The sequence below is a fragment of the Streptomyces sp. PA03-1a genome, from assembly GCF_033792805.1.
Taxonomy (GTDB): domain Bacteria; phylum Actinomycetota; class Actinomycetes; order Streptomycetales; family Streptomycetaceae; genus Actinacidiphila.
In genome coordinates, this window is sequence record NZ_JARAVO010000023.1 from 1 (window position 1) to 55,235 (window position 55,235).

Here is a 55,235-nt window from a genome sequence, read left to right on the forward strand (position 1 = left end):
AAGGCTCGTTCGTGGGGGCAGATTGCCGCGACGGCGGAACGCGCCGGGGCCGTGGGGCCCCACCGCCCCGGCGCGTGCCGTCGTCGCGGCAAGCGGCCCGCAGGAGGATCCCGCCGGGGCGGTCCACCCCGGCGGAATCCCGTGCGCCGGCCAGGTCATGCGCTGCGTCCGCTCCTCATGTCAGGTCCGCCGCGGCGAGGACGGCCCTGCGGGTCAGCACCCTCACCAGGTGCTCCCGGTAGTCCGCGGACGCCGACAGGTCGGACGCCGGACGGGTGCCCTCCGCCGCGCTGTCGGCGGCCGAGGCCACCGCCTCCGGTACGGCGTCGGCACCGGCGAGGGCCGCCTCGCAGGCGGTGGCGCGCACCGGGGTGGGCCCCATGTTCGACAGCCCGACACGGGACTCGACGATGCGGCCGTCGTCCCTCCGCACCAGCGCGGCCACCCCCACCACCGCCCAGGCCTGGGCGCTGAGCTGGAACTTCTCGTAGTGGAAGCCCCAGGCGTCCGTCTTGGGCACCCGTACCTCCACCAGCAGTTCGTCGGGCCGCAGCACCGTCTGCAGGTAGTCGGTGAAGAACTCCCGCGCCGGGACGGTCCGCCGCCCGTCCGGCCCCTGGACGACCAGCTCGGCGTCCAGGGCGAGGACGGCCGCGGGCACGTCCCCCGCGGGGTCGGCATGGGCGAGGGCGCCGCCGATCGTGCCGCGGTGACGCACGGCCGGATCGGCCACCGTGGCCGTGGCGGCGGCCAGCAGCCCGGCGTGCCGCCGCACCAGCGGGTCGTGCACGACGTCGTGGTGCGAGGTCAGGGCGCCGATGACGAGGGTGTCCCCGTCGGCCCGCACCCCGCGCAGGCCGGGGATCCGGCCGACGTCCACGAGGAGTTCGGGGAAGGCGAGCCGCATCCGCAGGATCGGCAGCAGGCTCTGACCGCCCGCCAGCACCTTCGCCTCCTCCCCGGCGAGCGCGAGCTGCCCCACCGCCTCCTCCACGGAGCGGGGCCTGGCATAGTCGAACGACGCGGGAATCATGAGCCGTCCTCCTCCGGCCGGGCGGACCGCGCGTCCCGCAGGGCCCGCCAGACCCGTTCCGGTGTGCACGGCATCGGCACGTCCATGACGCCCAGCGGCCGCAGGGCGTCGACCACGGCGTTGACCACCGCGGGGGTCGAGGCGATCGTCCCGGCCTCGCCGACGCCCTTGACGCCCAGCGGGTTGGTGGTCGCCGGCGTCTCGGTGCGGTCGGTGAGGAAGTCGGGCAGGTCGGCCGCGCAGGGCACCAGGTAGTCGGCCATGGTGCCCGAGACCAGGTTGCCCTCCGCGTCGTACACGGCCTCTTCGAACAGGGCCTGGGCGATGCCCTGGGCGAGACCGCCGTGCACCTGGCCCTCCACGATCATCGGGTTGACGACCTTTCCGACGTCGTCCACGCACACGTAACTGCGGATCCGGACCCGGCCGGTCTCGGTGTCGACCTCCACCGCGCACAGGTGCGTGCCGTGCGGGTAGGAGAAGGCCTCCGGGTCCTCCACGTGCTCGGCGTTGATCGTCGGTTCCAGCCCGTCGGGCAGGTCGTGCGAGGTGAACGTCGCGAACGCCACCTCCTGGATGGTCCTGCGCGCCTCCGGCGAGCCCTTCACCGAGAAGACGCCGTTCGTGAAGTCCAGGTCGTCCTCGCTCGCCTCCAGCAGGTGCGCGGCGACCTTGCGGGCCTTGTCCACCACCTTCCGCGCGGCGCGGTGCACGGCCACGCCGCCGACGACCAGCGAGCGCGAGCCGTAGGTGTCCATGCCCTGCGGCACCGTGCGCGTGTCGCCGTGCAGCACCTCGACGTCCTCGAAGGGCACGCCCAGCACGTCCGCCGCGATCTGGCTCCAGCTCGTCACATGGCCCTGCCCGTGCGGGCTGGTGCCGGTCAGCACCTCCACCTTGCCGGTGGGCAGCATGCGGATCGACGCCGCCTCCCAGCCGCCCGCGCCGTAGCGCAGGTCGCGCAGGATCCGGCTGGGCGCGAGCCCGCACATCTCCGTGTACGTCGACACCCCGATGCCGAGCCGCGTCCGGTCGCCGCGCTCCTCCCGCTTGCGCTGCTCGGAACGCAGGTCGTCGTAGCCGAAGAGGGCGAGCGCCTTGTCCGTCGCCGACTCGTAGTTGCCGCTGTCGTAGGTCAGTCCGCCGATGGTGGTGTACGGGAACTCGTCGTGACCGATCCAGTTGCGGCGGCGCACCTCGACCGGGTCCATGCCGAGTTCGGCGGCGAGCTCGTCCATCATGCGCTCGATGGCGAAGGTGGCCTCGGGGCGGCCCGCGCCGCGGTACGCGTCGGTGGGGGTCTTGGTGGTGAAGACGCCCGTGCAGGTGAAGTCGTAGGCGTCCATCTTGTAGATGCCGGGGAACATGAACGCCCCGAGCAGCGGGACGCCCGGCGTCACGATCATCAGGTACGCGCCCATGTCGGCGAGCAGGTCGACCTTCAGGCCGAGCAGCTTCCCCTCGCGCGTCGCGGCGAGTTCGAGGTCCTGGATCTGGTCGCGGCCGTGGTGGGTGGCCAGGTAGCCCTCCGAGCGGGACTCCGTCCACTTCACGGGGCGGCCCAGCTTGCGGGCGACGGCCAGGCCGAGCGCCTCCTCGCCGTACACCTGGAGCTTGGAGCCGAAGCCGCCGCCGACGTCCGGCGCGACCACCCGGAGCCGGTGCTCGGGGATGCCGGTGACGACGGCCATCATCACGCGCACGATGTGCGGGATCTGCGTCGCGGAGTACAGGGTGTACTGGTCCGAGGTGTCCGGCGGCACCGCCACGACGGCCCGCGGTTCCATGGCGTTGGGGATGAGCCGCTGCTGGACGAAGCGCCGGCGCAGCACGACGTCGGCCCGCTCGCGCACGGTCGCGTAGTCCTCGCCGGTGGCCAGCGGCCAGGTGTAGCAGCGGTTGGTGCCCTTGTCGGCGTGGACCAGCGGGGAGCCCTCGGCGAGCGCCGCCTCCATGTCCAGGACCGGAGGCAGCGGCTCGTAGTCGACGTCGATCGCCTCCAGCGCGTCGGCGGCCGCGTAGCGGTCCCGGGCGACGACGACGGCGACCGGGTCGCCGGTGTGGCGGACCTCGTCGACGGCGACGGGCGGGTGCTCGGGCAGCACGATGTCCTCGGTGACGGGCCAGGCGCACGGCAGCGACCCGAGCCCCTCGGCCAGGTCGCGGCCGCTGTACGCGGCGACGACCCCCGGCCGCTCCAGGGCGGGTGTGACGTCGATCCGCTCGATGCGGGCGTGCGCCATGGGGCTGCGCAGGATCGCCATGTGCAGCAGGCCCGGGACGGTGATGTTGTCGGTCCAGTTGGTCCGGCCGGTCACCAGCCGGGCGTCCTCCTTGCGGACCCGGGCGCGGCCGACCTCGGGCTCGCGTCCGGTGAGCTGGTCGGTCATACCGGTGCCCCGCTTCCCGCCGTGCTGGGCTGGGCGTGCTCGGCCACGGCGCCGGGCTCGGGCGCCTGGTGCCGGCGTTCCTCTGCGGCGGCGGCCAGCACGGCGCGCACGATGTTCATGTAGCCCGTGCACCGGCAGAGGTTGCCCTCCAGGCCCTCGCGGACCTCCTCGGGCGTGGGGTCGGGGTTCTCCCGCAGCAGGTCGCGGGCGGCCATGATCATGCCCGGCGTGCAGAACCCGCACTGCAGGGCGTGCTGCTCGTGGAACGCCCTCTGCAGCGGGTGCCACTCGCCGTCGGCGGAGGCCAGCCCCTGGATCGTCGTCACCTCGCCGCCGTCGGCCTGGACGGCGAGCACCGAGCAGCTCTTCACGCTCTTCCCGTCGAGGTCCACCGTGCAGGCACCGCAGTTCGTGGTGTCGCACCCGACGGGGGTACCGGTCAGACCGAGCCGGTCCCGCAGGTAATGGACGAGCAGGAGGCGGGGCTCCACCTCGTCCTCGTAGGCCGTGCCGTCCACCTTCACCGAGATGCGGGTCATATGCCCTCCCAGAGGCGCCGCGTGGCGAATCCCCCGTTCTGCTCCGATACGCGCAACTGTAAGTCGCGCCCGGGGACAACGCGACGCCTCGGACGCGAGTTTCAGGGGGCTCTTGCGCTCGGAAATCCGAGGCGTAATGTTGATTACATGATTACCAGCGAACAGAAGGAAGCGCTGCGCGGCTGGCTCGCCGGGCGGCTCCCCGACGGACTGTTCGAGGCGCTCGTGGACGTGGCCGTCGACCGCGAGGAGATCACCGTCGTCGGCCGCATCCCCGAACCCGCGGTCGGCGCCGGCGCGTCACCGGTGGAACGCGAGGCCGCGCTCGACGGACGGATCGCCGAGTTCCGGGAACGCACCCGCGAGGACCGCGTCGCCGTCGCCCGCGAGGCGGAGCACCGCTTCGGCCGCAAGGTCTCCTGGGGCGTGGAGTGCGGCGGGCGCCGGGCCATGTACACCACCGTCTCCGTGCCCGTCATGACCCGGCTCCGCCAGCCCGAGCGCCAGGTCCTCGACACCCTCGTCGCGGGCGGCGTCGCCCGCAGCCGCAGCGAGGCCCTCGCCTGGTGCGTCCGCCTCGTCCGCGGCAACACCGACACTTGGCTCGGCGACCTGCGCGCATCCCTGGAACACGTCCAGCGCGTCCGCGCGCAGGGACCCGACCGCGACACCCCGGCGTCCGCCGAGGACGACTGACGGTCCCCGCTCGCCCGGCCCGGGTGCCCCGGCGCTCAGGCCCAGCCGCGGCGGGCGGCGTGCCAGCCGAGCTGGATGCGGCTGTCGACGCCGGCCTTGGTCATGAGTTCGGCGATGCGGCGCTGGACGGTGCGCCGGGAGACCCCGAGGCGGCTCGCGGCCGCCTCGTCGGTGAGCCCGGCGAGCACCAGCGCGAGCAGGCGGGCGTCGAACTCCTCGATGCCGTCCGGGCGCTCCTCGGCGACGCCGTCCCCCGCCGCCCGCGGCGACAGCGGATAGGCCTGTTCCCAGGCCAGTTCGAAGTATGCGACCAGTGCGTCGAGCAGCCCGCCCGCGTGCACCAGCACCGACGCCGCGGCGGTGTTCCGGCCGCTGAGCAGCGGCAGCATCGCCAGGTCCCGGTCGGCGATCATGAATTTCACCGGGACGACGTCGGTGACGCCGATCCGCTGGCCCGCCGCGAGGTCCGCGAGCGCCCGCGTGACCATGCCCGGCTCGTTGAGGGCGTCACGTTGCACGATCGTGCGGTAGAGGACCCCGCGGCGGACCCCGGCGCTCTCGGCCGCGTTGTCGTCCGGCCGCACCACGGCGAGCTCGGGCACCATCATCGACCGCACCTCGTGCCGGGCGGACTCCTGGAGCTGCCGGAACCGGTGCCGTACGGCGCCGACCTCGCTGATCACCTCGACGACGCCGCTCCCGGCGGAGGTCCGGTGCTGCTCGGCCAGTGCCAGCACCGCGTGCTCCGCCGCGCCGAGCTCGTCGCGTCGTCGCCGCAGTTCGCCGCCGAGGGCGACCGTGGGGGGTGCCGCCGTGAACCTGGCCGCCGTGCCCGTCACGGCCTCGTGCACGGCGAGGCCGCGCCCGGTCAGGGCCGTCAGCAGTTCCCGTACCTCCCCGGTGGCCCGGCCGCTTTCGGCCGCGAGTTCGTGGACGGCGGCACGGCCGCGCGCCACCAGGAGACGGTAGATCTCCTCTTCGGCCGGGCTGAGACCGAGCGCGGCGAGCATGGGACTCCTCGGAGCGGTGGGGGCACCGGGCGGGCCCCGGCCTGTGGATGCCCGGGGCCCGCCGTTGACGCGGATGCGGAAAGTTACTTCAGTCCGTAGGCCCGCGTCACCTCCTGCGTGAGGCTGTTGCCCGCGTCGTCCCAGGTCCGGGCCTTCAGCGACACGAACCCGCGGTGCGGGGCGTCGAAACGGGCCGTCCAGTGGCCCGTCGCCGTACGGTCCAGGCGGACCGGACGCCAGTGGCGCCCGTCGTCGTAACTGACGGCCAGCGTCGCGCCCGTGACCCGGCCCGCCCCCGCCGCGTGCGGCAGGTGGCTGCCGGTCAGGCGCAGGGTCTGCCGGCCGCCGCGCGCGTTCCCCGAGAGGTCGGTGGCGATCCCGTAGTCCAGTTGCATGAGCGCCATCCGGTCGATCCCCAGTGGGTCGGTGACCGGCTCGGACCTGACCCGCCACACGCTGTGCGTCCGGGGGGAGAGGCGGTAGGCGGCCGCGTCGCGCTCCGCGCGCAGGTCCAGGGTGTACGTGGAGGGCACGGTCGGGATCGGCCAGAGCGTCGCCGACGCGTACGCCGAGGTCTTCACCAGCTCACCGTCCTGGTACACCTTGAGGTCCAGGCCGGCGGTGCCGTCCTGCATGGTGCCGCCATGGCCGCTCCCGCTGTCCGTCCAGGGCTGGACGTTGAAGGACAGGAAGCCCTGCTGACGCTCGGACCACCAGTAGCCGCCGCCGTTGCGCGGATGCGCGACGGGGGCGAACCAGTCGCTCGCCACCCGGGTGCCCGCCCGGTACGTGGTGAGGGCGCCGTTCGACTCGAGGGCCAGACCGGGCCCCGTGATCGCGTCCTCGGCCCACGACGTGCCGGGCTGCGCGGAGAGGTAGTCGGTCCGCGTCCCGGGCATGTCCATCCTCAGCGGGAACCCGACCGCGTAGGTGCGGTAGGGCCGGTAGTCCCAGCGGTACTCGCCACTGGGGTACCCGGTGGTGCCGTGGAAGCGCATGTCCACGACGGCCAGTTCCGAGGCGCGCGGCCGGTAGGTCAGGCCCGTCGCCGGGATCCGGCCCGGGTGCGGGTCGACCAGGTCGTAGACGTACGGCGAGTCGGGCACGCCCTCCACGTCCAGGCGCAGCGTCCCGTGCCGGGCCCGTTCGATCAGCGGCCCGCCCTCGCGGGTGGTCACCGAGGCCACCGGGACGCTGCTGTAGCCGCCCTCGTCGGTGCCGACGTACTCCAGGAGCTTGCCCGGTCCGTCGTTGACGACGATCAGCAGGGCCGCGCCGGCGTCGGCCGCCGCCTCGGCCCGCTGCGAGCCGGTGAGCGCGTCCGAGCGGTCCACCAGCACGGCCTTGCCCTTGACGCGCAGCCCGGCGTAGTCGGCGGGTGCGCCGGAACCGGCGTACACCACGCCCATGCGCTGCCGGCCCTCGTAGAAGCCGGTCCCGGCCTGGCCCAGGACGGTGACGGGCCTGCCGTCCCGGGACACGGACAGCAGCGGGTAGGCCTTGCGCCAACGGGTCTCGTACTCGAAGGCGCCGCGGGTCACCTGCCGGGTGGGCAGGACGAACATGCTGTCGTACGTCGACGGCAGGAGGTACTGCGAGTCCACGGTGCTGGTACCGCCGTCCGAGCGGTACCAGTTCATGTAGAGCATCCGGTCCTCGGTCCTGCGCGGTACCTCGGCGGTGACCTCGCGGGTGCTGCTCGCGTCCAGGACGAGCGTGCGGCCCCGGTCCATGACGAGTTCCGGGTCACCCATCAGGGCCATGCCGAGGGAGTCGGGGCCGTGGCTGCCGGCCACGGCGAGGTAGCTCAGCGCGCTGTAGGTGCCGGCCCGCAGTCGCACGGTCGCGCGGCCGGTCCCGTCCACGGGGACGATCTGCGGGTCCGCGTCGGTGCCGAAGCGCTGCAACTGGACGAAGCCCGGGGCGGGCTTGCCTGACCGGTCCTTCAGCGTGACGTCGAGGGGGTGACGCTCCTCCTCCCGGTAGAGACCGACCTGGGTGCGCGCCCGCACGGCGCCGGACGCGTCGCTCGCGGAGATCTGCCCGAGGTAGCGGCGGCCGTCGGCGCCGAGCCCCGGTCGGGCGGTGGCGGTGACGGAGGCCGTCCCGTGCGCCGGGACGGTCACCGAGTCCGCGGAGAGGGTGAACATCCCCTCGGGTGCGGGGGTCCCGGCGTCGGCGCCCGGATCGACGTCGTACGGGCCGCCGGCCACGGATGCGGTCATGCCGAGGGAGAGGGTGACGGGGGAGTCGCCCGCGTTGCGGTAGGTGACCGTGCGGCCGACCGCGGCCGGGCCGCCGTGCGGCCAGGCGTCGAAGCCGAAGTACGCCGAGCCGGTGGCGGTGACCGTGGCCGCGGTGGAGGCGGCCAGGTCGGCCCGGCCCGCCCCGACCTGATAGGCCGTCAGGTCAGGGAGCGGCTTGGCCGTGCTCATCAGTGCGTCCTTGAGCTGCGGGGCACTCCAGTCGGGGTGCTCCTGGGCCAGGATCGCCGCGGCGCCCGCGACGTGCGGCGTGGCCATCGAGGTGCCGCTCATCGTCTGGTACCAGCCGCCGTCGGCGCTGCCCCCGGCCTTCGCGGCCAGGATGTCCACGCCGGGGGCGGCGATGTCCGGCTTGAGCGCGTAGTCGCCGTACCGCGGGCCCGTGGTCGAGAAGTACGCGAGCTCGTCCTCGGAGTCCACCGCGGCCACGGTCAGCGCGGAGCCCGCGGTTCCCGGGGCGCTCATCGACGCCTCGTGGCCGGTGTTGCCGGCGGCCACGACGAACAGCGCGCCGCTGTTCTCGCTGAGCCGGTCCAGGGCCTGACTCATCGGGTCCGTGCCGTCCGTGGGCTCGGACCCGCCGAGGCTCATGCTGACCACCTTGGCGCCCTGACCGACCGCCCACTCCATGCCCGCGATGACCCAGGAGTCCTCGCCGTACCCCTCGTCGGCGAGCACCTTGCCGATCAGCAGGTCGGCGCCGGGGGCCACGCCCTTCTCGGCGCCTTCGGAAGCGGCGCCGCTGCCGCCCACGGTGGAGGCGGTGTGCGTGCCGTGCCCGTTGCCGTCCTCGGCGGACTCGCCGGGCACGAAGCTGACCGCGGCCCTCACCCGGCCCGCCAGGTCGGGGTGGTGGGTGTCGGCCCCGGTGTCCAGCACGGCGACCTTGACGCCCTTGCCGTCGAGGCCGGAGCGCCAGGCGGCGGGCGCGCCGATCTGCGTGGTGCTGTCGTGGAGCGTGGCGCGGACCCGGCCGTCCAGCCAGATCCTGGACAGGCCGCCGCGCAGGGCGGGCCGGTCGGCGGGGGCGTCCGTGGCCACCGAGGTCCACAATTTCCTGACCTGCTTCTTGGCCGCCCTGACGGAGGCCCCGTTGACGCTCCTGAGCGACCGCACCTTGGTGGTGCCTGCGGGTGCCGTGGCCGCGACCTCGCCGCGGTAGCCGAGGATCAGCGGGATGCCGGTGCTGTGCTGGTCGTCGTAGCCCTGCTCGATCAACGAGGTGACGTCGAACAGCCTCCGGTCCAGGCGGTTCGCGGCGAGGTAGGGCAGGGCCTCGTCCGGGTAGACGTACAGGTCGCCGCCGACGGTCTCGGTCCGTACGCCTCCGGTGGAGCCGTGCGGGCGCCGCACGTCGACGGACTTCTTGCCGCCTCCGACGTCCGTCACCCGGACGACATGGCCGGTGATCAGCGTGACCGTGCGGGTGGCTGCGGAGGGACGGGGCGCGGCCGGTGCCGGCGGCGTGCCGTTCGCCGCCGCGGGCCCGGCCGGGCCGGTCAGGGTCGTGAGGACGGCGACGACGCCGACGGCGGCCGCGAGGGCCCGTCCGCCTCGTGGGCGACGGGGTATGAGGGAGATCATGGCCCGGTCCTACCGGCCCCGCCCGGACCGGGGGAACGGCCGGCGACTGGCGTCAAAGCGCCACGTCTCACATGTGCCAGCGGGCCGGCCCCGCACCGGCGACACCGTCCGGGCCCGCCCGGCGGACGGCACGCCGCCGTCGCACCGGGGCGCACCGCGCCGGGCGGCCGGAGTCCTCCGGCCCGCGCGGCACTTCGCGTACGTCCGCGTGCCGGCGGTCCGGCCGGGCCCGCCGGGCGGCGCGTCGTCCCCCTTGCGCCCGAGCGCCCTGCGAGACCCCGTCACCCGGTGCGGGCACCTGCGCCGGTGAGCCGTACGGGTTAGATTCGGAGGCGTGTTGCGCATCGTGGACGGCAGGAGCGGCGAGTTTGTGGAACTGGACCCGGGGCGGCGCTTTCCGCTGCGGGTGCTGGCCCACACAGGTGCCGTGGGCGGGACGACCGCGCTGCGGGTGCTGCTGCTGGCGGACGTCCTGGCGCGTACGGCGGAGACCCACGGCGGGCAGGTGCTGGTGGCCTCGGTGGGCCCGGCCGACCCCGCCCTGGACGCGGCCGCGGCGGCACTGGGCATCAAGCCCGGCGCGGCACGCGGCGACGACGTGCGCGAGGCCGAGGAGGCGCTCGCCGGACCCGCCCGGGTGCACGTCGCACCGGCGGGCACCGAGACCGGCGGCCCCCGCCTGGACGTCGGACCGGTTCACCCGGACGAGGTAACCGCGGGGCCCGGCGTACGGCTGGCGCTGCTCCGCCTGGACCGCCGGGCCCCGGCGCAACTGACCCCGCGGACCCTTGAGGCGGCGGACGCGGGGCTCCGGCACTGGCGCGGTGCCGTGGCCCGCTGGGCCGAATCGCCGTCCAGACCGATGTGCGCCGCGTACGTGGAGCGCCTCCAGGCGGCCCTGAGCGCGGACCTCGACACCGCCGCCTACCTGGCCGCCCTCGACCGGCTGGAGACGGAGACCGCCCTGCCGGACGGCTCCCGCTTCGAGACCTTCGCCCAGGCGGACCGCGTGCTCGCCCTCGAACTGACCGGCGAGGTCGGCGGGGTGAGGTCGTGAGGCGCCGCACGGAAGGACCGCGTCGGCTCGTCGTGCTGCGGCACGCCAAGTCCGCCTGGCCGCCGGACGTCCCCGACCACGACCGGCCGCTCGGCCCCCGCGGCCGGCGTGACGCCCCGGCCGTCGGCCGCTGGCTGCGCGAGGGCAAGCACACCCCCGACCTGGTGATCTGCTCGACCTCCCGGCGTACCCGGGAGACCTGGGAACTCGCCGCCGAGGCCCTGGGCGCCACGCCGCCCCCGCCGGTGCGCCTCGACGAGCGGGTCTACGCGGCCACCGCCCGCGCCCTCCTCGACGTCCTGCGCGAGGCCCCCGACGACGCCGCGTCGCTCCTGCTGGTCGGCCACAACCCGGGGGTCCAGGACCTCGTCCTGCGCCTGACGGGCGAGGCCCGCGCCGACGCCCTGCTCCGCGCCGCCGACAAGTTCCCGACCTCCGCCCTAGCCGTCCTCACCTGGCCCGGCCCCTGGTCCGCCCTCACCCCGGAACGCGCCCGCCTCGACGACTTCGCCGTGCCCCGGGGCTGAAGCGCGGCACCGGCACCGGCACCGGCGCCGCCCGCGTCAGGCCGAACGCCGGTCGAACCCCGGGGTGTTGTCGGCGCGCGCGGGAGCGCCACCGCGGCCGCCGGCGTCCCGCCGTGCCGCCGGTTCCCGGGCGCTCCAGCTGGCGAGGAGCTTCCAGGCGTCCTGCGAGGCCTGTTCCTGCGCCGGCAGGTACATGAACAGGGTCTGGTCGGGCTCGCCCGGCATCGTGAACGCCTGGTAGTCGACGGTCAGATCGCCGATGACGGGGTGGTGGTGACGCTTGGTCCCGTGGGTGCGGTCGTAGACCTTGTGGTCGGCCCACCAGCGGCGGAAGTGCTCGCTCTTCATGGCCAGTTCGCCCACCAGCTCGGCGGTGCGGGTGTCCTCGGGGTGACGGCCGGCGTCGAGGCGCAAGGTGGCGGTCATCTCGGCGGCGACCTGCTCCCAGTCCGGGTACAGGGCGTGGGCGGCCTCGTCCAGCAGGATCCAGCGGGTGAGGTTGCGCTCGCGTACCGGCATGGCGTCGAAATCGGCCATCAGCGCGCGGGCCAGGTGGTTGGTGGCCAGCACGTCGGTGCGGCGCCCGAGGACGAAGGCGGCCTGGTCGACGAAGGAGTCCATGAGCCGCCGCATCCCGGGCCTGACGCGCTGGACGGTCGGCGCCGAGCGGCGGCGGGCGGTGCCGGGCTTGGGCCCGGCGAGGTCGAACAGGTGGGCACGTTCCGCGTCGTCGAGCCGCAGCGCGGCGGCCACCGCCTCCAGCACACCGGCCGAGGGGCTGATCTGCCGCCCCTGCTCCAGCCGCGTGTAGTAGTCGGTGCTCACTCCGGCCAGTTGGGCGACCTCCTCACGGCGCAGCCCCGGCACCCGCCGGTAGGCACCCCGTTCGGGCAGCCCGGCCGATTCGGGGCAGATGCGGGCGCGTGATCGACGCAGGAACTCGCTGAGCTCGACGTTTCGGGCCATGCGTCCATTCTCGCTCGCCAGGTGGCGCGGGCGACCCGGGAAGGGGGGTCGCCGAGTCCTACGCAACCGGTTCCCCGGCAGGTCAGGGCCGGGAAGCGGCCCCTGCGGCCCGGTTCCCGCGTGGTGTCCTGGATTGCGGAGGCCCACCGGGCAGGCACGGATCCAGCCGAGCCCCCGTTCCCGGTCCTCCTCCCCTCCCGCAGACGGCATCCCCGAGCGCATCGAGGCTGCCGCCACCTGCCGCGATCACCGAACGTGATGGCACCGATCCTTGAGGAGACCACGGACATGACCAGCACCACCCACGCGTACGCCGCTCACGCTCCCAAGTCCCCGCTGGAGCGCACCACCATCGAGCGTCGCGAGGTCGGCGAGTTCGACGTCCTGATCGACGTCAAGTACGCCGGCATCTGTCACTCCGACATCCACCAGGTCGACGAGGGCTGGGGAGAGGCGATCTTCCCGATGGTCCCCGGCCACGAGATCGCCGGCGTCGTCTCCGAAATCGGCCCCGGCGTCACGAGGTTCCAGGTCGGCGACCGGGTGGGCGTCGGCTGCATGGTCGACTCGTGCCGCACCTGCGACAACTGCAAGGCGGGCCTGGAGCAGTACTGCACGGGCGGCGGCATGATCTTCACGTACAACGCGGTCGGCAGGGACGGCGAGCCCACCTACGGCGGCTACTCCCGGGCCATCGTCGTCGACGAGAACTACGTCCTGCGCATCCCCGACGGCCTCTCCCTGGAGGTGGCCGCGCCCCTGCTCTGCGCCGGCATCACCACCTACTCCCCGCTCCGGCACTTCGGCGCCGGACCGGGCAGGAAGGTGGCGGTCCTGGGCATGGGCGGCCTCGGTCACCTGGCCGTGAAGATCGCCCATGCGCTCGGCGCCGAGGTGACGGTGCTCTCGCAGTCCCTGCGCAAGAAGGAGGACGGACTGCGGCTGGGCGCCGACCACTACCGCGCCACCGGCGACCCGAGGACGTTCGAGGAGCTCGAGGGCACCTTCGACATCATCCTGTCCACCGTCTCGGCCCCGCTCGACTTCGGCGCCTACCTCAAGCTGCTGAAGACCGACGGCGCCCTGGTGAACGTCGGCCTGCCCGAGGAGCCGATCTCCCTGGACCTCTTCTCCGTGATCACCGGCCGCAGGACCATCGCCGGTTCCCTGATCGGCGGCATCGCGGAGACGCAGGAAATGCTGGACTTCTGCGCGGAGCACGGCTTCGGCGCGGAGATCGAGCTGATCCCCGCCGACCGGATCAACGAGGCCTTCCGGCGCATCCTCGCCAGCGACGTGCGCTACCGCTTCGTGATCGACGCGTCCACGATCTGACCGGGCCGCGGCCCGCACGGGACGCGACCGCCACGGGGCCGCCCGCCGACCGCACCGGACCGGCGGGCGGCCCCGGCCGGTCACCACCCCCGGTGGCCGACCGATCCAGGGGAGCAGAAGGCATGCACACCACCATCGACCGGCAGCACCCGGCCGGCCCCGCGACCTGCGCGGACCAGTGGCTCGTGGGCCTGCGCCGCCACGCTGCCCGCAGCGGCGAGACCTGGCACTACTACGTCGTCGACGACACCCAGGAAGGAGCCGACGCCGCCGTGGCCGCCGCGATGGGGCGAGCCGCGGCCCGCGACCGGGCCGACCGGGCCGACCGGGCCGACCAGGCCGACCAGGATCCGGCCGCGTCGATCACGGACCTCGAGGTCCGGCGGCTGCGCCACAGCCCCCTGGGCCAGGTCTACCTGGAGCCCGGCACGCGCGGGCGTCAGGCCGACGCCGCCAGGGCCGCGGCCGTGGCGGCGGCGAGACGGTCGAGGTAGCGGGGGGTGAGGGGGGAGCGGAGGACCGCGAGGCGCCAGTAGAGGGGGCCGGCCATGAGGTCGAGCGCGAGGTCGCAGTCCGTGCCGGCGGGGAGCTCGCCGCGTTCGACCGCGGCCTCGACGATGGCGGTGGCGATGCCGCGCTGGGTGTCGCGCAGCGCCGTCTGCAGGGTCTCGGCGATCTCCGGGTTGCGCGAGGCCTCCGCCAGCAGGTCGGGGATGATCTGCGAGGCGACGGGGTGCCGCAGCGCCCGCGCCGTCACCTCCAGCAGCATCCGGATGTCACCCGGCAGGCTGCCCGTGGCGGGCGCCGGCACGCCGAGCGCGGCGACGGCGGAGACCACGTCGAGGACGAGCGGCAGCTTGGAACGCCAGCGCCGGTAGACCGCGGCCTTGCCCACGCCCGCACGCCGTGCGATGCCCTCGATGGACATCCGGCCGTACCCGACCGCGGCGAGCTCCTCGAAGACGGCCGCCCGGATCGCCTCCGTGACATCGTCTCGGAGCACAGCCGCCCCGGCGGGGGCGCGTCGTGGGGGTGCGGTGTCCGGTGCCATGTCCGGCAGCCTACGCGACGACGGGACGGAACGGTTGCGTTCCAACGCTCGTGTGGTCTAACGTCCTGGTAACGACGATACGGTCTCGTTCCGTCGGCGCACAACCACCCCCCTGCGCCTCACCCCCCGAACGGAAGCGCCCCCCTCGTGAGCCTTGACATCGAGTCCTCCTCAGCGGCGCCCGCGCCGCCCGGCGCTCCGGCGCCGTCCCCCGCACAGCTGGCGGCCACGTACGGCCTCACGGTGAGCGGGGCCCGTCCCGGTCTGGGCGCCTACGTGCGGCAGCTGTGGGGACGCCGGCACTTCATCACCTCGTACGCCACCGCCCGCGTGGCGGCGCAGTACACGCGGGCGCGCCTGGGTCAACTGTGGCAGGTGCTGACCCCGCTGCTCAACGCGGCGGTGTACTACCTGATCTTCGGCCTGCTCCTGGGCACCGACCGCGGCGTGGACAACTACATCGCGTTCCTGGTCACCGGCATCTTCGTCTACACCTTCACCCAGTCCTCGGTGATGGCGGGCGTGCGGGCGATCTCGGGCAACCTCGGCCTGGTACGGGCCCTGCACTTCCCCCGTGCCAGCCTGCCGATCGCGCAGACGATCATGCAGCTGCAGCAGTTGCTGATGTCGATGCTCGTGCTCTTCGCCATCGTGCTGATGACCGGCGAGGTGCCGAGGCCGTCCTGGCTGCTCGCGATCCCGGCGCTGATCCTGCAGTCGGTGTTCAACGCGGGCCTGGCGCTGGTGATGGCGCGGCTCGGCAGCAAGATGACCGACCTCGCGCAGCTGATGCCGTTCATCCTGCGGACCTGGATGTACACCTCCGGCGTGATGTACAGCATCAGCCACGTGGCGGCGCACGCGCCGCAGGCCGTGAAGATCCTGCTCGGACTGAACCCCGCGGCGGTCTACATCGACCTGATGCGCTTCGCTCTGATCGACAGCTTCACCTCCGAGCAGCTGCCGCCGCACGTGTGGGCGGTCGCCCTGGGCTGGGCCCTGGTCATGGGCATCGGGGGCTTCGTGTGGTTCTGGAAGGCTGAGGAGAGGTACGGCCGTGGCTGAGCGCATCCCCACCGTGATCGTGGACGACCTGCACATCGTGTACCGGGTGCACGGTGCGGGGTCGGGCCGCGGCACCGCGGTCAACGCCCTGTCGCGGCTGGTCCGCCGCAAGGGAGGCAACCCGAACGTCCGCAAGGTGCACGCCGTGCGCGGCGTCAGCTTCACCGCCTACCGGGGCGAGTCGATCGGGCTGATCGGCTCCAACGGCTCGGGCAAGTCGACCCTCCTCAAGGCGGTCGCGGGGCTGCTGCCCGCGGAGAGCGGCAAGGTGTACACCCAGGGGCAGCCCTCCCTGCTCGGCGTGAACGCCGCCCTGATGAACGACCTGACCGGCGAGCGCAACATCATGCTCGGCGGCCTCGCGATGGGGATGTCGCAGGACGAGGTGCGGGAGCGCTACGACTCGATCGTGGAGTTCTCCGGCATCAACGAGAAGGGCGACTTCATCTCCCTCCCGATGCGGACCTACTCCTCCGGCATGGCGGCCCGGCTGCGCTTCTCGATCGCCGCGGCCAGGAGCCACGACGTGCTGATGATCGACGAGGCGCTCGCCACCGGCGACAACCGGTTCCGCAAGCGCTCCGAGGCGCGGATCCGCGAGCTGCGCAAGGAGGCCGGCACCGTCTTCCTGGTCAGCCACAACAACAAGTCGATCCGGGACACCTGCGACCGCGCCATCTGGCTGGAGCACGGCACGCTGCGGATGGACGGCCCCACGGACGACGTGCTCAAGGCCTACGACGCGTTCACCCAGGGGAAGTGACGCCGCCCGGCGCGAGCCGGGCACCGGTGCCAGACTGAGGACGGACACCGGGACCACGGCAGCACCGGGCACGCACGCAGGCCAAGGAGACCGCCATGCTCACCACCCAGTACGTCAACGGCGCCCCGAACTGGATCGACCTGGGCAGCCCGGACCTCGGGGCGGCGGTCTCCTTCTACACCGGGCTCTTCGCCTGGGACGCGCAGTCGCTCGGGCCCGAGGCCGGCGGCTACGGCTTCTTCCGTCTCGGCGGGAAGACCGTGGCCGCGTTCGGGCCGCTCAGCGAGGAGGGCATGCGGTCCTCCTGGACGCTGTACTTCCAGACGGCCGACGCCGACGCCACCGCCAAGGCGGTCGAGCAGGCCGGCGGCACGGTCCGCTTCGCGCCCTTCGACGTCTTCAGCAACGGCCGGATGGCCGGCTTCACCGACCCCGGGGGAGCGGAGTTCGCCGTGTGGCAGCCCCGCGACATCAAGGGCCTCGACGTGGTCACCGAGCCGGGCAGCCTCGGGTGGGCTGAGCTGTACGCGCCGGACGCCGCCGCAGCCGGCGCCTTCTACGGCGCGGTCTTCGAGTGGCAGGCGCAGGACGTGCCGCTGGGCACCACCCGCTACGCCGTGCTGTCGACCTCGGGCGGCGGCCGGGAGGCGTCCCTGGGCGGCATCGTGGAGATCACCGAGGAGATGAGGGCCGCCGGCGTCACCCCGCGGTGGCTGCCCTACTTCGAGGTCGAGGACGCCGACGCGGTCGTCGCCAAGGCCGGGCAGCTCGGCGGGACGGTCGTCATGGCGCCGCAGCACGCCGAGGGCGTCGGGCGCTTCGCGCACCTAGCGGACCCCTTCGGCGCGCTGTTCGCGGTCATCGCCAGCCAGCCGGGGCAGGGCTGACGGAGCGGTACGGGGCCACTGTCAGTGCCCGCTGCAAGACTGTGAGCGACCAGGGCACAGCACCCCCGTCGAAGGAGCACACCATGCTCAGCACCAACTACGTTCCCGGCGCCCCCAACTGGCTCGACCTGGGGACCCCCGACGTCGAGGCCTCGGTGGCCTACTACCGCGAGGTCTTCGGCTGGGACTTCCTCTCGGCCGGACCGGAGGCCGGCGGCTACGGCATGTTCCGCACCGGTGACCGGACCGTCGCGGGCATCGGCCCCAACAACGAACCCGGCGTCACCACCGCGGCCTGGGAGCCGTTCTTCCAGACGGCCGACGCCGACGCCACCACCAAGTCCGTCGAACAGGCGGGCGGCGGCGTGCGGTTCTCCCCCATGGACGTCTTCGACCTAGGGCGGATGGCGGCGTACGCCGACCCGACCGGGGCCCGGTTCTGCGTGTGGCAGCCGGGCGCCAACAAGGGCCTGGACGTCGTCAACGAGCCCGGCTCCCTGTACTGGACCGAGCTCTACACCACCGACGCGCCCGCGGCGCTGGCCTTCTACCGCTCGGTCTTCGAGTGGAAGACCGAGGACTCCCAGATGCCCGGCAACGTCTACACCATGGTCTCCCCGGCGGGCGGCGGCGAGAGCGACGCCCACGGCGGCGTCATGCAGCTCGACGAGGAGATGCTGGCCGCGGGCGCCGGCGGGCACTGGCTGCCGTACTTCGCGGTGGCCGACTGCGACGCCACGCTCGCCAAGGCCGTCCAGGCCGGCGGCACGATCCGCGTCCCCGCGATGGACATGCCGCAGGTCGGGCGCTTCGGCCAGGTCGTCGACCCGCAGGGCGCGGCCTTCGCCGTCATCACACCGGTGCCCTCCGCGGGCTGAGGGCGCGCGCGGCGGCTACTCCGGTGGCGTCGGGGTGTCGTGGCTGGAGAACATGGCCTGGACGTCGAGTTCCAGCTTGACGGTCGGGCCCACCACCGCGATGCCCCGCGCCAGCATGCTCCGCCAGTTGAGGGTGTAGTCGTCGCGGTGCAGTTCGGCGGTGGCGAGGGCGGCGCAGCGCAGCTCCTCGCCGTAGCCGCCGGTCGCCATGCCCAGGTAGTCGGTGTCCAGGGTCACCGAGCGGCTGGTGCCGTGCATGCTGAGGTGGCCGTGGACGGCCCACCGCGAACCGCCCTGGTGCACGAAGCGGTCGCTCGCGAACCGGATCCAGGGATGGGCGGCCACGTCCAGGAAGTCACCGGAGCGCAGGTGGTCGTCCCGGGTCCGGTTGCCGGTGTTGATGCTCGCGGCGTCGATGGTGATCTCGACATGGGAGTCCTCCATGCGTTCCGCGACGCGTATGCCGCCCTCGAAGCGGTCGAACCGGCCGTGCACATGGGCCATGCCGACGTGCTTGGCGATGAACCGGACGGCCGTGTGCGGCGGGTCGAAGAACCAGGTGCCCGGCGGCGGCAGTTCGAGCCCCGGTGCGGGGGCCAACCGCACCGTGCCGATGGGGGACTGGAGTCCCGCCGCGATCTCCACCGTGCCCCGGTAGGGCCGCATGCCGTCCGCGCTGATCATCACCGAGTGGTGCCCGGGCGGCAGGGTGGCGAGGAACGTCCCGTACGGGTCGCTGATCGCCCTCACCTGCGTGCGCTGGGTGCGGGCGTCGGACACGGTGACCTCGGCTCCGCCCATCGGCCGGCCCGCGGGGTCGAGCACCTGACAGCTGATCAGTCCCGCGCCCCTGGCGATCGGTGGCAACAGAGCGGGATCCGCGGTGCCGTTGGCCGTCCGATTGCGCCGAAAGAGTGCGAAAGCCATGCGACCACCCTAGATGGTGGATCCACGCAAGTGTCAATTCGCCCTCAGGCGTCCAGCCAGTGCCGACGTCCCAGGTGGATCAGGTAGAGCTCCTTGCGGGCCCGCTCCGCGATGTGCTCCTCGGTCGCGGCGTCATCGGCCGGCGCCTCCATGAAGGCGATCGCCGTCATCAGCATGCGGTCCACGTACAACTCGGCGAGCATGCGCACGTCCTCGGCCGTCCAGCCCTGCGAGACGGGCTGCGCGCCGAGCGCCTCGGCCACTTCGTCTGCGAAGAGCGAGAGTTCGGCGGCGATGGCCTCGCGGACGGCCTGCACCCCGCCGTGCCGCTCGCGGGCGATGAAGCGGATGTGCGACCGGTGGTCGCGCACGTGCAGGGTGATGACGCGGACGGAGCGGGCGATGACCTCCTCGGCGTCGTCCTGCTCGGCCAGGATCGCCCGGATCATCGCGTGCAGACTGCCCAGCGACTCGGCGACCAGGGCCACTCCGAGATCGCCCATGTCGCGGAAGTGCCGGTAGAACCCGGCGGGCGCGACGCCCACTTCACGGGTGACCTCGCGCAGCCCCAGGCTGCTCAAGCTCTGGTTCTCCAGCAGGCGCAGGCCCGCGTCGAGGAGGGCCCGCCGGGTCTGCTGCTTCTGGGCCTCACGGACCCCGAGGGTGTGACTCATGTCATCCAGTAAACAGCCGTTCGCCGAGTTGCGCGAGAGTAGAGTACCGACTCAGTGAACAACTGTTACTCCAGTTGTTCACTGAGCTGTGACGTCGTCCGCAGCCCGCAGTGCCATCCGGCAACCGAGAAAGGCACACGCCGTGACCCTCCTCGTCGTCCTGGTCGCCATGGGGATCCTCCTGGGCACCGTCTCGTACACCTCGTCCTCCGTCTTCTTCGTCGCCGCGGGCGTGGTCGGTGTCTGGCTGCTCACGTTCTACGTCCGCGAGCGCGTCGGGCACCACCGCCACCACCGCTGACCCCACGTCTCCCAGGGGGGAACCCACCCATGGACTCCTACGTACCTGCCCGTGAGCGCGAACTGCGCGCCATGGAAGCCCGGTCGGGCTCGGACGGCTCCGACGGCATGGCCGTCGCCTCGTTCGTGCTGGGCCTGGTCGGCCTGCTGGCCTTCAACATCGTGCTCGGCCCCTTCGCCCTGATCCTCGGCGGCGTCGCGCTCGTCCGGGGCACCCGGCGTCCGGTCCGGGCGATCCTCGGCCTGGTGCTCGGCGCGGCCGACCTGATGGTGCTGGTCGTGCTCATCACCATGAACAAGGGCCTCATCTGGCCGTTCGGCCTCTGACCGCGAGGGACGCGGCCGACGGGAAACGGGGGAGCGGGTCCCCACCCTTCACGGGGGGGTGGGGACCTTCCGTACGTTCCGGCGCGGGCGACGCGGCACGGGGACGGGGCGTCGGGACGGGGCGCGGAGCCTAGTTGCGGGTCCAGCCCCCGGAGGACCAGTAACCGTACTCGGGGCGGCCCTTGACGCCGCTGGTGCGGAAGGGGCGCCCGCCGTCGTCGATGCGGACCGTGTCCGTCAGGCCGCCGGCGCTCCACTCCAGTTCGAGGAACCAGTCGCAGTCGCAGCGCACCGTGCGGGCGTGCACCCTGAGCACCAGCGGATCCTGTGCGGAGACCTGGTACGGGAGGCGGACCGCGGGAAGGACGTGCTCGCTGTCGGAGCCGTCCCGCGGCCGCGGCTGCGGACGCGCGGCGTCGAGGTCCACCGCGTACTCCGCGGGGGTCAGCGCTCCACCGCAGCCGTTGTCCATCGAGTACGACGACCAGCGCAGCGGGTCGCGTCGTTCGACGACGCGGACGTGCAGGGCCTGCACCACCACCGGCGTCGACCCGCGCCCCCGGATCGTGGCCTCGACGATGGTCGTACCGCCGTGCACGGCGCCGAGCGCGGCGGCCCAGGCGCGCGCGTCCTGGGAGACCGGCGGGGGAGGGACGTCCGCGGGGGGCCGGTCGATGAGGTAGTCGTGACCGCAGCCGTTCTCCCAGACGTGCGAGCGCACGCTCCAGACCAGAGGCCGCGCGGGCACCGGGGCGTGGGAAGCCGTGCTGCCGCCGGGGGAGCGCGCAGCGGTGTCGGTGCCGTTCGCCGACGGCGTCGTGGACGAGGCCTGCCCGGAGGGGGACGTGCCGGGCGAGGCCGGGACCGTGCCCGTCCCACCCGGCGAGGGGGGTGTGCCTCCCGCCCCGCCGGGGCGCGCGGAGGGCGAGGACGCGGCGTGGGCCGGCGGACCCTCGCCGCCCGTGCCGTCGGTCATCGCCAGTGCGGCGCCGGTGAGCACGAGCGCCGCCACCGATCCGGCGACGGCGGGCCGCGACAGACGCCGGCGCCAGGAGCGCGGCGGGCGCGGCGCCGGGACGGTGCCGATCGGGTCGAGTTCGGCGGGCGCCTGCGGGGCCGCCTCGGGGCCGGGTGGAGGCGCGTTTCCGACGGGGGCGTTCCCGGCGGAGTCGTCGTCGCCGTTCGCGTCGGCCTCTCCGTCTCCGCTCCCGTTGCCGCTCTCGTCGCGCTCGGCCACCGCACCGCCGCCGCCGCGGTTGCCGACCCGCCGGACGGCGTCCGCGAGCACCCATCGGCGGTGCAGCTCGACCAGTTCCTCCGGTCCCGCGCCGCACAACCGCGCCAGGCGCTCCACGACCGCGTAGTCGGCCGGTACGGCGTCGCCGTTGCAATAGCGGTGCAGGGTCGACGTGCTGACGTGGAGCCGGGTCGCCAGCTGCCCGTAGCTCAGCCCCGAACGGTCCTTCAGGTCACGTAAATACCGGGCGAAGTGCTCGCTGCCCGCTGCCGTACCACCCATGTCCCGCGCCCCCGACGTCTTCCCGTGTCCCGGCCGCCCGTTCCAGGGCGCTCACGTCTCCCCAGGCCAGGGTACGCGCAACCGTTCCGGCGTCCCGGAACCGGCCGCTGCTGTTGCCGGGTCGTGACGGCGCCGCGCAGGCTGAGGTGCAGTACCGGCGCCGTTCGGCGACGGTCCTCGTCCACGACCTGACCACGGGGGAAGCACCTTGAACCGCACGCCCACCCGCCGCGCCGCCGTGACCGCGCTGGCCGCGGTCGCCGCCACCTCTCTGCTCGCCGCCGGCTCCGCCGAGGCCGGGGCCGCCGCGCCCACCGCGGCGCCGAGGTTCCTCGCGCCGAAGGAACTGCCGCCGTACCCCCTCTCGCCCTGGTACGCCGACCGGGTCACCGGCGGCCTGCCCGAGGGCGGCACCGCCTGCGCCCTGCGCGGCCTGCCCCGCAAGGGCGTCTCGCACCGCTCGTTCTGGACCGAACTGGACACCAACGCCCAGCAGGTCACCTTCACGACCAAGAACACCAAGGCGGCGCGTGACCTGGCCGCCAAGCTCCGCGCGTCCGTGCGGGGCTGCGCCGGCCGCTTCCTGGAGCAGAACCCGGGCTCGGAGGCCGACTGGAAGGACTTCGGCGCCCTCGACGTGGAGGAGGGCGCGCACGTCTACGGCGTGCACGTCGCGCCCCCCGAGTCCGAGCACAACGTCCGGCTCTACGGGATCGGCCGCGACGGCCGCACCGTCACCGTCGTCGAGTGGGGCCAGATGGGGACCCTCGACCAGATCCCGCTGAAGGCCTTCAAGAAGACCACGCGGACCGCCGTGAACAAGCTGTACCGCTGACGACCGCTGACGACCGCTGACGACAGCTGACGCGGAAGCGCGGCCCACGGACACCGGCGGCGGGGCCCCGGGGGGAGCCCCGCCGCCGGAGCGGCATCATGTCCGTCACAGCGGCTCGACGCGGGTGAGCCCGCAGGCGTCGAGCCGCAGCCAGCGCGTGACGCCGATGCCCCGCAGGAACGGCAGGTCGTGGCTCGCCACGACCAGTGCCCCCTCGTAGGAGGCCAGCGCCGTCGTCAACTGCCGTACGCTCGCCATGTCCAGGCTGTTCGTCGGCTCGTCGAGCAGCAGCAGCTGCGGCGAGGGCTGGGCGAGCATCAGCGCCGCGAGCGAGGCCCGGAACCGCTCCCCGCCCGACAGCGAACCGGCCGCCTGGTCGGCCCGTCCGCCACGGAAGAGGAAGCGGGCCAGCGACGCGCGGATGCGGTTGCCCGTCGCCTCCGGGGCGAACCGCGCCACGTTGGCCACGACCGACAGCTCGTCGTCCAGGACGTCCAGCCGCTGCGGCAGGAAGCGCAGCGGCACATGCACCTGCGCCTCGCCCGCCGCCGGCGGCAGTTCGCCGGTGATCGTCCGCAGCAGCGTCGTCTTCCCGGCGCCGTTCCGGCCGACCAGCGCGATCCGTTCCGGGCCGCGCAGCTCCAGGTCCCCGGCAGGCGCCCCGTACGCCGTCCGCAGGGAACGCAGCGTCAGCACGTTCCGGCCGGCGGGCACCGCGGTGTGCGGCAGGTCGACGCGGATCTCGTCGTCGTCCCGCACCGCCTCCACGGCCTCGTCCAGCCGCTCCTTCGCCTCCGCCAGCCGCTCGGTGTGCAGCACGCGGTGCTTGCCCGCCGACACCTGGGCGCTGCGCTTGCGCAGTTTCATCACGGCGCGCGGCTCCCGCTTGTTGTCGTACATCTTCTGCCCGTACCGCACACGGCGGGCCAGTTTGACGTTGGCGTCGGCCAACTCCCGCTTCTGGCGCCGCACATCGGACTCCGCGACGCGCAGCATGCGCTCGGCGGCCTCCTGCTCGACGGCCAGGGCCTCCTCGTAGACGGCGATGTCGCCCCCGTACCAGCGGACCCCGCCGTCGCGCAGCTCGGCGATCCGGTCCACGTGCCGGAGCAGTTCGCGGTCGTGGGAGACGACCACCAGCACGCCGTTCCAGGCCGCGACCGCCTCGTGGAGCCGCTGCCTGGCCGCCAGGTCCAGGTTGTTGGTCGGCTCGTCGAGCAGCAGCACGTCCGGACGGCGCAGCAGCAGGGCCGCCAGCCGCAGCAGGACGCACTCGCCGCCCGACAGTTCGCCGACGACCCGGTCGAGGCCGACGTGGCCCAGTCCGAGGCCGTCCAGTCCGGCGCGGGCCCGCTCCTCCACGTCCCAGTCGTCGCCGACCGCCGCGAAGTTCTCCTCGCGTACGTCGCCGGCCTCGACGGCGTGCAGCGCGGCCCGCGCGTCCGCGATGCCCAGGGCCTCGTCCACCCGCAGCGCGGTGTCCAGGACGACGTCCTGCGGCAGGTAGCCGACCTCGCCGACGACGCGAACCGTCCCTTCGGCGGGGGTCAGTTCGCCCGCGAGGAGCCGCAACAGGGTGGACTTCCCGGAGCCGTTGAGCCCGATGAGGCCGGTGCGGCCGGGGCCGACGGCGAGCTGGAAACCGTCCAGGACGGGAGTGCCGTCCGGCCAGGCGAAGGAGAGGTCGGTGCAGGTGATGGAGATCGTGGGATGTCCCATGTGGTCCTCCGGGGTGCTCGTGAATGACGACGGGTCGGCACACGGGGACACCGGAAGGCGGGCGCTGCACACAGGCGGCTGCTCACGGCCGAGGTCGCACACGGGCCCGCGCGGACGCCGGTTCGGCGAGCCGCGGACACGGTGTCCCTGACCTCAGAAGAGCAACGGCCTTCTCCAATCGGACGGTGGCAGGCCGGAGCAGAAGCTACGCCGGTGCCCGGGCCCCGGCAACGCATTTACCGGGCGCCCGGTCCGTGGGAGTGTGACGCCGTGACCTCCCGGACCACCGCGCCCGACGGCCGCGTCGCCTCCGTCCTCCGCTTCACCACCGAGCTCGTGGCCTGGGTCGCGACCCCGTGGGCCCTGGCCGGGCACTCCTGGCCGCTCGCCGCGCTCTCGGTGGTCGTGCTCGCCGGCCTGCCGACGGTGTTCGCCACCCCCGGGGACAAGGCGCAGGTGATCGTCCCCGTCCCCGGCGCGGTGACCGTCGCGCTGGTGCTGCTGCAGCTCGGAGCGGCCGTCGTCTCCTCCTGGGCGGCCTGGCCCGCCCCGGTCGCGGTGCTGGTCGGGGTCCTCGCGGCCGCCACCGTCGTGGCCGAGATCCCCCGCTGGCGGTGGCTGACCGGGAATGGATTTGGTCCTGGCGCCGACACCCCGTAAGGTTGCGTTCAACGACGCGGGGTGGAGCAGCTCGGTAGCTCGCTGGGCTCATAACCCAGAGGTCGCAGGTTCAAATCCTGTCCCCGCTACTGAAGCCGAGGGCCCGGTGCATCAGCACCGGGCCCTCGGTCTTTGCCTGCCCGTGCGTGTCCGGCCGTGCGCTCAGCGTTTGCGGAGCGGTTCGTAGGGCGGGACGTCGCGCCCCGGCTGCCAGTGCGCGCCCTGGCGGATGTGCCGGACGATCAGCACCAGGTCGGTGCCGGCGGCGAGCGCCAGCAGACCGAAGAAGACGGCCCACCCGGTACGCCCCAGGTCGGCGAAGAGCACCGTTCCCGCGATCGCCCAGACCAGCCCGAAGGCCGCGAGTGCGAGCCGCATCCGCAGTGCGCTGCGAGCCCGCAGGGGCTCGTTCCCGCTCCGTCCCATACGCATGGAAAACGCCTCCTCATCCGGTTCGTACCCGGCTACGCTCGTCCCATGACATGGCGACATTGATCCGCACCGGAGTCCCCACTGGCGCGCAGGCTCTACGCCTACGCCTTCCTCGAGGACCTGATCCTGCTCTACCCGGTGTACGCGGTGCTCTTCGCGGGTGCCGGGCTGTCCGAGGCGGGGATCTCCTCGCTCTTCGCCGTCTGGTCCCTCACGGCGTTCCTGCTCGAGGTGCCCTCGGGCGTGTGGGCCGACCGCTTCTCCCGGCGCGCCCTGCTCACCCTCGCGCCGCTGCTGGCCGGGGCGGGCTTCACGCTGTGGACCCTGTGGCCGTGCTACGCGTCCTTCGCCGCCGGGTTCGTCCTGTGGGGCGCCGGGTCCGCGCTGCGGTCCGGGGCGCTGCAGGCCCTGGTGCACGAGGAGCTGACCCGCGTCGGCGCGGCGCACGCGTACGCCCGCCTCACCGGCCGGGCGCAGGCAATCGGCACCACGGCGGCCCTGGCCGCGACCGCGCTGGCGGGACCGCTCCTCGCGGCCGGCGGCGACCGCGCGGTCGGGCTGGCCAGCGTCGCGGTGACCGTGCTCACCGCGCTGGCCGCCCTCGCGCTGCCCGAACCCCGGGCACGCGGCGCCGGTGCCGACGAGGGCGGCGGCGCGGCCTCGTACGCCGGGCTGCTGCGCGAGGCCCTCGACCAGGCCCGGCACACCCCCGGCGCCGGGCGCATGGTGACCGTCGTCTCCCTGGTGGCCGGCGCGACCGCGCTGGACGAGTACGTCCCGCTGCTCGCGCAGGCGACGGGCGTGCGGCCGTCCTTCGTCCCGCTGCTCGTACTCCTGGTGACCGCGGGGGCCACGGCCGGCGGCTGGCTCGCCGGCCGCGGTACCCGCTGGGCCCCGCTCGCACCGGCCGCCGCCGTGGTGTGCCTGACCGCGGGCGCGGCCGGCACGCATCCGGCCGGCCTGGCACTGGTGGCCGTCGCCTTCGGCCTCCTCGACTGGGCGACGACGGCCGCCGACGCCCGCCTCCAGGACCGCATCACCGACCGCACCCGTGCGACGGTCACCTCCTTGGCGGGCCTGGGCTCCGAGGCCGGATCGCTCCTGCTCTTCGGCTGCTGGGCCCTGGGCTCCCACTGGTCCGGGCCGGGTCCGCTGTTCGCCCTGGCGGCGCTGCCGCTGCTGCTTCCTGTGCTCCTGCTGTGGAGATGCAACATTTCCCCACCCCCACGAGGTCAGTGAGGTGAGGGCGACGCCGGACGACGACGGGGTGGGACATGCACGAGGACCGTACGAAGGACTTCCTGGACTTCGCGAGGACCCGCGCTGCACATCTCTTCCGGTCGGCCTGCCTGCTCACCGGCGGTGACACCCATCTCGCCGAGGACCTCGTGCAGGAGACCCTCGGCAAGCTGTACGTCACCTGGTGGCGGGTGTCCCGCGTGGGCAACCCCGCCGGGTACGCCCAGACCGTGCTCGTCCGCACCTTCCTCAGCCACAGGCGGCGGCGCAGCAGCGGCGAGTCCCCCACGGGCGAGCTCCCCGACGTGCCCGCGGACGCCGGCGGCTCCGACAGCGACACGGCCCTGCTGCGGCTGACCCTCCTGGACGCGCTCGCCCGGCTGGCGCCCAAGGACCGCGCGGTCGTCGTCCTGCGCTACTGGGAGGACCGGAGCATCGAGGAGACCGCCGACGCGATGCGGGTCAGCTCGAGCGCTGTGCGCAGCCGGTCGGTGCGTGCCCTCGCCAGGCTCCGCGAACTGCTCGGCGACAGCCTCGCGGAACTCGTCTCCTCCCACTGACTCCCCCCACCGGCTTCCCTTCCCCTTACGACCTCTCCTCTCCTCCGGACGGTGGTTCACCATGCCCTTCGAAGACGACCTCGGCGCCGCTCTGCGGAGCACCGGCGACAGTTTCAGCACCGACAACCGCGCCCTCGTCGCGGCCGGCCTCGCGCAGGGCCGCAGCCTCCACCGCCGCCGTACGGCCGCCGTCGCGGGCACCGTCGCCGCCGTGGCGGCCGCGGGGGTGACCGCCGCCCTGGTCGTCCCCCGCGGCGGCGCCCAGGACGTGGGCCCGGCGACGACGGGCACGATCGCGAACTTCGGATGGGGCCCCGAGACGGCCTCCGACCGGAAGATGGTCGCGCTCTTCGAGGACCTGCTCCCCGCGGGCAGGATCCTGGCCGGGCACGCCACGGACACGCGGCCCTCGGCGCACATGGTCCCCAGGGCCCAGGTCGTCTGGGACGACGGTCACGGCGCGTCGACGATCGCCGTCGCCCTCAGTCGCGCCACGCCCGGCCAGGAGCGCACCCGTTGCCCCGACCTCACGCTCATGAGGGAGGGCAGCACCTGCACGCGCACGGAACTCCAGGACGGGTCGGTGCTGGTGGTCATCAGGACCTGGGAGTACCAGGACGAACGCACGGGGCCCAAGAACTGGCGGGCCGTCCTGACCACCCGTGAGGGCCACCAGATCGAGGCCGACGAGTGGAACGCCACCGAGCAGAAGTCCGAGCACACCACCCGGGACGACCCGCCGCTCAGCGCGGCGCAGCTCGGTGCCCTGGTGCGTGCGACGGAGTGGAAGCGCCTGTTCGCCGTGTTCCCGGAGGCTTCGGCCTCGTCCGGGGAGCCCCGCCCCGGATCCGGCGAGGTGAGCGGCACGGAGATCCTGAAGCGCCTCAAGGCCGTCATGCCGGCGGGCCTGAAGATCACCGCACCGGTGGGGGAGGACGGCTACGCCCACGTCACGGTGGACGACGGTCACGGGCCCACGCTCGTCGAGGTCAACGTCCAGCACTGGGCCGAGGAGGACTTCGGGGACCTGAACTTCTCCGACCCCCAGACCCTGCCCGACGGCACCAAGGTGCAGACCACTCAAGGGGCGGGGGACAAGGGCGGGGCCGGGATCCAGCAGTGGACCGCCGACACCCTGCGGCCCGACGGGCTGCGGGTCGTCATCTCGGAACTCAACTCCGGTGGCTACCACCGGCCTCCCACGCGCACCACGCCCGCCCTCGGCATGGACGCCCTCGTGAAGGCGGCGACCGACCCCCGGTGGGAGTCGCTCGGATGATCACCCGGGCGGCCCGCCCGGCGGGCCGCCCGCCATGGGGTCGGTTAGCGTCGCCGGTGGCCCCACGGGATTCCACGAGTCGCTGTTGACGGGGGGACAGCAGGCCTAGAATCCGGGACTGTTGCAGTGTCCACCGACCCGTTCAGGGGGAGCGCGCATGTCCCACCTCGCGTCCAGACGTGCGATGTTGCGGACGGCGGCGACGGCCGCGGGCGCCGTGGTCGTCGGATTCGACCCCCTGGGCCGCAGTTGGGCCGTGGCCGCGACGGCCGCGGACCGGGCGGACGGCACGCTGGCGGGGCTGCCCCACCTGGACGGGACGCTGTTCACCGACGACGCCTCCCTCGGCGCCGCCGCGGACGACTTCGGGCACATCGTGCACCGCAGGCCGGTCGCGGTGCTGCGTCCGGGGTCGGTGGACGACGTCGTCGCCATGGTGCGCTTCTGCAACCGGCACGGGCTGAAGGTGGCGCCGCGCGGCCAGGGCCACGGCACCTACGGTCAGGCGCAGGTCGACGGCGGGCTGGTCATCGAGACCACGCCCCTGGCGGGGATCGGCCCGGTCGGAGCGCACAGCCGTACCGTCACGGTCGGCGCCGGGGCCACATGGAGCGAGGTCACCAGGGCCACCCTGGCGCACGGGCTCACGCCGCCCGTCTTCACCGACTACCTCGAACTCTCCGTCGGCGGCACCCTGTCCGTGGGCGGACTCGGCGGGCAGAGCCACCACCACGGCGCCCAGGTCGACAACGTCACCGAGCTGCACGTCGTCACCGGGGCGGGCGAGTCGCTGCGCTGCTCCCCGTCGCGGCACCGGGACCTGTTCGAGGCGGTGCTGGCGGGCCTGGGGCAGTGCGCCGTCATCGTGTCGGCCACGCTGCGCCTGGTGAAGGCCCCGACGACGGTCCGGCACTACCTGCTGCCGTACCACGACCTCGGCACCTTCCTCGCCGACCAGCGACTGCTGGTCACCGACGGCCGGTTCGGCTACGTCGAGGGCCAGGTCGTCCCGGACGCGAACGGCGCCTTCCGCGGCTACGTCCTGGAGGCGGTCTCGTACGACGCCGCGCCCGACGACGCCGCGCTGCTGGCGGGGCTGCACCACGACACCGCGGGCGTGCAGACCGAGGACCTCGGCTACTTCGCCTTCCTCGACCGGCTCGCGGCCTCGGTGGCGGCGCTCAAGGCCGCCGGCCTGTGGGACTTCGCCCACCCCTGGCTCAACCTGCTCATCCCCGGGGACAAGGCCGCCGCCGTGGCCGGCGGCATCCTCGACGCGCTCACGCCCGCCGACCTGGGTCCCGGTGTCGTGCTGCTCTACCCGCTGCTGCGCGAGCGCCTGCACCGCCCCCTGCTGCGGGCCGGCCAGGACCCGGTCCCGTACCTGCTCGCCGTGCTGCGCACCACCCCGCCGCAGGACACCGCGACGGTCGACCGCCTCCTGGCCGCCAACCGGGCCGCGTACGAGGCCACCCGGGCGGCCGGCGGCACCCAGTACCCGGTCGGCTCCATCCCCTTCGGCCGCGCCGACTGGCGCGCCCACTTCGGCTCCGCGTGGCCCGCCCTGGCGGCGGCCAGGCGCCGGTACGACCCCCGGGGGATCCTCGTCCCCGGTCAGGGGATCTTCTGAGCGGGCGGCCCGCCCCGTAAGGTCCCCCCATGGGGAGACACATCGCGTTCGACCGACTGCACAACTTCCGCGACCTGGGCGGCTACCGCACGGCCGGCGGCCGCACGGTCCGCTGGGGGCGGCTCTACCGTTCCGACGCGCTCTCGAAGCTCGGGGGCACGGATCTGGAGCGCTTCGCCGCCCTCGGGGTGCGCACGGTCATCGACCTGCGCTACCCGTTCGAGATCGAGGCCAAGGGGCGCGTCCCGGAGGCCACCGGGGTCGCCTACCACAACCTCAGCATCGAGCACCGGCCCGTCGACCAGACCGCGTTCGGGCCGGAGGTCGAGACGACCGCCTTCTACGCCCGGCTGCACGCGGAGGTCGCGGCCGACGGCGTCAAGGAGCTGGCGCGCGCGCTCGAGGTGATCGCCGCCGACACCAGCGGGCCGCTGGTGTTCCACTGCGCGGCGGGCAAGGACCGCACCGGGCTGCTCGCCGCGCTGGTGCTCGGGCTGCTGGGGGTGTCCGAGGAGGACATCGTCGCCGACTACGCGCTGAGCGAGCTGGCCACCGCCCGCCTGCTCGCGGACTGGACGGCGGCCAACCCGGAGCGGAGCCTGCGCTGGCCCGGCTGGGGGAGGGCGCCCGCCGACGCGATGCGGATCTTCCTCGCCGGGCTCACCGCCGAGCACGGTTCCGTCGAAGGGTACGCCCGCGCGCGGCTCGGCACGGACGCCGCCCTGCTCACCGCCCTGCGGGAGGTGCTGCTCACCGGCTGACCCCCCAACGTGCAACTTATCGGTTGCGCGATATGGCCTTACGTGCAACCCTGGAGTTGCATGTAAGGCTGTCCAGCGACGGAGGAACCATCATGAGCACCCAGACCCAGGACCGGATCGAACGGGAGATCAGCATCGCGGCGCCGGTCGAGCGCGTGTGGGACGTCCTGACCAGGCCCGAGCACATCGGCCGCTGGTTCGGCGAGGACCTGGGCGGTGGCGGCGCGCCCGCGGACGTGGACCTGCGGCCGGGCGGCGCCTTCGAGATCGACCACGGCTTCGGCGTCTACCCCAGCCGCATCGTGAGCGTGGAACCGCCGCGCTACTTCTCCTACCGCTGGGCCACCGCCTTCCCCGGCGCGGAGGCCACGCAGGACAACTCCACCCTCGTCGAGTTCACCCTCACCGCCGACGGGGACGGCACCCGTCTGCGGGTCGTCGAGAGCGGCTTCGCGGCCCTCGCCATCCCCGAGGACCGCATCCCGTACGCCGGGTACGAGAGCCATGCGCAGGGCTGGGTGGACGTCACGGCCGGACTCGCCACGTACGTGGAGAAGCTGCCCGCATGACGCAGACCCGTACCGAGGGCGAGGAGGACGTCTTCGCCGCGCTGGCCGACCCGATGCGGCGTCGCATCCTGGACGCCATCGCCGAGCACGGTGACACCACCGCCACCGTGCTCGCGGCCGAGCTCCCCGTGTCCCGTCAGGCGATCGTCAAGCACCTCACGGTGCTGGACCACGCGGGACTGGTCGCCGGGAGGCGCACGGGCCGGGAGATGCGGTACGCCGTACGGCCCGAGCGGCTGGTGGCGGCGGCGCGGTGGATGGACCGCGTCGCCGCCCGCTGGGACGCCCGGCTGTCGGCCATCAAACGCCTTGCGGAGGAACCCACTTCGCGGGACCCCGGTGTAACCTGAGCGCCGTGAACGGGGAGAGGCCGCCGGACAAGTTCTCCGGCCGCATAGGCGACGGTCGGATCAACTGGCAGGTGGGCCTGCTGCTCGTCGTCGTGAACGTGGTGCTGCTCGCGCTGGGCGTGGCATCGACCTTCTGGTTCTTCGGGCAGGACATCGGCATCGCGGGGCTGTCCGTGGCGCTGCCCGCCATGAGCCTGTGCACCTTCCTGGTGCTCTTCACCGACTCCCGCGACGTGCGCACCGCCGTGATGTCCGCCTTCACGGTCCTCTACTTCGGTTTCGTCGCGGCCTCGTTCAACAACGAGGTCGCGCGGGCGATGGCGGACACCTCCGGCTTCCTCGACGACGTCTACGGCAGCTTCAACACCTTCATGATCGTGATGGTGGGCTTCTACTTCGGCGGCAAGACCGCGGAGAAGGTCGTCGAGAAGAAGCACGCCGGCGGGCAGGCCCCCGCCGCCGCCCCGCCTGCGGAGCCCGCCGGGGACGAGCGCGGCACCGTCACGCCGCTGCCCGCGCCCGCCTCGGCCGTGGACGCCAACCCGGCCTGACCGGCCCGGACGCCGCAGCCGGCCCCGCCGCACTTCGGCGCGGAGCGTCAGCCGGGGACGATCAGGTCGATGCCGTAGGCCGCCACCGCCAGGCACGCCGCGAAGCACAGGGCCGCCACGGCCAGGGCCGTCTTCTCCTGGGCGTCGCGCGACTGCCCGTCGCGCGGGCCTCCGCCGCCGGCGCGGCCCCACGCGGCGACGCCCAGCGAGAACATCACCACGACGGCGATCGTGATGCCGAGGCTGGCCCCGAACACGCTGCCGAGGTTGCCCCACTGGATGTCCATGCGGATCCGCTCCTCACCGTTGCCCGGCCGAGTGGCCGGCGGGGCTCGGCGCCGGCGCACCGGGCCGCGTGTCGTTGACGTTCTCCGCGGTCACCGGGCGACGGCGCGACAGGAGGTAGAAGCCCGCGGCGGCGGCGACGGCCACACCCGCCACGAGCGCCACGCCCAGGTCGCCGTGGTCCGCGACCCAGGCCGCGACCCCGCCCACGGCCGCCGCCGCGGGGAGCGTCAGCACCCAGGACACGGCGATCCGCCCGGCGACCCCCCAGCGCACCTGGGCCAGTTTGCGGCCCAGCCCGGCGCCCAGGATGCTGCCGGTGCAGACCTGGGTGGTGGACAGCGCGAAGCCCAGGTGTGAGGACGCGAGGATCACGGAGGTCGCGCTCGTCTCGGCGGCGAAGCCCTGCGGGGACTCGATGTCGGTCAGCCCCTTGCCCATGGTGCGGATGATCCGCCAGCCCCCCACGTACGTGCCGAGCGCGATCGCCAGCCCGGCGCTCAGCACCACCCACCACGGCGGACCGGAACCGGGGGCGAGCAGTCCCCCCGAGATGAGCGTCAGCGTGATGACCCCCATCGTCTTCTGCGCGTCGTTGGTGCCGTGGGCGAGCGCCACGAGCGAGGCGGAGCCGATCTGGCCGGCCCGGAAGCCGCGCTTCACCTCGTTGCCCCGGGTCCGTCTGGTGATCACGTAGGCCAGGTACGTCGCCAGCATCGCCACCACGCAGGCCACGACGGGTGAGGCGACCGCGGGGATCACGATCTTCTCCAGGACCTCGCCGGCGTTGACCGCGGACGCGCCCGCGCCCACCCAGACCGCACCGATCAGCCCGCCGAACAGGGCGTGCGAGGAACTGGAGGGCAGGCCGAGCAGCCAGGTGACGAGGTTCCACAGGATGGCGCCCACCAGCCCGGCGAAGATCATGACGGCGGACACCTTGGCGTCGTCGACGATGCCGTTGGAGATGGTCTTGGCGACCTCCGTGGACAGGAACGCCCCCAGCAGGTTCAGCACACCGGCCACCGCCACCGCCACCCGCGGCGTGAGCGCGCCCGTGGCGATCGACGTCGCCATGGAGTTGGCCGTGTCGTGGAACCCGTTGGTGAAGTCGAAGGCGAGCGCCGTGACGATGACGATGACGATCAGAAAGGAGACAGTGGCCACCGCATACCTCCCACCCGGGTGCGGTGCAGTTCACCGGGCCCTTCGTAGCGATGTCGTGTCGGGATTCCAGGCTAGGCGAGGTGCCGGTGGGCCGCATGGCACGGCCCTCCGGACGGGCACGTCGCCGGAAAATGCCTGGCGGCGGGTGGCCCGTGGGGGGCACGATGCCCGCATCATGGAGAACACCGAGACGCCGTACCGCCTGATCAGGGCCGCGCACACCGAGGACGCCGTGACGGTCTATCAGGCGTACCGCCCCGAGATCGGTGACCACGCCGCGCAGCACGGGCGCTTCCCCGCGAGCTGGAGCCGCTCCCGGATGACGTGGATCAAGCCGTCGTTCCTGTGGATGATGTACCGCAGCGGCTGGGGCCGCAAGGACGGGCAGGAGAGGGTGCTCGCCCTCGACATCAGCCGCGACGGCTTCGACTCGGCGCTCCGGCAGGCCTGCCTGTCGCACTTCGACCGCTCGGTGTACCCCGACCGCGAGACCTGGGCCGAGCGCGTGCGCACCACGCAGGTCCGCGTCCAGTGGGACCCGGAGCGGGACCTCTCCCTGCGTCCGCTGCCGTACCGCTCGCTGCAGCTCGGGCTCACCGGCCGGACGACGCGCGACTACGCCGACCACTGGATCGTCCGGATCCGGGACGTCACCGCGCTCGCCCAGCGCGTCCAAGGGCTTGTGCGCTCCGGCGACCACGAGGCCGCGAAGGCGCTGCTGCCGCAGGAGCGGCCCTATCCGGTCGACGCGGCGACCGCCGCCGTGATCGGCGCGAGGACCGGGCTCAGCGGCCGTCCAGCTCCGCGATGAGCCGCTTCGGGGCGACCACGCGGTAGCTCTCCTCCACCCAGTCGCACAGCACCTCGGCGGCCGGCGCCGCCCCGGTGAGGGGGACCGTGACCCAGCCGGCCCCGCCGAGGCCGTAGCCGGAGGGCTCGGCGCCGGGGACCGACAGGGCGTGCTCGTGGACCTGGGGGTCCTTGAGCTTGACGTTGATGCCGGGAGGATGGCTGCCGTCGCCGGCACCGAGGAAGACGAAGACCTTCTTGTTGACCTTGACGACGCTCTCGCCCCAGGGGAACTCCTCGGCCGCGCCGGGCAGCGTGAGCGCGAAGGCGCGCACCTTCTCGCGCACGGCGAGCGGGTCGTGGACGGTGGTCACGGGGCCTCCCCGGGGCGGGCGCGGACGGCGGGCGACGGGCACGCGTACGCCCCGATCGTAGGACGGGGGCGGCCCGGATCCCGGGCAGGCGGGCCCCGCGACGCGCGAGGCCCCGCGACGCGCCAGGCGCCGCAGGGCCGGGCCGCGGGGGCCGTACCGGCCCGCTCATGAGCAGTACTGCGCCTCCTTGCCGATGGCGCGGTACATGCAGTCCGCGTTCTCCAGGAGCAGCAGCACCGCCTCGCGGTTGCGGCTGGTCTGGGCGGGGATCACCTCGTCGGGCGGGTAGAAGCCCGAGGAGCCGTTCGGGCCCGGGTACATCTCGAAGGTGTACGCCCAGATCCCCTGGTCGCCCCAGAGCCAGTCGTCGATCGACCCGTCGGTGATGTAGAGGTCGCTGGACTGCTCGGGGGTGTAGCCGTTGGTGGCGGCCATGGTGCGGCCGAAGGTGGCGAAGGTGTTGTACTGGTCGGCCGTCATCCCGGTGGTGGTGTTCGCGGTGGTGTAGCCGAAGGGCCACAGGACGAGCTGGCTGTAGGTGTGGAAGTCGATGCCCGCCGTGATCTGCTGCCTGCCGCCGACGACCCGGCCGCGTACGAAGTCCGCGACGAGCCTGACCTCGGGTGCGGACTCGGGGGACGCGCCGCGGTAGGTCTCGCTCGACTTGGTGCCGGAGGAGCCGCCGCAGCAGCCCCACCGGTAGTTCCAGTTGCGGTTGAGGTCGGTGCCGACGGCGGAGGAGCCGGAGTTGGGCTGGCGGTTCTTGCGCCAGCTGCGGTAGGAACCGGTCGCGATGTCGTACTCGCCGCCGTCCGGGTTGAGGTCCGGGATGATCCAGATCTCGCGGGAGTCGACGATGCCCTTGATGCGGCTGTCAGTGGCGTAGGTGTCGCCGAACTGGTGCAGCAGGTAGAGCGCCATCTCGACGGTGAGGTGCTCACGGGCGTGCTGGTGGTGGGTGAACAGCACCTCGGGCTCGGCCTCGTCGGTGCCGACGTTGTCGCTGACCTTGACGGCGACGATGTTCCGGCCGCCGTAGGAGGTGCCGATGACCTGCTGCCTCATGATGGCGGGATGCGCGGCGACCAGGGCGTTGATCTCCGCGGTCATCTCCGCGTGGTTGTGGTAACCGGAGTCGGAGCCGGGGAAGTCCAGCACCGAGGCGCCCCCGTCGGCGCCGCGGCCGCCGTCGCTCCCGGCGGGCGGACCGGGGAGCGCGGTGAGGCGGTAGCCCGCGGAGCGGAGTGCGGCTGCCTGGGCGGCGTTCGCGGTGACGACGGTGGAGTGGGTGCGGGCGGCGTCAATGGATACGCCGTGGGCGGCGAGCGCGGTACGGGCGGCGACGGTGCCGGTGCCGGCCACCTCGTACTGCCGGACGATCTCGTCGGCGGCGGCCGCGACGGGACGGCCGCCGGCGGTGGCCGGCGAGGCGTCGGCCTGGACGGCGAGCGAGGTCGCCAGGGCGCAGGCGAGCAGTGCGGCGGTGACCGTCGCCCGTCGGCCCGTTCGGGGGATGTGCATGGACGTCCTCCTGGGTGTGGGGGTAGCGCAGGAGTTCGACCCGATCGTGCGGTCGTGGCATGCGCGCGTCAAGATGTCCACGGTGCCTTCGGCTGTGAACGCCCGGAACCCTCCGGTGGATTGGCCGGGGGCCGCCCTGAAGGGCCCTGCGCGGCGCCGGTACGATCGGCGCAATGCCCGGACGTAGCGCAGAGGCAGGCGCGCCGTCTTGCCAAGACGCATCACGCCGGTTCGAATCCGGCCGTCCGGGCAGTCGGTGACACATGGGGCCCGTAGGGCAGAGGCAGACCCGCCGCCCTCTCAAGGCGGATACGCCGGTTCGAATCCGGCCGGGCCCCCGATAGGATCATCGCAATGCCCGGATGTAGCGCAGAGGCAGGCGCCCCGTCTGCACAACGGGATCACGCCGGTTCGAATCCGGCCGTCCGGGGCAGCCGGGGGCATATGGGTCCGTAGCGCAGAGGCAGGCGCCGCCGCCTCAGCAAGGCGGATACGCCGGTTCGAATCCGGCCGGACCCATCCCTCTTCGTCGCGGCGGGACATCGGGCAGGAGCCATGGGGGAGACGGGCGACATCACGGAGGCGGAACTCGCCGTCTTCGACGCGGTGGTGGGCAAGCTGCGCGCGCTGCCCGTCGACGATCCGGTACGGCTGAGGGCCGAGCAGGTGGCCGCGTCCTTCGCCCGTGACGGACGGCTGCGGCGCAGGAAGACCCGGCGGGACGGCCGGGCCATGGCGGACGCCGACGTCGTGGCGGCCACCGCGACCGGTGCGCGGGCACGCCGCGAGGACGCGCCCCTGGACGAGGTGGCGCAGGGAGGCGCCGCAGGGGAGTTCGCCAAACCCCGCCGCTGCTACGTCTGCAAGTCCTTCTACCGGCAGGTGGATGCCTTCTACCACCTGCTCTGCCCCGCCTGCGCCACGGACAACACCGCACGCCGGCGCCTGCGTACCGACCTCGGCGGCAGGCGCGTGCTGCTGACCGGCGGCCGCGTCAAGATCGGCTTCCAGCTGGCCCTGATGATGTTGCGCGACGGGGCCGAACTCCTGGTCACCAGCCGCTTTCCCCGGGACACACTGCGCCGCTTCACCGAGGCACCCGGCAGCGAGCAGTGGCTGCACCGGCTCACGGTCGTCGCCGTGGACCTGCGCGACCCCCGCCAGGTCGTCGGCCTGTGCGAACGGCTCCGCGAGACAGGTGAGCCGCTGGACATCCTGGTCAACAACGCGGCCCAGACGGTCCGGCGGCCACCCGAGTCGTACGCGGCCCTCACCGCGGGCGAGCGCGCGCCGCTGCCCGCCGGGGCGCGGCCCAAGGCCATGCTCACCGCTCCGGGATTCGGCACCGCCCCCGCGCTGCCGGCGGCCGCCGGTCCCACCGCCGAACTCCTGCTGGCCGGGACCGACGAGGCCGGGCTCCTGCCCGACACCGCCCCGGAGAACTCCTGGTCGGCGGAGCTCGGCGGCCTCGACCCGGCCGAGGTGCTGGAGACCCAGCTCGTCAACTCCCTCGCCCCGGCGCTGCTCTGCGACCGCCTGCTGCCGCTGCTGCTGGCCTCCCCGCGGCCGCGCCGCTACATCGTCAACGTCACCGCGGTCGAGGGGCGCTTCACGGTGCGCAACAAGACCGCCGGCCATCCGCACACCAACATGGCCAAGGCCGCCCTCAACATGCTGACCCGCACCAGCGGACCCGCACTCGCCCCACAGGGCGTCCACATGTGCAGCGTCGACACCGGCTGGATCACCGACGAGAACCCGCTGCCGAAGAAGAACCGGCTGGCAGACCGGGGCTTCCGCACCCCACTGGACGTCGTGGACGGCGCGGCCCGGGTCTACGACCCGATCGTGCGCGGAGAGGCCGGGCACCCGCTCTCCGGCGTCTTCCTCAAGGACTACCAGGAAGCCGAGTGGTGAGATGACGGACGACCGGCCCCCGTACGCGGGCGTCCCCGAGACCGTGCCGCGCCCGCACGCCGACCTCGAGCCGCTGCTGGGCTGGCTGCGCGGCGGCGAGGGCGTGCCCGAACGCCGGGACTTCCCGGCCGGCACCGCCCTGCCCGACGGGCGCCTCGACCTGTGCAAGCAGGCGCTGGGCCCGGAGGGGGCGGCCGCCGTCGCCGAGGCCCTGCGTCAGGCACCCGCCACCGGTGCCGTACGCCACCTGCTGCTCGGCACCGACGGACTGGGCGACACGGGCGCCGCCGCCGTCACCGAACGCACCGGGGGCACCGGAGTCGAGACGCTCTACCTGGGCTGCAACGGCATCACGGCGGGTGGCGCCTGCCGCATCGCGGACAACCTGCGGGCCTCACCGCAGGCCGTCACCGGGGTCTGGCTGAAGCGCAACCCGCTCGGCGGCGGCGCGGGCGAGGCGGGTGCCGGACTCGTGGAGTCGGCACGGTCGTTGCGCACCCTTGACCTGGTGCAGACCGGACTCGACCCCGCGGGCCTCGCCGTGCTGGCCGACGCGCTGGTCGTCGCCGCCCGCTCGGGACGCGCCGTGGAGCGGCTGTTCGTCGGCGGCAACGCGCTCGGCACGGCCGGAGCCGCCTGCCTGGGGACTGTCATCACAGCGGGAGCCGTCGCCGAGCTGTACGTGTCGGCCGCCGGTCTCGGCGACGAGGGAGCCCTCGTGCTCGCCGAGGCCCTCGCCCGGGCGCCGCACGGCCGGCTCACCCGGCTCTCCGTGGCCAGCAACGGCATCGGAGCGGTGGCCTGCGCCCGCCTGGTCACCGCCGCGACGGCCGCGGGTGTGGAACTCGTGGACCTGGGGCGGGTCAAGGCCGCCCGCGTCCTGGGCGCCGCGGACAACCAGGTCGACGTCGAGGCGGCCACGGCGATGGCCGCGGCACTGACCTCGGCGCCGCACAGGCTGACCCATCTCGTGCTGGCCCACACCGGAATGCGCAGCCGGGAGGCGCACCGTCTGCTCGACGCCGCCCCGGCTGCGGCGACCGCGACCCGCTACGTCCTCGGCAAGGGCATCGCGACCAGCGTCCGGCGGCGGCTGGACGCGCTCAGCGCGCACCTGCCTTCGCCGGCCGTGCCCGAGGACGTCGCCGCCGTGCGCAGCGTCCACCGCACCCCGCGCTGATCAGCGGGGCATGCGGGCGAAGGTCTCGATCCAGAAGCGCTGCGTCTGCTCCGAGGCGCCCACCAGGTAGGTCGAGCGCAGCTTGGGCGGCAGCAACGCCACCAGCCGGGCGACGGCCTTGCGGTGCCGCTTGAGCTGGGACAGCTCCGCGTTGGCGATCACCTGGTGGACGACGTCGCTCTCGTCGTTGCCCTCCCCGGACTCCTCCCGGGCCCGTCGCAGCCGTGCCTCCCAGGCGTCCACGTCCCGCGCCAGTTCCCGCAGCCCGGTCACCGAGCGGTTGGCGAGCCGGTCGACCAGCGCGGTCAGCGGCACCGGGGCGTACTCGCCGTCGCCGAGGTAGACCGTGGCCATCTGCAGGGGCAGACCGCGTTGGTGGAGCTTGATCAGCCGCTCGATGGTGCGCTTGGTGATCCAGGCGCGGCCCTCGTCGTCGATGTCGTGCTTCCACCATTCCAGCACGGTCTCGGCGAGGCCGCCGTACCGCGCGATCAGCCACTCGTTGGCCGGGATGTCGCCCGGTTCGACGGTGAGCGAAGCCGTGAAGCGCGTCGCCTGGGCGATGTTGTTGCGGGACACCATCAGCCGGCGGCCCAAATGGTACGGCGGGTTCTGCACCGCTATCTGGGCACGCAGGTTCTCGATCGGGCGCCCTGCCAGCGACCACTCCTGCGTGATCTCCATCAGCTTGGCGAACGCGGCCTTGTCCTTGGGCCGGTTGTACTCGTCCCAGACGATCGCCTTCGGCTCGCTCCCGGTGAACTTCTGCGCCAGCAGGGTGTCCAGTGAGCCGTCCCGGTCCGGGACGGGCGCGCACAGGTCCTCGACGTTGGTGACCGGCAGCGAGAAGTACAGCGGGTCACGGCCCAGGTCCTCGCGCAGCGTCTCGCGCACCACCTCGGTCTTGCCGCAACCGGGCGGCCCCTGGAGCAGCACCGTCCACCGGTTGCGCAGCGCCGCCCGCACCACCGAGCGCACCGGGTCCGGCACGGTCGCCGGGTTGGGCACGCCGAGCTCCGTGGCGATCCGGTCCAGGATCTCCGACGTCCGGTCCTGCCCCGGCCTGCCGTCCGGCCGGGGCTCCGCCAGGCGCAGCCGCTCGCCGTTGACCAGCGGCAGCCCCCAGCGCAGCGGGAGCCCCTCCCGCGCGTTGGCGAGGACGTGGTCGAGGGTGCGCGGGGAGAGCAGCTCGCGGACCGCCGGGCCGAGCGACGCCCACAGGGCGAAGACCCCGTTCAGGTCCCAGTCCCGGTACTTCTCGGCGAGCTTGCGCCGCCACGCCGTGTCGTTGGCGGTCACCCGCACCGTGACCATGCGGTCGAGGACGGCCAGGTCGCCGCGGCGCGCGGCCGTCTCGGACAGCGACTCGTTGTCGCTGAGGAACACCCCGACGCAGCCCAGCGCCCGCAGGTCGTACTCGCCGAGCGTCCAGTTGCAGGCGATCTGCATCAGCTGCGACTGGATCGTCTCGCCGGCCTGCAGCGAGTCGTCGATGAGCAGCACGAACGGGCGCCCCGGCCGCAGCTGGCTCATCACCAGCTGGCGCAGCACCAGTTCGTCCGAGTGCGGGTCACGGACCGGCGCGTTCACCAGGAGGTCGTCCGGGGTGAGGTTGGCAGCGGGCACGTAGACCAGCTCGGCGTGCGGATGGGCCTCGGCGACGTGCGAGAAGAACGTCGAGGTCTTGCCGATGCCGTGCTCACCGAAGACCTGCCCCGTCTGCCCCATGTCGATCATCGCGTCGATGAACGACTCCAGCCGGGAAGCCTCCGGCCGGCCCTCGGGCGGCCGTGGATAGGTGGCGTTGGCCCGCCAGGGCCGGGGGCCGGCCGTGGCGGTCGCCGCGGTGGTGGTCATCTCGCTCCTGTCGTCACGCGGTGGCAGGCCATGGGCGGGGTGTGGGCGTCGGGCCAGTCGTCGCCGCCCTCGGTGATCAGCCATATCCACTTGTCGGGCTCCTGCGGCGTGATGTGCGGGGCGTAGCCGTCGGTCAGCACGACCACCGCGTCCGGACGCTCCTCGAAGCGCCGCCCTCGGACTTCCGTACGCCCCTCCACGTAGTCGGCCACGGCCTGGAAGCTCGTGCCCCCGCCGCCGTACACCCGCTCGCCGGGGGCGAAGGGCATCACGACGCCGTCGAAGGAGAGCCAGTGGGCCTCCACGCCGTCGATCCGCCCGACGAGTTCGGTCAGCCAGGTGATGACGGAACCCGGCATGGACCCCGAGGTGTCGTAGGCGATGACCAGCACCTTGTCGCGGACGGGGCCGCGCCTTGAGAGCATCGGGTCGTGGCCGAGCGCCGCCAGCAGCGCGCCCCGCTTCTTCGGGTAGACCAGCCGCTCGCCCTCGCGCAGCTTCGAGGCGACCACGTCGACCAGCCACCGCTGCCACCAGTCCACCCGCCGGGTCCTGACGGTCTCGCCGCGCAGCGTCCCGGCGCCCAGCTGTCCCCACAGCCGGGCCGTGCGCTCCGAGGCGCCCTCGGTGCGGCCCATGAGGTCCAGCAGCTCGCGCTCGGCTCCGGTGTGCCCGCGGCGCGCGGCCAGCAGCGAGTTCAGCAGGGAGGAGGAGACCAGTGCGTCGATGGTGCCCTGGTCGCCCGGTACGCCCTCACCCTCGAGGTGCACGCACGACGACGTCAGGGGCACCGGTGGGTGCTTCATCCGCTTGAGCTCGGTGTAGACGCCCATGTCGGTCTCGACGAACTCCGCATAGGACAGGGGTGTCAGCCCCTGCTCCGTCAGATCCCGCTCGTACGCGGCGTGGACCTCGTGCGGATCGACCCCCGTCGGCCGGCCGTCCCGCAGCGGCAGGGCCTGCCGTCGTAGGCGGACCAGCGCCACGTGGTTGATCGCCACCTCCGCCGCGGTGGAGAAGACCGGGTCCTCCCGCAGCGCGGGCTCGGCGAACAGATGCCGGTGCACCACGTGCCGGGCCTCGTGGAAGAGGACGAACTTGACCCCGTCCAGCCCCAGGTCGACGAAGAACGCGGGGTTGTACAGCAGGAGGACGGAGCCGTCCCCCGAGGCCACCACCGCCGCGGTGTCCACGGCCGTGGTCGGGATCTGGTGCGGGCACTTGGCGTACAGCCAGGACGCGACCGCCGACTCGGTCAGCCCGAAGTCCAGCAGCGCGGCCTCCTTCAGCCGCTCGGCCTCCGCCACGACGACCGGATCCGCCGGATGCCACTGCTCCAGCGCCCGCCGGTCGGCGAGGTCGACCACGGGTCGTCGCCCGCGCTCGTCGCATCCCATGTCGGCCCCCCACGTTCGTGCCCCGGACCCTCCTGGCCCCTTGGTGACTCAGTGTTACCAGAGGCCACTGACAACGGGCCGTCGGCTTCCTCCCCGGCGCCCTCCCCGACGCCCTCCGCGATCGCCCCCGCCGTCGTGATCAGCTCCGGCAGCGTGCCCGTGAACGTCGGCAGGAGCTGCGTCAGCACCGCCCACGCCTCGGTGTTGCCGCCCAGCTCCGTGCGCACCAGCGGCCGCAGCGCGTCGGCGGCCTCCGGCAGCCGCAGCGGGAACGCCCAGCGGCCCATGGCCAGGACGCGCAGGGCGTCGCGTGCCGGACGCGTGCCGGTCGCGTACGCCCCCGGGCCGTCCACCACGCCCGCGTCGCGGAGCCGGTTGGTGAACTTGCGGTGCGTGCCGAACTGCGTGCGCAGCTCCGGCGGGCAGTCGGGGCGGATCGCCAGTGCCCAGCGGGCGTAGCCCGGCAGCGGCTGCTCACGGTCGGCCTCGGCCACCGCGGCCCAGTCGTCCCGCCCCACCGTCAACGCGGCGGCCCGGCCCTGGGACATGCCCGTCACGGCACGCAGCGCGGCGACCAGCGCCTCCGGCCCGGCCGGCAGGGCGAGTTCCGGCGCCGGAAAGTGCGCGAGGTCCGCGTGCACCTGCACTCGTCGGGAGCGATCCGGCCCGTACGGAAGGCCGTTGAGGATGTCGTACCGGACGCGGTCGTCGGTCCGCCAGTGGTGGTACACCAGCGCGTTGGTCCGGGGATCGTCCTCCTGCAGGATCCACCAGAGCACCGACGCCGGCAGGTTGTGCCACAACGGGCCCCACATCAGGTGCTCCGGGGGCTTCGCGACGGCCGCCGGATCCTCCTCCGGCACACCCGTCCGGCTCCGCGCACGCGCGGCGAGCGCCGGGTCGACCAGACCCAGCAGGAAGCCCAGTTCGCCGGCGGACACCGCCTCGTTCAGCATGCCGTGATCGTCTCACCCGGCACCGACAGCGGGCGACTCAAAAACCCCGGCGCAGCACCCCGTCCAGGACCGCCGACCACTCGCGGACGATGCCCGCCCGGCGGGCGCTGTCGTCGCTGAGGAGGTTCGCCAGCCCCAGGCCGCGGGCCATGTCGAGGGTGGCCTGGACGGTCTCCCTGACCCCGGCCACCGCCTCGTCCGCGCCGAGCATCTCCACGGCGAGCCGGTGCGCCTCCCGCCCGATGCGCGCCTCCAGCGAGGTGACCCGGGGCCGCAGTTGCTCCTCGTTCGCCGCGGCGACCCACAGGTGCAGGGCGGCCCGGAAGATCGGCCCTGTGTAGAGGTCGACGACCATGCCGACCACGGCGTGCGTGCGGGGCACGCCCTCGCGGGGGAGGGCGTGCGCGTGCTCGCGCAGGGCGACCAGCCACTGTTCGGCGACGAACTCGATGGCCCCGGTGAACAGGTCCTCGCGGGTGGGGAAATGGTGCTGGGCCGCACCCCGCGACACCCCCGCGCGCTCGGCGACCACGGTCACCGTGCTGCCCGCCCAGCCGCGTTCGGCCAGGCAGGCGACGGCGGCCCCCAGCAGCCGCTGCCGCGTGGCGCGGCTGCGGTCCTGCTTGGGCGTACGGGTGCCGGCGCTCACAGCGCCCATGGGGCCTCCCGCCGTTCGAGGAACGCCCGCATCCCCTCCGCGGCCTCGGGCGAGCCGAACAGCCGGGCCGACTGCTCGGTCAGCGCCGCGGCGTCCCGGTCGAAGACGCGCAGCACGGCGGCCGTCGTCAGCGCCTTGGACTCCGCGAGCCCCTGCGGCGACGCCGCGCGCAGCCCGGCGAGGATGCCGTCCAGCGCCTCCTCCGGCGCGGCGACCAGGCCGGTGCGGACGGCCTCCGCGGTGTCGAAGACCTCGCCCGTCAGGTAGTGCCGCGCGGCGGACCGGGCGTCCATGCGCGGCAGCACGGTCAGCGAGATCACGGCCGGGGCGAGGCCGAGCCGTGCCTCGGTGAAGGCGAAGCTCGCTCCCGCCCCCGCCACCGGGACGTCACAGGCCGCCAGCAGCCCGAGGCCGCCCGCGCGCACGTGACCGGTCACGTGCGCCACGACCGGCTTGGGCAGTTCCACGATGGCCCGCAGCAGCGCCACCAGCCGCCGCGGCCCGTCCGGCGACGCCGCCTCCTTCAGGTCCGCGCCCGCGCAGAAGGTGCCGCCGGTGTGCGTGAGCAGCACCGCCCGCGTGGCCGGGTCCTTGCCGGCCCGGGCCAGCGCGTCGGACAGCTCGTCGACCATGCGTGCGGACAGCGCGTTGCGGTTGTGCGGGGAGTCCAGCGTGAGCGTGGTGATCCCCCGGTCGTGCGCGCTCCGCACGCAGGGTGCCGCGGCGTCGTCGGTCATCAGGTGGTACCCCTTTCCCGGGCGCGCAGTTCACGCCGGAGGATCTTGCCGCTCGCGGCCCTCGGTATCGCGTCGGTGAACTCCACCCGGCGCACCTTCTTGTACGGGGCGACCTGCGCGGCCACGTGCGCGATCACGTCGTCCGGCGTGAGGCCGGAGCCCTGCTGCGGCACCACGTACGCCTTGGGGATCTCGTTGCCGTCCTCGTCCACCACGCCGATGACCGCGGCGTCGGCCACCCGCGGGTCGGTGAGCAGCACGGCCTCCAGTTCGGCGGGCGGCACCTGGTAGCCCTTGTACTTGATCAGCTCCTTGACCCGGTCGACGACGTGCAGCCACCCGCCGGCGTCCACCCGGCCGACGTCGCCGGTGTGCAGCCAGCCCTCCTCGTCGATCATGGCGGCGGTCTCCTCGGGCCGTCCCAGGTAGCCCTTCATGACCTGCGGACCGCGGATCTGGATCTCCCCGGTGCCCTCGGCGGCGGCGTCCCCGCCCTCCTCGCCGAGCGGCACGATGCGCATCTCGGTGCTGGGCAGCAGTTTGCCGACCGCGCCGGGCGGCGCGTCCCGCGAGTCCAGCGGCACCACGTGCGTGCCCGGGGAGAGTTCCGTCATCCCGTACGCCTGCAGGATCGGCGGCAGTCCCAGCCGCTTGGAGCAGGCCTGGGCCAGCTCCGCGTCGAGCGGGGCCGCCGAGCACAGCACGTACTCCAGCGAGCTCAGGTCGTGCGCGGCGACCGCCGGGTGCTTGGCGAGCGCCAGCACGATCGGCGGGGCCACGAAGAGGCCCTGTACGCGGTGGGTCGCCACCGCCTTCAGGAACTGCTCCAGGTCGAAGCGCGGCAGCACCACGACGGTGGCGCCCTTGCGCAGCGGGGCGTTCATGAGCGCGGTGAGCCCGTAGATGTGGAAGAACGGGAGCACGGCCAGGATGCGGTGCCCGGGGCCCATCGAAAGCGTCGGGTCCAGCTGGGCCAGGTTGGTGGCGATGTTGCGGTGGGTCAGCATCACGCCCTTGGGCACGCCGGTGGTGCCCGAGGAGTACGGCAGTGCGGCCAGGTCCTCGCCCGGGTCGAAGGTGATCTCCGGCTCGGGGGCGGTGGAGCCGAGCAGGTCCAGGACCGAGCGGTGGCCCTCGGCGCTGTCGCAGACGAGGATCTCCCGCACGCCGCCGGCCTGCTCCGCCGCCTTGCGTGCGGTCTCCAGCAGCGGCGAGACGGTGACGATCCACGAGGCGCCGCTGTCCCGCAGCTGCCGCGCGAACTCCTCGGCCGTGGCGAGCGGATGGACGGTGGTGACGGCCGCCCCGGCGCGCGTGGCGCCGTAGAAGACCGGCGGGTAGGCGATGGTGTTGGGGCTGTGCAGGGCGAGAACGTCGCCCTTGCGCAGGCCCGACTCGGCCAGCGCCGCGGCGATGCGGTGGGTGAAGGAGTCGAGCTGCGCGTAGGTGAGCGTCGTGCCCTCGACCCCGTCGACGAGCGCCGGCCGGTCGCCGAACTCGGCGGCGTGGCCCAGCACGGCCTCGTGGATCGGCAGGTCGATGGCGGGAACCGCGGGGTACTCGCTGTGGAACACGGCCGGCTGTGCCATGGCCGTTCCCCCCTCCTCGGTAGGACGTGCTCAGTAGGACTTGGGCAGACCCAGCGTGTGGTGCGAGACGTAGTTGAGAATCATCTCCCGGCTGACCGGCGCGATGCGACCCACGCGCGACGCCGTGAGGAGGGAGGCCAGCCCGTACTCGGCCGTCAGCCCGTTGCCGCCGAGGGTGTGCACGGCCTGGTCGACGGCCTTCGCGCCCGCCTCGGCCGCCGCGTACTTCGCCATGTTGGCGGCCTCGCCGGCCGCCATGTCGTCCCCGGCGTCGTACAGGAACGCGGCCTTCTGCATCATCAGCCGGGCCAGTTCCAGCTCGATGTGGGCCTGTGCCAGCGGGTGGGCGATGGCCTGGTGAGAGCCGATGGGGGCCTTCCACACCTGCCGGGTGCGGGCGTAGTCCACGGCGGCGTCGAGCGCGAAGCGGCCCATGCCGATCGAGAAGGCGGCCGTCATGACGCGTTCGGGGTTGAGGCCCGCGAACAGCTGCAGCAGCCCCGCGTCCTCGTCGCCCACCAGGGCGTCGGCGGGCAGCCGCACGTCGTCCAGGTAGATGTGGAACTGCTTCTCGGGCGCCGACAGCTCCATGTCGATCGGCCGGAACTCGAAGCCCGGCGTCTCGCGCTCCACGACGAACAGGCACGGCTTCAGCTTTCCCGTACGGGCGTCCTCGGTGCGGCCCACGATGAGCGTCGCGTCGGCGATGTCGACACCGGAGACGAAGACCTTGCGGCCCGTGAGCAGCCAGTCCGAACCGTCCCGGCGGGCCGTGGTCGTCAGGCGGTGCGAGTTGGAACCGGCGTCCGGCTCGGTGATGCCGAACGCCATCCGGAGGGAGCCGTCCGCGAGCCCGGGCAGCCACCGGCGCTGCTGCTCCCCGGTGCCGAAGCGGGCGATAACGGTGCCGCAGATCGCGGGGGAGACGATGAGCAGCAGCAAGGGGCAGCCCGCGGCGCCCAGTTCCTCCAGCACGATGGAGAGCTCGGCCAGGCCGCCGCCCCCGCCGCCGTGCTCCTCCGGCAGGTTGACGCCGAGATAGCCGAGCGCGCCGGCCTCCTGCCACAGCTTGTCGGTGTGCCGCCCCTCGCGGACGGCGTCGAGGAAGTACGAACGCCCGTACCGGCGGCCCAGGTCGGAGACGGCCTTGCGCAGCGCGCGCCGTTCCTCGCTCTCCAGCAGGACGTTGTCGAAGGTGCCGGTCGGTCCGTGCACAGCGGGCGTACCGCTCATGGGGAATCCTCTTCCTGAACGACGGCGAGTACGGCTCCGACGTCGACCTGGCGGCCGGCCTCGGCGTGCAGTGCGGTGAGCACACCGTCCGCCGGGGCGGCGACGCGGTGCTCCATCTTCATGGCCTCCAGCCACAGCAGGGGCTGCCCCGCGGCCACCTTGTCGCCGACGGCGACGTCCGCGACGCGGACGACCGTCCCCGGCATCGGGGCCAGCAGCGAGCCGGGCGCGAGCTGGGCCTGCGGGTCGGGGAAGCGGGGGAGCGCGGTGAAGCGGTGGGCGCCCGACGGGCCGTCGACGCACACCTCGTCCCCGTAGACCGCCACCTCGAAGGCCCGGCGCACCCCGGCGACCTCCAGCACCACGTGTCCCGGCCCGTGCTCCAGCAGGCGTACGTCCGGGTGGCCCTCGGCGGCGAGGCCGTCACGGCCGAGCCGGTAGCGGACCTCGTACTCCGCGCCACCCGGCTCGCCGCGGTAGGTCTTGGACTGCGGCGCCGACCGCACGTTGCGCCAGCCGCCCAGCGGGTGGCGTCCCGAGGCGTCGGCGAGCGCGGCGGCCAGGGCCGACAGCCGTAGCGCGGCCCCGTCCTGCTCCGGCGCCGGGCCGAGCCGGTCGAGGAAGGCCGTCGACAGCCGCCCCGCGGCGAAGTCCGGGTCGCGCAGCACCCGTACGAGCAGGTCGCGGTTGGTCACCAGGCCGTGCACGCGGGCCCGCTCCAGGGCGTGCGCGAGCAGCCGCAGCGCCTGCGGGCGGGTGGGGGCGTGGGCGACGACCTTGGCGAGCATCGCGTCGTAGTGCACGCCGATCCGGTCGCCGTCGCCGAAGCCCGCGTCCACCCGCAGGCCCGGCGCCTCCGGCACCAGGAAGCGGTGCAGGACGCCGGTCTGCGGCTGCCAGTCGCGGGCCGGGTCCTCCGCGTACAGCCGGGCCTCGACCGCGTGCCCGGAGGGCGCCGGGGGAGCGGCCGGGAGCCGCCCGCCCTCGGCGACGTCCAGCTGGAGCGCGACGAGGTCCACGCCGAAGACGCACTCGGTCACCGGGTGCTCCACCTGGAGACGGGTGTTCATCTCCAGGAAGTACGGCCGGCCGTCCGCCGACACCAGGAACTCCACCGTCCCCGCGCCGACGTAGCCGATGGCCCGCGCCGCCGCTTCCGCCGCCTCGTGCAGCGTCCGGCGCAGCGCGTCCGGGATACCGGGCGCCGGGGTCTCCTCGACCACCTTCTGGTGGCGGCGCTGCACCGAGCAGTCGCGCTCGCCCAGCGTCCACACGGTGCCGTGCGTGTCCGCCAGCACCTGCACCTCGATGTGCCGGCCGTCCTCGACGTACGGCTCCAGGAACACCTCGCCGTCCCCGAAGGCGGACAGCGCCTCCGCACGGGCGGCGGCCAGCTCCCGCTCCAGGTCGGCCGCCTCGCGGACGACGCGCATGCCGCGTCCGCCGCCGCCCGCCGCCGCCTTGACCAGCACGGGCAGGTCGCCTGGACCGGCCTCCAGCACCGGGACGCCGGCCTCGGTCATCAGGTGCTTGGCCCGGGTCTTGGAACCCATCGCCTCGATGGCCTTCGGCGTCGGCCCGATCCAGGTCAGGCCCGCCGCGATGACGGACCGGGCGAACTCGGCGTTCTCCGACAGGAACCCGTAGCCCGGGTGGACGGCGTCCGCGCCTGCGGCGAGGGCGGCCTTCACGATGAGGTCGCCGCGCAGATAGGTGTCGGCGGGCGCGTCGCCCGGCAGCCGCACGGCGGCGTCCGCCTCCCGTACGTGCAGGGCGGTCGCGTCCGCGTCCGAGTGGACGGCGACCGTGGCGATGCCCAGGTCGCGGCAGGTACGGAAGACACGGCGGGCGATCTCGCCGCGGTTGGCCACCAGCACTGATGCGATCACGGTCAGGTGCTCCTCACATCCGGAAGACGCCGAAGCCGCCACGGGCGCCCTCGACCGGTGCGCTGTGGACCGCCGACAGGCACACGCCGAGCACCGTGCGGGTGTCGCGCGGGTCGATCACCCCGTCGTCGTACAGCCGCCCCGACAGGAACATCGGCAGGGACTCGGACTCGATCTGCTGCTCCACCATCGCCCGCAGCCCGGCGTCGGCCTCCTCGTCGAAGGGCAGGCCCCGGGCGGCCGCGGACTGCCGCGCCACGATGGACAGCACTCCCGCGAGCTGCGCCGGCCCCATCACGGCCGACTTGGCGCTGGGCCAGGCGAACAGGAAGCGCGGGTCGTACGCCCGGCCGCACATGCCGTAGTGCCCGGCGCCGTAACTCGCGCCCATCAGGACGGAGATGTGCGGGACCTTCGAGTTGGACACCGCGTTGATCATCATGGCGCCGTGTTTGATGATGCCGCCCTGCTCGTACTCGCGGCCCACCATGTAGCCGGTGGTGTTGTGCAGGAACAGCAGCGGGATGTCGCGCTGGTTGGCGAGCTGGATGAACTGCGCGGCCTTCTGCGACTCGGCGCTGAAGAGCACGCCCTGCGCGTTGGCGAGGATCCCGACGGGATAGCCGTGCACCCGCGCCCAGCCGGTCACCAGGCTCGGCCCGTACAGCGGCTTGAACTCGTCGAACTCCGAGCCGTCCACGACCCGCGCGATGACCTCGCGAGGGTCGAAGGGGGTCTTCAGGTCGGCGGGGACGATGTCCAGCAGCCCGTCCTCGTCGTACAGCGGCGGGTCGTAGGCGGCGGCCGGGGCGGGGCCCTGCTTGCGCCAGTTGAGCCGGGCCACCACCCTGCGGGCGGTGCGCAGGGCGTCGGGCTCGTCCAGCGCGAAGTAGTCCGCGAGGCCGGAGGTACGGGCGTGCATGTCCGCCCCGCCCAGCGACTCGTCGTCGCTCTCCTCGCCGGTGGCCATCTTCACCAGCGGCGGGCCGCCGAGGAACACCTTGGAGCGCTCCTTGACCATGATCACGTGGTCGGACATCCCGGGGACGTACGCGCCGCCGGCCGTGGAGTTGCCGAACACGACGGCGACGGTGGGGATGCCGGCCGCCGACAGCCGGGTCAGGTCCCGGAAGAGCGCGCCGCCCGGGATGAAGATCTCCTTCTGGCTGGGCAGGTCGGCGCCGCCCGACTCCACGAGGTTGACCAGCGGCAGCCGGTTGGAGAGCGCGATCTCGTTGGCCCGCAGGGCCTTCTTCAGGGTCCACGGGTTGCTCGCCCCGCCGCGCACCGTGGGGTCGTTGGCGGTGATCACGCACTCGGTGCCCTCGATCACGCCGATCCCGGTCACCAGCGACGCGCCGACCGGGTAGTCGCTGCCCCAGGCCGCGAGCGGCGACAGCTCCAGGAACGGGCAGTCCTGGTCCAGCAGCAGCTCCACCCGCTCCCTGGCGGTCAGCTTCCCCCGCGACCGGTGCCGGTCCACGTACTTGGGGCCGCCGCCCGCGAGCGCCTTCTCGTGCTCGGCCTCCAGTTCGGCGAGGCGTTCGAGCATGGTCGTACGGTTCTCGGCGTTCACGCCGTTCCTCCCTCACGCGGCTCGCGGCCCCGCCCGGGCGGTCCCGCGAAGGCCTGGGCGATGTCCAGCCAGCGGTCGGCGTCCTCGCCCTCGGCACGTACGGCCAGGTCGGCGCGGTGCCGGCGGCGGGTCGCCAGCAGGCACAGGTCGAGCGCCGGGCCCGTGACGCGCTGCGCCGCGTCCTTCGGGCCGTACGCCCACAGCGTGCCGTCGGGGGCCGACAGCTCGACCCGGAACTCCTCGGCGGGCGGGGTCAGCCCGTTGACGAAGTACGCGTAGTCGCGGGCCCGTACGGCGATCCGCGCCACGTGCCGCAGCCGCGCGGTCGGCGGACGGCGGACACCGAGGGCGTCCGCGACGTCCTCGCCGTGCGCCCAGCTCTCCATGAGCCGGGCCGAGGCCATGGACGCGGCGCTCATCGGCGGCCCGAACCACGGGAAGCGCGTCCCGGGCGGCTGCGCCCGCAGCGCGGCCTGCAGCTCCGCCCGCCCCGAGCGCCAGCGCGCCAGTAACTCGGCGGGCGGCAGCGCCGCGCCCTCCTCGGCTCCGGCGTCGACGAAGGTGTCGACCGCGGCGGCGGCCTTCTCCACCACGGAGCCGAAGCCCTCCGGGTCGGTGACCGCCAGCACGGACTGCCGGTCGGTCCAGGCCAGATGGGCGATCTGGTGCGCGATCGTCCACCCCGGAGCGGGCGTCGGTGCCGCCCAGGCGCCCTCCGCGAGCGGGGCGACCAGGGCGTCCAGGCCCTCGCTCTCGTCCCGCAGATCGTCCAGTACGGGTGTGGGGTCGGACAAAGGTCCCCCTGAATGACGCAGCGTCAGCGAAGCCGTGCGCGTCACAGGCTGGCACCGCGGCAGGAAACAATCAAGCGTGCTTGCATGATTTTCCGCCTGGGCCCCGCTGCGGCGGCCACGCTGCTGTCGATGGCGACGTTCTCCGCCGCGGCCTGGGCCCTGGGCCCCGCCCACGGCTGACTCCCGTCGTCAGCGAACCGCCGCGACCAGGCGGCTCAGGGCGGGAAGCACGTCCCGCAGGTCCTCGCCGTCCACCGCGACGGTCGCCGCGGCCCGGGCGTCCGCCGAGGCGTTGAACGCCACGCTCAGCCCGACGGACGCGAACAGCGGCAGGTCGGAGCGGCTGTCGCCGACGGCCCCGCAGGCGCCGGGGGCCAGGGCCAGCCCTCGCGCGTGGGCGAGGGCGAAGTCCCTCTTGCCGTACTCGTCGAAGTGCCGGGCGACCCGGCCCGTGAACCGGCCGCCGGAGGTCTCCAACCGGGGGCCGCTGAACGCGTCGAAGCCGAAGCGCTCGCTCAGGTGGCCGCCGACCGGCGACCAGGCGAGGGTCGCCAGCACGGGCGCCAGTCCGTTCCGCCGGCACCAGGCCACCGTCTCCGTGATGCCCGTGACCAGGGGGAGCCCGTCGAGCCACCCGGCGACCCGTCCCTCGGGCACGCCCGCCCAGCCGGCGGCGTCCAGCTCGGAGACCTGCCGGTTGTTCATGGCGCCCCTGGCGTAGGCGTCCTCGGCCTCGCTCAACTCGTCCCGATGGCCGAGGAAGCCGGCCAGGAAGGCCGACGAGCTCGTGCCGGGCACGAGGGTGCCGTCGACGTCGAAGAACACCGCGCCCGCGCGACCGGAGGGGAACACCGCTCAAGGATGTCATCGGAGCCCACGCCCTTCCCCGGTGGGTCGCGGAGCCGGCCCGGGGCGGCCCGGCCTGCCGGGGGCGGAAAACCGATGACGCTGTGGCCTGCGCGCTGCCACGCTCGTGGCATGGAAGGTGTCGTGATCCGTCCGGCCCGCCCGCAGGAGCTGCCGTTCCTGGACGCGTTGGTCCTGAGGTCGAAGTCGCACTGGGTGGGCGGTCGCGTGGAGGACGTCCCCGACGTGACGCCGAAGCTCACGGCGGCGGACATCGCCTCCCGGTACGCCACCGTCGCCGAGAAGGACGGTGTGCCCGTCGGCTTCTACACGCTCAACGAGCACGAGGACTACCTGGGGATCGGTCTGCTGTTCGTCGACCGGACGTCCATCGGCACCGGGGTCGGGGGCCTGCTGTGGGGCCATCTGGTGCGGCGGGCGGTCGCGCTGGACGCACGCCTGCTCGGGGTCGGCGCGGAGCCGCGGGCCGAGGGCTTCTACCTGCGGATGGGCATGGTGAGCCGGCACGCGTTCGAGCACAACGGCGAACGCCTGATCTGGATGGTGGGCGAGGTCGCCGCGCTGGCGCGCTGACCGGCCCGCCGCGGTGGGGCCCCTCCGGGGAGGCGCCCCACCGCGCACCGCTTCGTCAGGCGCGCGCGGCCCGCCGGGCCATCAGGGCGTCCCGGCGCTCCTCGAACTTGCGTGCCTGGCTGTCCAGCTCGCCCATGAAGAAGCCCAGTTCCTCCTGTGCCTTCAGGCCCTCGGCGCCGAGCCCTGAGGTCTCCAGCACCTTCAGGTGCCGCAGTACGGGCTGGAGCACGTCGTCGTGGTGGATGCGGAGGTTGTAGATGCCGCCGATGGCGATCCGCGCCGCGGAGCGTTCGAAGCCGGGCATCCCGTGCCCCGGCATCCGGAAGCCGACGACCACGTCACGGATCGCCTGCATCGCCTGGTCCGGCGCCAGTTGCAGCGCCGCCGCCAGCAGGTTGCGGTAGAAGACCATGTGCAGGTTCTCGTCGGTCGCGATGCGCGCCAGCATGCGCTCGCACAGCGGGTCGCCCGACTCGCGGCCCGTGTTGCGGTGCGAGATGCGGGTGGCCAGTTCCTGGAACGCCACGTACGCCACCGAGTGCAGCATGCTGTGCGCGTTGTCGGACTCGAAGCCCTCCGACATGTGCTGCATGCGCAGCCGCTCCAGCTCCACCGGGTCCACGGCACGGGTGGTGAGCAGGTAGTCCCGCATCACTATGGCGTGCCGGCCCTCCTCCGCGGTCCAGCGGTGGACCCAGGTGCCCCAGGCGCCGTCCCGGCCGAAGAGGGTGGCGATCTCGTGGTGGTAGCTGGGGAGGTTGTCCTCCGTGAGGAGGTTGACCACCAGCGATATCCGGCCGATCTCGGTGACCTTGGACTGCTCGGGCGCCCAGGCCTCGCCGCCCATCACACCGTCGTAGTCGCGGCCCTGGCTCCACGGGACGTACTCGTGGGGCATCCACTCCTTGGCCGCCTTCAGATGACGGTTGATCTCGGTCTCGACGACCTCTTCCAAGGCGTACAGCAGCCTGGTGTCACTCCATGCTTCCGAACCGGCACTCTGGGACGGGGCAATGGTCACGCGGGGCTCCTGGCTGTTCGCTGAGAGTGCTTACGGAATCGTAAGTTACGAAACCGTAGGTTAGGTGACACTGAAAAGGCAACCCGCCGTCAGGCGTACAAGTTCCGCAGGCGAACGGACAGGCAGGTCACGCATCCCTCGAGCTTCTCGAACTCACTGATATCCACTGATACGGGCTCATATCCCCTATCACCCAGCAGCTCCGCGCTCCTCGGCGCGCTCGCCGCCATCAGCAGCCGCCCGCCGCCGAGCAGCACCACGTGGGCCCCCGCCTCCTCCGGCACCGGCAGGAAGCGGGGGAAGACCGACGGGTCGTCAACCAGCGGCGGATACCCGATGACCGTGCCGTCGGGCAGCGCCGTCACCGCCGACTTCAGATGCAGCACCTTGGTGACGGGAACGGCGACCACCCGCGCCCCCAGCGGCTCGAACGCGGACCGCAGCTGCCGGACGCCCTCGGCGTTGGTCCGCCCGCCGC

At 73.4% G+C, this 55,235-nt stretch carries 54 protein-coding genes and 5 tRNA genes (1 of these 59 running past the window's edge); 30 read left to right on the plus strand and 29 right to left on the minus strand.

Annotated features, from left to right (window positions below):
• Window positions 1–175: 175 nt before the first annotated feature.
• Genes PV341_RS07325 through PV341_RS07335 form a run of 3 tightly spaced genes read right to left on the minus strand, consistent with a single transcriptional unit; the run spans window position 176 to window position 3,962 of the window.
• Window positions 176–1,033, minus strand: coding sequence for an FAD binding domain-containing protein (locus tag PV341_RS07325; protein ID WP_500323788.1), 858 nt, complete (start codon window positions 1,031–1,033; stop codon window positions 176–178).
• Window positions 1,030–3,423: a xanthine dehydrogenase family protein molybdopterin-binding subunit gene (locus PV341_RS07330; RefSeq protein WP_500323789.1), complete on the minus strand. Its 2,394-nt coding sequence runs from the start codon at window positions 3,421–3,423 to the stop codon at window positions 1,030–1,032. The genes PV341_RS07325 and PV341_RS07330 overlap by 4 nt, the downstream gene beginning before the upstream one ends.
• Window positions 3,420–3,962, minus strand: a complete 543-nt coding sequence (locus PV341_RS07335) for a (2Fe-2S)-binding protein (RefSeq protein ID WP_500323790.1) — start codon at window positions 3,960–3,962, stop codon at window positions 3,420–3,422. The genes PV341_RS07330 and PV341_RS07335 overlap by 4 nt, the downstream gene beginning before the upstream one ends.
• Window positions 3,963–4,109: 147 nt before the next feature.
• Between PV341_RS07335 and abmR the strand changes: the two genes are divergently transcribed.
• Window positions 4,110–4,658: an ATP-binding transcription factor AbmR gene (gene abmR, locus PV341_RS07340; protein ID WP_500323791.1), complete on the plus strand. Its 549-nt coding sequence runs from the start codon at window positions 4,110–4,112 to the stop codon at window positions 4,656–4,658.
• A 35-nt stretch (window positions 4,659–4,693) separates the two neighbouring features.
• Here abmR and PV341_RS07345 read toward each other — a convergent pair whose 3' ends face one another.
• On the minus strand, window positions 4,694–5,668 hold the full coding sequence (locus PV341_RS07345; RefSeq protein ID WP_500323792.1) for a helix-turn-helix domain-containing protein: 975 nt from the start codon (window positions 5,666–5,668) through the stop codon (window positions 4,694–4,696).
• Window positions 5,669–5,751: 83 nt separating this feature from the next.
• On the minus strand, window positions 5,752–9,516 hold the full coding sequence (locus PV341_RS07350) for a S8 family serine peptidase (protein WP_500323793.1): 3,765 nt from the start codon (window positions 9,514–9,516) through the stop codon (window positions 5,752–5,754).
• 334 nt (window positions 9,517–9,850) lie between these two features.
• Here PV341_RS07350 and PV341_RS07355 point away from each other — a divergent pair, with 334 nt between their 5' ends.
• Window positions 9,851–10,573, plus strand: a complete 723-nt coding sequence (locus PV341_RS07355; RefSeq protein ID WP_500357068.1) for a hypothetical protein — start codon at window positions 9,851–9,853, stop codon at window positions 10,571–10,573.
• Window positions 10,570–11,100 (plus strand): SixA phosphatase family protein, encoded by a 531-nt coding sequence (locus tag PV341_RS07360; protein ID WP_500323795.1) that lies wholly within the window; start codon window positions 10,570–10,572, stop codon window positions 11,098–11,100. Before PV341_RS07355 ends, PV341_RS07360 begins: the two co-directional genes overlap by 4 nt.
• Window positions 11,101–11,136: 36 nt before the next feature.
• On the opposite strand, the gene PV341_RS07365 is transcribed toward PV341_RS07360, so the two are convergent.
• Window positions 11,137–12,066, minus strand: a complete 930-nt coding sequence (locus PV341_RS07365) for a helix-turn-helix transcriptional regulator (protein WP_500323796.1) — start codon at window positions 12,064–12,066, stop codon at window positions 11,137–11,139.
• Window positions 12,067–12,354: 288 nt separating this feature from the next.
• Here PV341_RS07365 and PV341_RS07370 point away from each other — a divergent pair, with 288 nt between their 5' ends.
• Both PV341_RS07370 and PV341_RS07375 read left to right on the plus strand, forming a co-directional pair.
• Complete coding sequence (locus PV341_RS07370; RefSeq protein WP_500323797.1) at window positions 12,355–13,401, plus strand: NAD(P)-dependent alcohol dehydrogenase; 1,047 nt, start codon at window positions 12,355–12,357, stop codon at window positions 13,399–13,401.
• Between the two features lie 122 nt (window positions 13,402–13,523).
• A complete protein-coding gene (locus PV341_RS07375) occupies window positions 13,524–13,895 on the plus strand; it encodes a hypothetical protein (protein WP_500357070.1) in 372 nt (123 codons plus the stop codon).
• On the opposite strand, the gene PV341_RS07380 is transcribed toward PV341_RS07375, so the two are convergent.
• Window positions 13,841–14,452 carry a TetR/AcrR family transcriptional regulator gene (locus tag PV341_RS07380; RefSeq protein ID WP_499515141.1) on the minus strand — a complete coding sequence of 204 codons (612 nt, stop codon included), beginning with the start codon at window positions 14,450–14,452 and terminating at the stop codon, window positions 13,841–13,843. The genes PV341_RS07375 and PV341_RS07380 overlap by 55 nt on opposite strands.
• Window positions 14,453–14,599: 147 nt before the next feature.
• On the opposite strand from PV341_RS07380, the gene PV341_RS07385 reads away from it, so the two are divergent.
• From PV341_RS07385 to PV341_RS07400, 4 genes are all read left to right on the plus strand, one after another.
• Window positions 14,600–15,517, plus strand: coding sequence for an ABC transporter permease (locus PV341_RS07385; protein ID WP_500323799.1), 918 nt, complete (start codon window positions 14,600–14,602; stop codon window positions 15,515–15,517).
• A complete protein-coding gene (locus PV341_RS07390) occupies window positions 15,510–16,280 on the plus strand; it encodes an ABC transporter ATP-binding protein (protein ID WP_499515143.1) in 771 nt (256 codons plus the stop codon). The genes PV341_RS07385 and PV341_RS07390 overlap by 8 nt, the downstream gene beginning before the upstream one ends.
• Window positions 16,281–16,375: 95 nt before the next feature.
• The gene (locus PV341_RS07395) at window positions 16,376–17,167 is read left to right on the plus strand and encodes a VOC family protein (RefSeq protein ID WP_500323801.1); all 792 of its coding nucleotides are present in this window, start codon (window positions 16,376–16,378) and stop codon (window positions 17,165–17,167) included.
• Window positions 17,168–17,250: 83 nt separating this feature from the next.
• Window positions 17,251–18,045 carry a VOC family protein gene (locus tag PV341_RS07400; RefSeq protein ID WP_500323802.1) on the plus strand — a complete coding sequence of 265 codons (795 nt, stop codon included), beginning with the start codon at window positions 17,251–17,253 and terminating at the stop codon, window positions 18,043–18,045.
• 15 nt (window positions 18,046–18,060) lie between these two features.
• On the opposite strand, the gene PV341_RS07405 is transcribed toward PV341_RS07400, so the two are convergent.
• Window positions 18,061–18,972, minus strand: coding sequence for a YceI family protein (locus PV341_RS07405; RefSeq protein ID WP_500323803.1), 912 nt, complete (start codon window positions 18,970–18,972; stop codon window positions 18,061–18,063).
• Window positions 18,973–19,016: 44 nt separating this feature from the next.
• A complete protein-coding gene (locus tag PV341_RS07410; RefSeq protein WP_500323804.1) occupies window positions 19,017–19,646 on the minus strand; it encodes a TetR family transcriptional regulator in 630 nt (209 codons plus the stop codon).
• A gap of 142 nt (window positions 19,647–19,788) precedes the next feature.
• Here PV341_RS07410 and PV341_RS07415 point away from each other — a divergent pair, with 142 nt between their 5' ends.
• Window positions 19,789–19,947 (plus strand): hypothetical protein, encoded by a 159-nt coding sequence (locus tag PV341_RS07415; RefSeq protein ID WP_500323805.1) that lies wholly within the window; start codon window positions 19,789–19,791, stop codon window positions 19,945–19,947.
• A 29-nt stretch (window positions 19,948–19,976) separates the two neighbouring features.
• Window positions 19,977–20,273, plus strand: a complete 297-nt coding sequence (locus PV341_RS07420; protein ID WP_499515149.1) for a DUF4190 domain-containing protein — start codon at window positions 19,977–19,979, stop codon at window positions 20,271–20,273.
• Window positions 20,274–20,403: 130 nt separating this feature from the next.
• On the opposite strand, the gene PV341_RS07425 is transcribed toward PV341_RS07420, so the two are convergent.
• Window positions 20,404–21,792, minus strand: a complete 1,389-nt coding sequence (locus tag PV341_RS07425) for a helix-turn-helix domain-containing protein (RefSeq protein ID WP_500357072.1) — start codon at window positions 21,790–21,792, stop codon at window positions 20,404–20,406.
• Between the two features lie 208 nt (window positions 21,793–22,000).
• Here PV341_RS07425 and PV341_RS07430 point away from each other — a divergent pair, with 208 nt between their 5' ends.
• The gene (locus PV341_RS07430) at window positions 22,001–22,627 is read left to right on the plus strand and encodes a hypothetical protein (protein WP_500323807.1); all 627 of its coding nucleotides are present in this window, start codon (window positions 22,001–22,003) and stop codon (window positions 22,625–22,627) included.
• Window positions 22,628–22,732: 105 nt separating this feature from the next.
• Here the strand turns inward: PV341_RS07430 and PV341_RS07435 are convergent, their stop codons facing one another.
• Window positions 22,733–24,346, minus strand: a complete 1,614-nt coding sequence (locus tag PV341_RS07435; protein WP_500323808.1) for an ABC-F family ATP-binding cassette domain-containing protein — start codon at window positions 24,344–24,346, stop codon at window positions 22,733–22,735.
• A gap of 270 nt (window positions 24,347–24,616) precedes the next feature.
• Between PV341_RS07435 and PV341_RS07440 the strand changes: the two genes are divergently transcribed.
• The gene (locus PV341_RS07440; protein ID WP_500323809.1) at window positions 24,617–25,006 is read left to right on the plus strand and encodes a hypothetical protein; all 390 of its coding nucleotides are present in this window, start codon (window positions 24,617–24,619) and stop codon (window positions 25,004–25,006) included.
• Between the two features lie 15 nt (window positions 25,007–25,021).
• Window positions 25,022–25,095 (plus strand) — tRNA-Met (locus PV341_RS07445).
• Between the two features lie 73 nt (window positions 25,096–25,168).
• On the opposite strand, the gene PV341_RS07450 is transcribed toward PV341_RS07445, so the two are convergent.
• The gene (locus PV341_RS07450) at window positions 25,169–25,438 is read right to left on the minus strand and encodes a DUF6343 family protein (protein WP_500323810.1); all 270 of its coding nucleotides are present in this window, start codon (window positions 25,436–25,438) and stop codon (window positions 25,169–25,171) included.
• A gap of 138 nt (window positions 25,439–25,576) precedes the next feature.
• Here PV341_RS07450 and PV341_RS07455 point away from each other — a divergent pair, with 138 nt between their 5' ends.
• From PV341_RS07455 to PV341_RS07490, 8 genes are all read left to right on the plus strand, one after another.
• A complete protein-coding gene (locus PV341_RS07455) occupies window positions 25,577–26,677 on the plus strand; it encodes an MFS transporter (RefSeq protein WP_500357074.1) in 1,101 nt (366 codons plus the stop codon).
• Window positions 26,678–26,712: 35 nt separating this feature from the next.
• Window positions 26,713–27,237, plus strand: a complete 525-nt coding sequence (locus PV341_RS07460) for a SigE family RNA polymerase sigma factor (RefSeq protein ID WP_500323812.1) — start codon at window positions 26,713–26,715, stop codon at window positions 27,235–27,237.
• 61 nt (window positions 27,238–27,298) lie between these two features.
• A complete protein-coding gene (locus tag PV341_RS07465; protein ID WP_500357076.1) occupies window positions 27,299–28,516 on the plus strand; it encodes a hypothetical protein in 1,218 nt (405 codons plus the stop codon).
• A gap of 157 nt (window positions 28,517–28,673) precedes the next feature.
• Window positions 28,674–30,146 (plus strand): FAD-binding protein, encoded by a 1,473-nt coding sequence (locus PV341_RS07470; RefSeq protein WP_500323814.1) that lies wholly within the window; start codon window positions 28,674–28,676, stop codon window positions 30,144–30,146.
• A gap of 29 nt (window positions 30,147–30,175) precedes the next feature.
• The gene (locus tag PV341_RS07475) at window positions 30,176–30,907 is read left to right on the plus strand and encodes a tyrosine-protein phosphatase (RefSeq protein WP_500357078.1); all 732 of its coding nucleotides are present in this window, start codon (window positions 30,176–30,178) and stop codon (window positions 30,905–30,907) included.
• A gap of 92 nt (window positions 30,908–30,999) precedes the next feature.
• Window positions 31,000–31,476 carry an SRPBCC family protein gene (locus tag PV341_RS07480; protein ID WP_500323816.1) on the plus strand — a complete coding sequence of 159 codons (477 nt, stop codon included), beginning with the start codon at window positions 31,000–31,002 and terminating at the stop codon, window positions 31,474–31,476.
• Complete coding sequence (locus PV341_RS07485; RefSeq protein ID WP_500323817.1) at window positions 31,473–31,826, plus strand: ArsR/SmtB family transcription factor; 354 nt, start codon at window positions 31,473–31,475, stop codon at window positions 31,824–31,826. The genes PV341_RS07480 and PV341_RS07485 overlap by 4 nt, the downstream gene beginning before the upstream one ends.
• 5 nt (window positions 31,827–31,831) lie before the next feature.
• Entirely contained in the window at window positions 31,832–32,377 is a 546-nt protein-coding gene (locus PV341_RS07490) for a hypothetical protein (RefSeq protein WP_500357080.1), read from the plus strand.
• 47 nt (window positions 32,378–32,424) lie between these two features.
• On the opposite strand, the gene PV341_RS07495 is transcribed toward PV341_RS07490, so the two are convergent.
• The gene (locus tag PV341_RS07495) at window positions 32,425–32,664 is read right to left on the minus strand and encodes a hypothetical protein (protein WP_500323819.1); all 240 of its coding nucleotides are present in this window, start codon (window positions 32,662–32,664) and stop codon (window positions 32,425–32,427) included.
• A gap of 13 nt (window positions 32,665–32,677) precedes the next feature.
• Window positions 32,678–33,829, minus strand: a complete 1,152-nt coding sequence (locus tag PV341_RS07500; RefSeq protein ID WP_500323820.1) for an inorganic phosphate transporter — start codon at window positions 33,827–33,829, stop codon at window positions 32,678–32,680.
• Between the two features lie 175 nt (window positions 33,830–34,004).
• On the opposite strand from PV341_RS07500, the gene PV341_RS07505 reads away from it, so the two are divergent.
• Complete coding sequence (locus PV341_RS07505; RefSeq protein WP_500323821.1) at window positions 34,005–34,640, plus strand: DUF4291 domain-containing protein; 636 nt, start codon at window positions 34,005–34,007, stop codon at window positions 34,638–34,640.
• Here the strand turns inward: PV341_RS07505 and PV341_RS07510 are convergent.
• Both PV341_RS07510 and PV341_RS07515 read right to left on the minus strand, forming a co-directional pair.
• On the minus strand, window positions 34,615–34,992 hold the full coding sequence (locus PV341_RS07510) for an MmcQ/YjbR family DNA-binding protein (RefSeq protein ID WP_500323822.1): 378 nt from the start codon (window positions 34,990–34,992) through the stop codon (window positions 34,615–34,617). The two genes, PV341_RS07505 and PV341_RS07510, sit on opposite strands and share 26 nt — an antisense overlap.
• Before the next feature lie 165 nt (window positions 34,993–35,157).
• Window positions 35,158–36,513, minus strand: coding sequence for a M14 family metallopeptidase (locus PV341_RS07515; protein WP_500323823.1), 1,356 nt, complete (start codon window positions 36,511–36,513; stop codon window positions 35,158–35,160).
• A gap of 177 nt (window positions 36,514–36,690) precedes the next feature.
• On the opposite strand from PV341_RS07515, the gene PV341_RS07520 reads away from it, so the two are divergent.
• The 6 genes from PV341_RS07520 to PV341_RS07545 all read left to right on the plus strand — a co-directional run bounded on the left by PV341_RS07520 (window position 36,691) and on the right by PV341_RS07545 (window position 39,610).
• Window positions 36,691–36,763: transfer RNA gene (locus PV341_RS07520), tRNA-Gly, on the plus strand.
• A gap of 16 nt (window positions 36,764–36,779) precedes the next feature.
• Window positions 36,780–36,851 (plus strand) — tRNA-Glu (locus PV341_RS07525).
• Between the two features lie 20 nt (window positions 36,852–36,871).
• A tRNA-Cys gene (locus PV341_RS07530) sits at window positions 36,872–36,943 on the plus strand.
• Window positions 36,944–36,959: 16 nt separating this feature from the next.
• Window positions 36,960–37,032 (plus strand) — tRNA-Ala (locus PV341_RS07535).
• A gap of 36 nt (window positions 37,033–37,068) precedes the next feature.
• Window positions 37,069–38,430, plus strand: a complete 1,362-nt coding sequence (locus tag PV341_RS07540) for an SDR family NAD(P)-dependent oxidoreductase (protein ID WP_500357081.1) — start codon at window positions 37,069–37,071, stop codon at window positions 38,428–38,430.
• A gap of 1 nt (window position 38,431) precedes the next feature.
• Window positions 38,432–39,610 carry a leucine-rich repeat domain-containing protein gene (locus PV341_RS07545; RefSeq protein ID WP_500323825.1) on the plus strand — a complete coding sequence of 393 codons (1,179 nt, stop codon included), beginning with the start codon at window positions 38,432–38,434 and terminating at the stop codon, window positions 39,608–39,610.
• Here the strand turns inward: PV341_RS07545 and PV341_RS07550 are convergent, their stop codons facing one another.
• The 11 genes from PV341_RS07550 to PV341_RS07600 all read right to left on the minus strand — a co-directional run bounded on the left by PV341_RS07550 (window position 39,611) and on the right by PV341_RS07600 (window position 53,148).
• Window positions 39,611–41,467, minus strand: coding sequence for an ATP-binding protein (locus PV341_RS07550; protein WP_500357083.1), 1,857 nt, complete (start codon window positions 41,465–41,467; stop codon window positions 39,611–39,613).
• Window positions 41,464–42,864, minus strand: a complete 1,401-nt coding sequence (locus PV341_RS07555) for a vWA domain-containing protein (RefSeq protein WP_500357084.1) — start codon at window positions 42,862–42,864, stop codon at window positions 41,464–41,466. The genes PV341_RS07550 and PV341_RS07555 overlap by 4 nt, the downstream gene beginning before the upstream one ends.
• Window positions 42,753–43,820: a hypothetical protein gene (locus tag PV341_RS07560; RefSeq protein ID WP_500357086.1), complete on the minus strand. Its 1,068-nt coding sequence runs from the start codon at window positions 43,818–43,820 to the stop codon at window positions 42,753–42,755. Before PV341_RS07560 ends, PV341_RS07555 begins: the two co-directional genes overlap by 112 nt.
• Window positions 43,821–43,857: 37 nt before the next feature.
• Window positions 43,858–44,478, minus strand: a complete 621-nt coding sequence (locus PV341_RS07565; protein ID WP_500323829.1) for a TetR/AcrR family transcriptional regulator — start codon at window positions 44,476–44,478, stop codon at window positions 43,858–43,860.
• A complete protein-coding gene (locus tag PV341_RS07570) occupies window positions 44,466–45,215 on the minus strand; it encodes an enoyl-CoA hydratase family protein (protein ID WP_500323830.1) in 750 nt (249 codons plus the stop codon). The genes PV341_RS07565 and PV341_RS07570 overlap by 13 nt, the downstream gene beginning before the upstream one ends.
• The gene (locus PV341_RS07575; RefSeq protein ID WP_500357088.1) at window positions 45,215–46,804 is read right to left on the minus strand and encodes a 4-coumarate--CoA ligase family protein; all 1,590 of its coding nucleotides are present in this window, start codon (window positions 46,802–46,804) and stop codon (window positions 45,215–45,217) included. The genes PV341_RS07570 and PV341_RS07575 overlap by 1 nt, the downstream gene beginning before the upstream one ends.
• Before the next feature lie 30 nt (window positions 46,805–46,834).
• Window positions 46,835–48,037: an acyl-CoA dehydrogenase family protein gene (locus tag PV341_RS07580; RefSeq protein WP_500357089.1), complete on the minus strand. Its 1,203-nt coding sequence runs from the start codon at window positions 48,035–48,037 to the stop codon at window positions 46,835–46,837.
• Window positions 48,034–49,926 carry an acetyl/propionyl/methylcrotonyl-CoA carboxylase subunit alpha gene (locus PV341_RS07585; protein ID WP_500357091.1) on the minus strand — a complete coding sequence of 631 codons (1,893 nt, stop codon included), beginning with the start codon at window positions 49,924–49,926 and terminating at the stop codon, window positions 48,034–48,036. Before PV341_RS07585 ends, PV341_RS07580 begins: the two co-directional genes overlap by 4 nt.
• 13 nt (window positions 49,927–49,939) lie before the next feature.
• On the minus strand, window positions 49,940–51,478 hold the full coding sequence (locus PV341_RS07590) for an acyl-CoA carboxylase subunit beta (protein ID WP_500323954.1): 1,539 nt from the start codon (window positions 51,476–51,478) through the stop codon (window positions 49,940–49,942).
• 20 nt (window positions 51,479–51,498) lie between these two features.
• Entirely contained in the window at window positions 51,499–52,296 is a 798-nt protein-coding gene (locus tag PV341_RS07595; protein WP_500323834.1) for a TIGR03084 family metal-binding protein, read from the minus strand.
• Window positions 52,297–52,485: 189 nt separating this feature from the next.
• The gene (locus PV341_RS07600) at window positions 52,486–53,148 is read right to left on the minus strand and encodes an HAD family hydrolase (RefSeq protein WP_500357092.1); all 663 of its coding nucleotides are present in this window, start codon (window positions 53,146–53,148) and stop codon (window positions 52,486–52,488) included.
• Between the two features lie 126 nt (window positions 53,149–53,274).
• Between PV341_RS07600 and PV341_RS07605 the strand changes: the two genes are divergently transcribed.
• On the plus strand, window positions 53,275–53,736 hold the full coding sequence (locus tag PV341_RS07605; RefSeq protein WP_500323836.1) for a GNAT family N-acetyltransferase: 462 nt from the start codon (window positions 53,275–53,277) through the stop codon (window positions 53,734–53,736).
• Between the two features lie 55 nt (window positions 53,737–53,791).
• Here PV341_RS07605 and PV341_RS07610 read toward each other — a convergent pair whose 3' ends face one another.
• Window positions 53,792–54,757, minus strand: a complete 966-nt coding sequence (locus PV341_RS07610) for an acyl-ACP desaturase (RefSeq protein ID WP_500357094.1) — start codon at window positions 54,755–54,757, stop codon at window positions 53,792–53,794.
• Between the two features lie 89 nt (window positions 54,758–54,846).
• Window positions 54,847–55,235, minus strand: partial view of a dimethylargininase gene (gene ddaH / locus PV341_RS07615; RefSeq protein WP_500323838.1) — the 3' portion only. 388 nt of this gene lie beyond the right edge of the window; the window shows 389 of its 777 coding nt (coding positions 389–777); its start codon lies off the right edge, out of view; the stop codon is at window positions 54,847–54,849.

Coding starts and splice junctions, on each gene's coding strand:
- PV341_RS07540 (WP_500357081.1), top strand. CDS start 37,069: ATGGGGGAGACGGGCGACATCACGGAGGCGGAACTCGCCGTCTTCGAC.
- abmR (WP_500323791.1), top strand. CDS start 4,110: ATGATTACCAGCGAACAGAAGGAAGCGCTGCGCGGCTGGCTCGCCGGG.
- PV341_RS07400 (WP_500323802.1), top strand. CDS start 17,251: ATGCTCAGCACCAACTACGTTCCCGGCGCCCCCAACTGGCTCGACCTG.
- PV341_RS07555 (WP_500357084.1), bottom strand. CDS start 42,864: ATGGGATGCGACGAGCGCGGGCGACGACCCGTGGTCGACCTCGCCGAC.
- PV341_RS07580 (WP_500357089.1), bottom strand. CDS start 48,037: ATGAGCGGTACGCCCGCTGTGCACGGACCGACCGGCACCTTCGACAAC.
- PV341_RS07560 (WP_500357086.1), bottom strand. CDS start 43,820: ATGCTGAACGAGGCGGTGTCCGCCGGCGAACTGGGCTTCCTGCTGGGT.
- PV341_RS07550 (WP_500357083.1), bottom strand. CDS start 41,467: ATGACCACCACCGCGGCGACCGCCACGGCCGGCCCCCGGCCCTGGCGG.
- PV341_RS07475 (WP_500357078.1), top strand. CDS start 30,176: ATGGGGAGACACATCGCGTTCGACCGACTGCACAACTTCCGCGACCTG.
- PV341_RS07465 (WP_500357076.1), top strand. CDS start 27,299: ATGCCCTTCGAAGACGACCTCGGCGCCGCTCTGCGGAGCACCGGCGAC.
- PV341_RS07575 (WP_500357088.1), bottom strand. CDS start 46,804: ATGGCACAGCCGGCCGTGTTCCACAGCGAGTACCCCGCGGTTCCCGCC.
- PV341_RS07435 (WP_500323808.1), bottom strand. CDS start 24,346: ATGGGACATCCCACGATCTCCATCACCTGCACCGACCTCTCCTTCGCC.
- PV341_RS07350 (WP_500323793.1), bottom strand. CDS start 9,516: ATGATCTCCCTCATACCCCGTCGCCCACGAGGCGGACGGGCCCTCGCG.
- PV341_RS07325 (WP_500323788.1), bottom strand. CDS start 1,033: ATGATTCCCGCGTCGTTCGACTATGCCAGGCCCCGCTCCGTGGAGGAG.
- PV341_RS07480 (WP_500323816.1), top strand. CDS start 31,000: ATGAGCACCCAGACCCAGGACCGGATCGAACGGGAGATCAGCATCGCG.
- PV341_RS07605 (WP_500323836.1), top strand. CDS start 53,275: ATGGAAGGTGTCGTGATCCGTCCGGCCCGCCCGCAGGAGCTGCCGTTC.
- PV341_RS07515 (WP_500323823.1), bottom strand. CDS start 36,513: ATGCACATCCCCCGAACGGGCCGACGGGCGACGGTCACCGCCGCACTG.
- PV341_RS07420 (WP_499515149.1), top strand. CDS start 19,977: ATGGACTCCTACGTACCTGCCCGTGAGCGCGAACTGCGCGCCATGGAA.
- PV341_RS07410 (WP_500323804.1), bottom strand. CDS start 19,646: ATGAGTCACACCCTCGGGGTCCGTGAGGCCCAGAAGCAGCAGACCCGG.
- PV341_RS07405 (WP_500323803.1), bottom strand. CDS start 18,972: ATGGCTTTCGCACTCTTTCGGCGCAATCGGACGGCCAACGGCACCGCG.
- PV341_RS07425 (WP_500357072.1), bottom strand. CDS start 21,792: ATGGGTGGTACGGCAGCGGGCAGCGAGCACTTCGCCCGGTATTTACGT.
- PV341_RS07470 (WP_500323814.1), top strand. CDS start 28,674: ATGTCCCACCTCGCGTCCAGACGTGCGATGTTGCGGACGGCGGCGACG.
- PV341_RS07335 (WP_500323790.1), bottom strand. CDS start 3,962: ATGACCCGCATCTCGGTGAAGGTGGACGGCACGGCCTACGAGGACGAG.
- PV341_RS07450 (WP_500323810.1), bottom strand. CDS start 25,438: ATGCGTATGGGACGGAGCGGGAACGAGCCCCTGCGGGCTCGCAGCGCA.
- PV341_RS07380 (WP_499515141.1), bottom strand. CDS start 14,452: ATGGCACCGGACACCGCACCCCCACGACGCGCCCCCGCCGGGGCGGCT.
- PV341_RS07545 (WP_500323825.1), top strand. CDS start 38,432: ATGACGGACGACCGGCCCCCGTACGCGGGCGTCCCCGAGACCGTGCCG.
- PV341_RS07365 (WP_500323796.1), bottom strand. CDS start 12,066: ATGGCCCGAAACGTCGAGCTCAGCGAGTTCCTGCGTCGATCACGCGCC.
- PV341_RS07485 (WP_500323817.1), top strand. CDS start 31,473: ATGACGCAGACCCGTACCGAGGGCGAGGAGGACGTCTTCGCCGCGCTG.
- PV341_RS07565 (WP_500323829.1), bottom strand. CDS start 44,478: ATGGGCGCTGTGAGCGCCGGCACCCGTACGCCCAAGCAGGACCGCAGC.
- PV341_RS07330 (WP_500323789.1), bottom strand. CDS start 3,423: ATGACCGACCAGCTCACCGGACGCGAGCCCGAGGTCGGCCGCGCCCGG.
- PV341_RS07370 (WP_500323797.1), top strand. CDS start 12,355: ATGACCAGCACCACCCACGCGTACGCCGCTCACGCTCCCAAGTCCCCG.
- PV341_RS07460 (WP_500323812.1), top strand. CDS start 26,713: ATGCACGAGGACCGTACGAAGGACTTCCTGGACTTCGCGAGGACCCGC.
- PV341_RS07345 (WP_500323792.1), bottom strand. CDS start 5,668: ATGCTCGCCGCGCTCGGTCTCAGCCCGGCCGAAGAGGAGATCTACCGT.
- PV341_RS07375 (WP_500357070.1), top strand. CDS start 13,524: ATGCACACCACCATCGACCGGCAGCACCCGGCCGGCCCCGCGACCTGC.
- PV341_RS07590 (WP_500323954.1), bottom strand. CDS start 51,478: ATGCTCGAACGCCTCGCCGAACTGGAGGCCGAGCACGAGAAGGCGCTC.
- PV341_RS07395 (WP_500323801.1), top strand. CDS start 16,376: ATGCTCACCACCCAGTACGTCAACGGCGCCCCGAACTGGATCGACCTG.
- PV341_RS07570 (WP_500323830.1), bottom strand. CDS start 45,215: ATGACCGACGACGCCGCGGCACCCTGCGTGCGGAGCGCGCACGACCGG.
- PV341_RS07495 (WP_500323819.1), bottom strand. CDS start 32,664: ATGGACATCCAGTGGGGCAACCTCGGCAGCGTGTTCGGGGCCAGCCTC.
- PV341_RS07505 (WP_500323821.1), top strand. CDS start 34,005: ATGGAGAACACCGAGACGCCGTACCGCCTGATCAGGGCCGCGCACACC.